This window comes from Lysobacter dokdonensis DS-58 (assembly GCF_000770795.1).
Classification (GTDB): domain Bacteria; phylum Pseudomonadota; class Gammaproteobacteria; order Xanthomonadales; family Xanthomonadaceae; genus Noviluteimonas; species Noviluteimonas dokdonensis.
Genome location: NZ_JRKJ01000017.1, coordinates 1 through 55,778 on the forward strand (window position 1 = coordinate 1; position 55,778 = coordinate 55,778).

Below are 55,778 nucleotides of genomic sequence, written 5' to 3' on the forward strand. Positions count from 1 at the left end.
GACTCGGTGGCCAGCGGCGCGGCCGTGGAAGTCGGCGCGGACCTCGACGCCGAACTCGCGCGCATCGACGCCGCCTTGCGCCAGCCCGGGCTCGGCCGCGACGGCCAACTCGCGTTGTGGCGCGCGCGCGTCCACACGCTGCGCTCGGCCGTGAGTTTCGAATCCACGCGGCGCTGGCTGGCGGTGCACGGGGAGGGTTACGACGGCGCGCTCGTGCGCGTCGACTGAGCCCTGCGACGCAATCGCGCCCCGCCGCATCCCTGTCACCGGCACACACACCCCATCACCGCATCGAGGACCGCATGAAACCTTCCCGTGCAACAACCCTGCTCGGCGCGTGCATCGCGCTGGCGCTCGCCGCCGGCGCCGCCGCCGAAACACCGAAGCCGAAAGCGCGCACCGCCGACGCTGCCACGCAGGCGCAACTGGATGCCGCGCAGGCCGACCTGCAACGCGCCGCCAAGCGCGTCGCCGAATTGCAGGCCAAGCTCGGCGTCGAAGGCACGCCCGGCGTGCATGTGTTCGAACGCCGCATGGTGAACAAGCCGATCATCGGCGTCGTCCTCGCGCCCGATGCGCAGGCCGGCGTGCGCGTGGCCGGCGTCACGCCCGAGAGCGGTGCGGCGAAGGCCGGCCTCAGGGCGGGCGATCGCATCACCGCGGTGGCCGGCACGCAGGTGCTCGGCAGCAACGGCGATCTGCGCATGGAGAACGCGCGCAAGTTGTTCACCGGCCTGGACGAAGGCAAGCCGGTGCGCATCGACTACGTGCGCGCGGGCAAGGCCACGACGGTCAACGTCACGCCGTCGAAGGAACAGGACGTGTTCTGGGTCGGCACGCCGGGCGAAGGCGGCCCGCAGATCCGCCGCATCGAGATCCCGGGCGTCGGCGATGGCGTGCGCCAGGAAGTCATCCGCATCGGGCCGCGCGGCGATTGCAAGGGCAAGGACTGCAAAGTGCCGATGCTCGCGGAGGCGTTCCGCTGGAACGGATTGAACCTCGCATCCGTCGACGCCAAGCTCGGTCGTTACTTCGGCACCGACAAGGGCGTGCTCGTGCTGAGCGCCGGCGCCGACCTCCAGGGCCTGCAACCGGGCGATGTCATCCAGAAGATCGACGGTCGCGCCGTGGGCTCCCCGCGCGAAGCAATGGAAGCGTTGCGCGCCAAGGACGGGAAGTCGATGGCGCTGGTCGAATACATGCGCGACCGTCGCGTGGCGAGTACGCGGGTGCAGGTGCCGGAGTTGAACTTCAAGTTCATCACCCCGCCGCCCCCGCCGCCCGCGCCGCCCGCACCGCCGGCGCCTCCCACCGCGCCGCGCGTGCAGAAGGCCACACCGCTGTGGCCGCCGCCGTCGCCGCCCACGCCCCCGCCGCCGCCGTCCGCGTTCATGGACGAGGAAGCCACGGTCATCACCCTCGACGCGCGCGTCTAGGCCGTCGCGGCCTCGATCCGCGACCACGTCGCATCGTCGAAGCGCCCGGCCATCTCGAGCGCTTCGATGTCCTGCACCAACTGCTCGGTGCGCGATGCACCGAGCATCACCGTCGACACATGCGGATTGCGCAGGCACCAGGCGACCGCCAGTGGCGCGGGCCCGACGCCGAGTTCGTCGGCGAGCGCCGTGAACTTGCGCGCACGCTCCACGCGCCGCGCCTGCGGATCGTCCAGCAACGCATCGCGCAACCAGGCGAAGCGTTCCTGGCCGAGGCGCGAATCGGCCGGCACGCCCGCGTTGTACTTGCCCGTCAGCAGGCCCGAAGCGAGCGGCGACCAGATCGTCAGCCCCATGCCGTATTCGGAATAGAGCGGCGCGTATTCGAGTTCGACCCGCTCGCGGTGCAGCAGGTTGTATTGCGGCTGCTCCATCGTCGGCGCGACCAGGTTGTGCGCGCGCGCGACCTTGTGCGCTTCGCGGATCGCATGCGCCGGCCACTCCGACGTGCCCCAGTACAGCACCTTGCCCTGCCGCACGAGCGTATCCATCGCCCACACCGTTTCGGCGATCGGCGTGTCGGGGTCGGGGCGGTGGCAGAAATACAGGTCGAGGTAATCGACGCGCAGGCGCTGGAGTGCGGCGTTGCAGGCATCGTGCACGTGCTTGCGCGACAGGCCGCGCTGCGTCGGCCGCGGATGGTCGACCGCGCCGAAATACACCTTGCTCGACACGCACCAGCTGTCGCGCGGCAGGCGCAGGTCGGCGAGCACGTCGCCCATGACGCGTTCGGCTTCGCCGTTGGCGTACGTCTCGGCGTTGTCGAAGTAGTTGATGCCGTGGTCCCACGCCGCGGCGATGAGATTGCGCGCTTCGCCCCGGCCGAGCTGGTTGCCGAACGTCACCCACGCACCGAAGGACAGCGCGGAGATCGGGAGACCGGAAGCACCGAGGCGGCGGTATTGCATGCGAAGGTCCTTTCGCGCGACTGGGAAGGCCGTCGAGGATACGCCGGGGCACGCAGCGGCCGTGAGCGCGCTATCCTCCGGGCGGGGAACCGCAGGGGTGGGCGATGCGTTCGACAACCGCCGGTCGGCATTACAGCGAGATCGTGGAACAACTGGTCACGCGGCCGGACGAGGTGATGCTCGAAGTCGGCGCGAGCGGCGAGCTGCTCGTCGCGCGGCTGCGCGTGGCGGTCGCCGCGATGCTCCTGCTGCTGCCGCTGGCCAACGCGACCACCGGCGGCCAGTTCAGCGAAACGCTCATCGGCCTGGCCGGCGCGGTGTTCGTGAACATCTTCGCGCAGGTGTGGCTCGCGCTCGCACGGCACGGCCGCCGCTTCCGATGGCTGCCTTTCGCCTCGGGCGCATACGACGTCACCGCGACGACGCTGGTGCTGCTCATGCTGGCCTGGAACCACCTGCCCGCGGGCGTCAACAGCATGATCGTGTGGTGCGGCTACCTGCTCGCCATCGCGTTGACCGCCTTGCGCAACGACGGGCGCGTGACCTTGTTCGTCGGCGGGCTGGCGATCGCGCAATACGCGTTGCTCTCGCTGGGCGTGTTCACCATCGCGACGCCCGACCAACTGATTTCCAGCGACTACGGCACGGTCACCGCGGGCGGGCAGTTGCAGCGGCTCGTGCTGCTGGCGGCGTTCACGCTGATCACGGCGGTGGTGGTCTATCGGATGCAGCGGCTGGTGGAGATGTCGGGCACCGATGGCCTGACCGAACTGCCGAACCGCACCTGGCTCGTGCATCGCTTCCCCCGCCTGCTCGACGCCGCGCGCCGCGACGGCGTGAGCCTGTGCGTGGCGCTGATCGACCTGGATCATTTCAAGCGCATCAACGACGAGATCGGGCATCACGCGGGAGACCGTGCACTGATGCATGTCGTCGACATGGTGCGCGACTCGCTGGAAGACGGCGAATGGCTCGCGCGCCTGGGCGGCGAGGAGTTCGTGCTGGTGCTGCGCAAGCCGCTCGGCACTGCGTGGGAACGCGTGGACGGCCTGCGTCGCACGTTGTTCTCGCGGCGCTTCGTGCCCGACGCGGGCGCCGACCCGGTGCTACTCACTTTCAGCGCCGGGGTCGCGAGCTTTCCGCACGAGGCCAGCGACCTGTCCGGCCTGCTCCGCCGCGCGGACTTGCGCCTGAATTCGGCGAAGTCCTCCGGCCGCAACCGGGTGCTGGCGCGCGACGCCTGATACCTGAACACGGGGCCGGGTCGCCGTCGGTTGCCGCTGGCGGCACCCTCGACTAAGGTGCGCCGTCGGCCGTTCCGGCCTGGGGGATTCTCGATGGATGCATTGGCCCGGATCGGCTTCGGCCTGTTCGGCCTGGCGGTGCTGATCGGCATCGCATGGCTGTTCTCGAACAACAAGAAAGCGGTCGACTGGCGCCTGGTGCTCACCGGCGTCGCGCTGCAGATCGGCTTCGCCGCGCTGGTGCTGCTGGTGCCGGGCGCGCGCACGGTGTTCCAGGGATTGGGCGATGGCTTCGTCGCAATCCTGGCGTTCGTCAACGAAGGCTCGAAGTTCATCTTCGGCTCGCTGATGGACACCTCGAAGTTCGGCTTCATCTTCGCCTTCCAGGTGTTGCCGACGATCATCTTCTTCGCCTCGCTCATGGGCGTGCTGTATCACCTCGGCGTGATGCAGGCGGTCGTGCGCGGCATGGCCTGGGCGATCACCAAGGTGATGCGCGTGTCGGGCGCGGAGACCACGTCGGTGTGCGCGAGCGTCTTCATCGGCCAGACCGAGGCGCCGCTGACCGTGCGGCCGTACATCCCGCGCATGACCGAGTCGGAGCTGATCACGATGATGATCGGCGGCATGGCGCACATCGCCGGCGGCGTGCTCGCCGCGTACGTGGGCATGCTCGGCGGCGGCGATCCGGTGCAGGGTGCGTTCTACGCCAAGCACCTGCTGGCCGCATCGATCATGGCCGCGCCGGCGACGCTGGTCGTCGCCAAGATCCTCATCCCCGAAACCGGCACCCCGCTCACGCGCGGCACGGTGAAGATGGAAGTGGAGAAGTCCGCGAGCAACGTCATCGACGCCGCGGCCTCCGGCGCGGGCGACGGCCTGCGCCTCGCGCTCAACATCGGCGCGATGCTGCTGGCCTTCATCGCGCTGATCGCGTTGCTCAACTGGCCGCTCACGTGGATCGGCGAAGCGACGGGCCTGGCCGGTGCGCTCGGCCGCCCGACGGACGTCGCCTCGATCCTCGGCTACGTCATGGCGCCCATCGCCTGGGTGATCGGCGTGCCGTGGCAGGATTCGGTCACGGTGGGTTCGCTCATCGGCCAGAAGATCGTCATCAATGAATTCGTCGCCTACCTGCAGCTCGCGGATATCGTGAACGGCAAGGTCGCGGGCGTCGCGCTGACCGAACAGGGCAAGCTGATCGCCACGTACGCGCTGTGCGGCTTCGCGAACTTCTCGTCGATCGCGATCCAGATCGGGGGCATCGGCGGGCTCGCGCCGGAACGTCGCGGCGATCTCGCGCGCTTCGGCTTGCGCGCGGTGCTCGGCGGTTCCATCGCCACCTTCATGACCGCGACCATCGCGGGCGTGCTGACCTATCTCGGGAGCTGAGTCGCCGCCATGTCGGACGTCGCCGTCGTCGGTTCGTTCAACGTCGATCACGTCTGGCGCTGCGACGCGCTGCCGCACGCGGGCGAAACGCGCACGGGCCGGTATTCCACCGGCCCCGGCGGAAAGGGCTTCAACCAGGCGGTCGCTTCCGCGCGCGCGGGCGCGTCGACGAGTTTCGTCTGCGCACTCGGCGACGACCTCGGCGGGCAACTGGCGCGCGCGTTGGCGGAGGCCGACGGCATCGCGCTCGTCGACCAGCGCAGCGAGCATCCGACCGGCACCGCGGGCATCTACGTCGATGCGCACGGGCGCAATTCGATCGTGATCGGCGCGGGCGCCAATGGCGACCTGCGCGCGAGCTTCGTGGAATCGCAGTGGGCGGTGATCGCGCAGGCGCGCGTCGTGCTCGCGCAGTGCGAATCGCCGGGCGACGCGGTGCTGGTTGCATTGCGCATCGGGCTCGACGTCGGCGCGACCACGGTGCTCAATCCGGCGCCGGCGAACGCCGATGTCGACGTCGAGCTGCTCGTGATGGCGGACATCCTCACGCCGAACGAAACCGAATTCGCCGCGTTGCTCGGCAAGCACTGCGGGGTGGAGATCGACCCCGACAGCCTGGCGGCCACCGACTCGGCCACGCTGCACGCGCATTGCCGCAACCTGCTGCCGCAAGGCAGCGTAGTGATCACGCTCGGCGCCGAAGGGGCGTTCGTTTCGCACGCTGCCGGCCAACTGCGCGGCGACGACCTCGCGCTGTATCGCGTCCCGGCCTACCCCGCCACGCCCATCGACACGACCGGCGCGGGCGATGCCTTCAGCGGCGCGCTGGCGGCATCGCTGTCGCAGCTCGAACAGCCCTTCGCCGAACACGTGCGGTTCGCCGCACGCTATGCCGCGCGTTCGACCGAAACCGCGGGCGCCGCTGCATCCATGCCGCGGCTGGCACCACTCGGCGCGTAGAATCCCGGGCCATGCTGATCGGCCCGTACGCCATCACTCCGAATGTCCTCCTCGCGCCCATGGCGGGCGTGACGGACAAACCGTTCCGCGTGTTGTGCAAACGGCTCGGCGCGGGGTTGTGTGCCTCCGAGATGACGACGTCGGATCCGCGGTTCTGGAAGACGTCAAAGTCCCTGCATCGCATGGACCACGACGGCGAGCCTGCGCCGATCAGCGTGCAGATCGCCGGCACGATCCCCGAGGTGATGGCCGACGCCGCGCGCTACAACGTGGACCACGGCGCGCAGATCATCGACATCAACATGGGGTGCCCGGCGAAGAAAGTGTGCAACGCGTGGGCCGGCTCGGCGCTGATGCGCGACGAAGCCCTGGTGGCGCGCATCCTCGAGGCGGTGGTGAACGCAGTCGACGTGCCGGTGACCTTGAAAATCCGCACCGGTTGGGCGGCCGACCGGCGCAATGCGCCGAACATCGCGCGCATCGCGCAGGGCAGCGGCATCGCCGCGCTCGCCGTGCACGGACGCACGCGCGACCAGCAATACGGCGGCGTGGCCGAGTACGACACGATCGGCGAAATCAAGGCGATGCTGTCGATTCCGGTCGTCGCGAACGGCGACGTCGATTCGCCGGAGAAGGCCGCCTTCGTGTTGCGACGGACCGGGTGCGATGCGGTGATGGTGGGCCGCGCGGCGCAGGGCCGGCCTTGGATCTTTCGCGAGATCGCGCACTACCTGGCCACCGGCGAAACGCTCGCGCCGCCGACGCTGCGCGAAGTGCGCGACGTGTTGCTGGGCCATCTCGAAGCGCTGCATGCCTTCTACGGCGAACTCTCCGGCGTGCGCATCGCGCGCAAGCACCTGGGGTGGTATGCGAAGGACCGGCCTGAAAACCACGCGTTCCGACATGTGGTGAATCGGGCGGAGACCGCGGAGATGCAGTTGGCGCTGACGCGGGATTACTTCGACGCGTTGATCGCGGGCGAGCCGACCGGGTGGCCTGCGGCGGCGTGATGTGGCGGCGTCGTGCGCGACGTCCGAATCTACGGAGTCACAGGTCTTTGCAGGGGAATGTGTCGTCGGCGCGTCTCACGACGGGCGGCTGCACACTGACGTCGACCACGGCGCGAGCATGCGAAACCGCCGACGCGGGTGTCTGCACGATCCATCCCGCCGCGGCTGCGAACACTCTCATGGTTGCTCCCAGATGCGCGTCCACATCGCCGCGAGCCGTCGCGACGCTTCCCAGGGCCACTTCAACTGTTGCGCGGGAATCGCCCGCCACTGATGCCCTTCCCGCTCGGCGACGGCAAAACGGAAGCTGTAGTCGGGCTCCGATCCCATCCGCAGGTCGCTGAGCACCAGTTGTCCTTCGCGCACCTGCGCCTTCGTGAAGTGATGGTTGAACCACAGCAGGCGCGCGACTTGCGGTTGGCTCCGCACCGCATCCAGCGCGCGCGTCTCCGAATCGAAATGCGTGAAGCGGATCGGCCCACGATCGGCCACGAGCGAACGCTCGCCTTCGACGAACCCCTCCGGCGTCATCGCCACCACGCGCCACAACAAGGTGTTGAAGGGCATCGGCACCGTGAACCGGGGCGCATCGCCCAGCCCGATCGCCGCGAGCGACGCGCGCGCCTCGCGCTCGATCATCGCCTTCGCGACGAACGACCAGCCCACGTACCCGACGGCGATGGCGAGCGACGCCGCCAACGCACGACCGGCGGCCGGCCGCGCGCCGAACCACGCCGCTGCCACGCAGCCGATGACGAGCGGCAAGGTCAGCATCGGATCGATGATGAAGAGCGTCGACCACATCGCAGGCGGCACCGGCAACGGCCACCAGATCTGCGTGCCGTACACGGTGCAGGCGTCGATCAGCGGGTGCGTGACCAGGCACAGCTGGATGATCCAGAACCACCGCGTCGGCGCAGCCGCCACGCGCCCGCCGCGCGAGCGGAACCACGCCCACAGCAGCCACCCGACGAGCGGCAGCAGGAACAGCGAATGCGTCGCCGCGCGATGCCAGGTCATCCGGATCACGGGGTCGTCGGTGAGGAACAGCGGCAGCACGTCGAGATCCGGCAGCGAATTGAGCGCCGCGCCGGCGAGCAGGGCCGCGCGGCGCTGCGCCGGCGGAGCGAGGGCGGCGGCAATGGCGCCGCCGATGAAAAGATGGGTGACCGAGTCCATGCGGCGATGCTATCCGGGCCCGACTGTCGCTTCGCTTACGCCCATTTATCCGCCGGTGGGAGCAAACTGCGCAATCCGGTCCGGGGGCCTGTACAATGCGCGCCCTCATCCTTTCATCCGAATCAAAGGATATAAGCAGCGATGACCAGCTCCAGCTACCTCTTCACCTCTGAATCGGTGTCCGAAGGCCACCCGGACAAGATCGCCGACCAGATCTCCGACGCCGTCCTCGACGCGATCCTCGCGCAGGACAAGCGCGCGCGCGTCGCGTGCGAAACGATGGTGAAGACGGGCGCCGCGATCGTCGCCGGCGAAGTCACGACCGGCGCGTGGGTGGACATCGAGTCCCTCGCCCGCAAGGTGATCAACGACATCGGCTACGACAACTCCGACGTCGGCTTCGACGGCCACACCTGCGCCATCATCAACATGCTCGGCAAGCAGTCGCCGGACATCGCCGCGGGCGTGGACCGCAAGAAGCCGGAAGAACAGGGCGCGGGCGACCAGGGCCTGATGTTCGGCTACGCCTGCAACGAGGCGCCGGAATTCATGCCCGCCCCGATCTATTACTCGCACCGCCTGGTCGAACAGCAGGCCAAGGTGCGCAAGGCCAAGAACTCCAAGCTCCCGTGGCTGCGCCCCGATGCGAAGTCGCAGGTCACGCTGCGCTACGAAGGCAACAAGATCGCCGGCCTCGACGCGGTGGTCCTGTCGACGCAACACGACCCGGGCATCAAGCAGAAGGACCTGGTCGAAGGCGTGTACGAGCACATCCTCAAGCCCGTGCTGCCGAAGAACTGGCTCGACAAGCTGCCCAAGAGCAAGGTGCACATCAATCCGACCGGCATCTTCGTGATCGGCGGCCCGGTGGGCGACTGCGGCCTGACCGGCCGCAAGATCATCGTCGACAGCTACGGCGGCATGGCCCGCCACGGCGGCGGCGCGTTCTCGGGCAAGGATCCCTCGAAGGTCGACCGCTCGGCCGCCTACGCCGCGCGTTACGTCGCGAAGAACATCGTCGCCGCGGGCCTGGCCGACAAGTGCGAAGTGCAGGTGTCCTACGCCATCGGCGTGGCCGAGCCGACCTCGATCTCGGTCACCACCTTCGGCACCGGCAAGATCTCCGACGACAAGATCGAAAAGCTGATCCGCAAGCACTTCGACCTGCGCCCGTACGGCATCGTCAAGATGCTCGACCTCATCCACCCGGTCTACCAGGCCACCGCCTCGTACGGCCACTTCGGCCGCAAGCCGACGCAGGTGGAGTACGTCGACGGCGCCGGCAAGAAGCACAAGGCCACCGCGTTCTCCTGGGAGAAGACGGACAAGGCCGACGAGCTTCGCAAGGATGGCGGGCTGAAGAAGTAACGATGCACAATCGGGCACGCGGCGCGATGCCGCGTGCCCTGCTTCGTCGAGGGGCGCTGCGACCGTGGATAGGCACGGCCAGGCTCGACGAGGTGCACCAAGCAACGGCGCCCGCTCGATATACGGAGCAAACGCCATGAACGCGCAAGTCAAGCAAGCCCAGGATTACAAGGTCGCCGATATCTCGCTGGCCGACTGGGGCCGCAAGGAAATCGACATCGCCGAGCACGAGATGCCGGGCCTGATGTCCATCCGCCGCAAGCACGCCGCCGCCAAGCCGCTCAAGGGCGTGCGCGTGACCGGTTCGCTGCACATGACCATCCAGACCGCCGTGCTGATCGAGACGTTGAAGGACGTCGGCGCCGACGTGCGCTGGGCCTCGTGCAACATCTTCTCCACGCAGGACCACGCCGCCGCCGCGATCGCCGCCACCGGCACGCCGGTGTTCGCGTGGAAGGGCGAGACGCTCGAAGAGTATTGGGACTGCACGCTCGACGCGGTGACCTTCCCGGGCGGCAAGGGCCCGGAACTGGTCGTCGACGACGGCGGCGACGTCACGCTGCTGATCCACAAGGGCTACGAGCTCGAACAAGGCTCCGATTGGGTGAACACCCCGTCGGGTTCGCACGAAGAGCAGATCATCAAGAACCTGCTCAAGCGCGTCGCCAAGGAACGCCCCGGTTTCTGGACCAACGTGGTCAAGGACTGGAAGGGCGTGTCGGAAGAAACCACCACCGGCGTGCACCGCCTCTACCAGATCGCCGAACAGGGCAAGCTGCTGGTGCCGGCGATCAACGTCAACGACTCGGTCACCAAGTCGAAGTTCGACAACCTCTACGGCTGCCGCGAATCGCTGGCCGACGGCCTCAAGCGCGCGATGGACGTGATGCTCGCGGGCAAGGTCGCCGTCGTCTGCGGTTACGGCGATGTCGGCAAGGGCTCGGCCCACTCGCTGCGCGCCTACGGCGCCCGCGTGGTCGTCACCGAGATCGATCCGATCTGCGCGCTGCAGGCCGCGATGGAAGGCTTCGAGGTCAACACGATCGAAAGCACGCTCGGCCGCGGCGACATCTACGTCACCACGACCGGCAACAAGGACGTCATCACGCTCGCGCATATGCAGGCGATGAAGGACCAGGCGATCGTCTGCAACATCGGCCACTTCGACAACGAGATCCAGGTCGATGCGCTGTATGCCTCGGGCGCGCAGCACGTGAACATCAAGCCGCAGGTCGACAAGTACGTCTTCGGCAACGGCAATGCGATCTTCCTGCTGGCCGAAGGCCGCCTGGTCAACCTCGGTTGCGCCACGGGCCACCCGAGCTTCGTGATGTCCAACTCGTTCGCGAACCAGACGCTCGCGCAGATCGACCTGTGGCAGAACAAGGACACCTACGAAAAGACGGTGTACCGCCTGCCCAAGCACCTCGACGAAGAAGTTGCCCGCCTGCACCTGGAGAAGATCGGCGTGAAGCTGACCAAGCTCACGCAGGAACAGGCCGATTACCTCGGCGTGGCGGTCGAGGGCCCGTACAAGCCCGAGCACTACCGCTACTGAGTACTGCGAGCGGGCGGCTTCCGGGCCGCCCGCTTCGTTTCGAAACCCCGGCACGGATCGAGACATGGCCCTCAGCGTTCCCGTTTCCTTCGAGTTCTACCCGCCCAAGACCGACGAACAACGCCTGCAACTGGACCGCACCGCGGCCCGGTTGAAGTCGCGCGCGCCGGACTATGTGTCGTGCACGTTCGGTGCCGGCGGTTCGACGCTGTCGTACACGCCCGAAACCGTGCAGCGCCTGCGCGACCAGCACGGCCTGGAAGCGGCGCCGCACGTCTCGTGCATGGGCGGCACGCGCGAGGAACTGCGCTCGCTGCTCAAGCTCTACCGCGCGCTGGGCTGCAACCGCATCGTCGCGTTGCGCGGCGACCTGCCCTCGGGCATGGCGCGCATGGGCGACCTGCGCTTCGCGTCGGAGCTCGTGGAATTCATCCGCACCGAGCACGACGGCTTCTTCCACATCGAAGTCGGCTGCTATCCGGAAATGCATCCGCAGGCCGAAGACGCGTTCGCCGACATGCGCCACTTCAAGGCGAAGGCCGACGCCGGCGCCGATGGCGCGATCACGCAGTACTTCTACAACGCCGACGCGTATTTCCGCTTCGTCGACGATGCACGCAAGCTCGGCATCACCATTCCGATCGTGCCGGGCATCATGCCGATTTCCAACTTCACGCAGCTGCGGCGTTTCTCGGAAGCGTGCGGTGCGGAAATCCCGCGCTGGATCGGCAAGCGGATGCAGGCCTACGGCGACGACAGCGACAGCATCCGGCAGTTCGCTTCGGAATTCGTCGCGGACCTGTGTTCACGCCTCGTCGACGGGGGCGCGCCGGGTTTGCATTTCTACACGCTGAACCTCTCCAAGCCGACGCTGAACGTGCTCGAACTGCTCGACTGATTTCGTGACGAGCGCGTCGAGGCGAGGCGTGTTCAGGGACAACGCGTTGACGTAGCCGAATCGATGCTGCGCGTGGATTCCACGCGGGCCTCTCAACATGGTGCGGTCGATCGTCCTCGGTGTTTCAGTCGTGTTGTTACATGCGTTCATGCCGCACGCGGCGCACGCTGCGCCGCCGATGGTGCAGCAATGCGTGACCGCGGACGGGAGCTCCGTCTACACCGACAAGCCCTGCCGCAGCATCGGTGCGCGCACGGTGCCGATGCGCGGCGAACTGGCCACGCGCCTCGTGCGCGAGCGCGCCACCGAAGCGCGTTACACCGGCGTGGAAGTGAGCTACATCACCGGCAGCGCTGCGCCGGGCACGACGACCGCCACGATGCGCGCCGCGCGCGCTTCCATCGGTCGTCGCTCGATGCACGGCGGCTGCGCACCGACGCCCACGCAGCTCGCGATGGACCTGCGCGGCGCATTCGCGCTCGGCGACGTGAATCGCATCGCCGAAAGCTTCCACTGGGTCGGGATGTCGCAGCGCGCGGCGAATGCGACGATGTCGCGCCTGCAATCGCTCACCAAGCGCAACCTGGTCGACGTGCAGTACTACGACGCGCAGATCGGCGGATGGACGGCCAGCGCGGACGCGGGCGCCAGCGCAAGCGCCGCCGGCGGCGTGATGCAACTGCAGTTCGGCGAAGGCCTGCACGCGACGGTGGAAGACTTCGACGTCGTGCGCAACGCGGGTTGCTGGTTCATCCGCTTCTGACGGCGACGTCGCACGCGTGACGGTCGCCATCCCCGCGAAGGCGGGGATCCAGGCTGGTAGTCTTTCCCGAATGCGCGCGCTGCTCTCATTGCTCTTGTTCGCCCTCGCCCTGTGGCCGCACGCCTCGCACGCGCAGGTGCGCAAGTGCATCTCGGCCGACGGCCGCCCGCTCTACACCGACCAAAAATGCGAAGCGCTGGGCGCGACCGAGCCCCAGGCGCCGCCCACGCTCAATGCCGGCGCCGCGAAAGACGTCGCGCGCAGCAATCGCCTCTACATGGGCGGCTGTACGCGCACGTTGCAGGACCTGGTCTTCGAGCTGCGCACCGCGATCGAACAGGGCGACGCCAACCGCCTGTCCTCGATCTACCACTGGGTCGATGTCTCCGATGCCACCGCGGTATCGGTGATGGATCGGCTGGACCGCATCGCGCACCGGCCCTTGCTCGACATCCAGCCGATCTCCGCGGACCCCGAGTCGGAGTCCACCATCACCGGCGAGGCGGGCGAGGTGCCTCGCACCACCGCCCGGCGCCCGCCCATCGGCCTGCGCCTGGAGCAGACGCTGCCGCAAAGCATCACGCCGGCACGCACCGTGCTTGGCCTGCGGCGGTATTACGGCTGCTGGTGGGTGACCCTCTAGGCGGCCGGCCGCTTACAATTGCGGTTCCCCACGAAGCGAGCCGCCGGCATGACGATGCGCTACCCCGAATGGATCTGGCACAACGGCGCCATCAAGCCGTGGGCCGAAGCCACCACGCACGTCATGTCGCACGCGATTCACTACGGCTCGTCGGTGTTCGAAGGCATCCGCTCGTACGACACGCCCAAGGGCCCGGCGATCTTCCGCCTCACCGACCACAACAAGCGCCTGATGGCCTCCGCGCGCATTTACGAGATGCCGATGCCGTATTCGGTCGACGACATCAACGCCGCGTGCCGCGCGGTGCTGAAGAAGAACGACCTCGGCAAGGCGTACCTGCGTCCGGTGGCGTTCCGCGGCTTGGGCGGGTTCGGCCTCTCGGCCGACACGCCGACCGATGTCGCGGTCGCGGCATGGCAGATGGGCGCCTACCTCGGCGACGGCGTGCTCGAAGAAGGCATCGACGCCTGCGTGTCGAGCTGGCAGCGCTTCGCGCCCAACACGATCCCCGCGGGCGCGAAGGCCGGCGGCAACTATTTGTCGGGCCAGTTGGTCGCACGCGAAGCGCGCCGCCTGGGCTTCGGCGAAGGCATCGCGCTCGCCTCGACGGGCCTGCTCAGCGAAGGCGCGGGCGAGAACCTGTTCCTCGTGTTCGACGGCGCTCTGCACACCACGCCCGTCAGCGCCGCGCTGCTCAATGGCCTGACGCGCAACACGATCATGCAGCTGGCGCGCGACAACGGCATCACGGTGATCGAGCGCGACATCCCGCGCGAATACCTCTACCTGTGCGACGAGCTCTTCATGTGTGGCACGGCGGCGGAAATCACGCCGATCCGCTCGGTCGACGGCCGCCAGGTCGGCATCGGCCGCGCCGGCCCGGTGACGCGCCGCGTGCAGGAGCTGTTCTTCGGCCTGTTCAACGGACAAACGCCCGACAAGTACAACTGGCTCGAATACGTCGGTTAACGCGTATTGAAACGAAGCGTGGCGACCACGCCGCGCTCCTCGCCCGGCACCACGCGCACGTCCCAGCCGTACAGCGCGCACAGCCGGCGCACGATCGACAAACCGATGCCCGCGCCCTGCGAATGCTCGGCGTGCGTACCGCGATAGCCGCGTTCGAACAATCGCGCGGCTTCCTCCGCGCTGAGCCCCGGCCCGGAGTCGACGACATCCACGCCGTCGTGGCGCATGGACACGATGACCTCGCCTTCGAGCGTGTACTTCACCGCATTCCCGATGAGGTTGCCGAGCGCGACGGCCACCGCAGCCTCCGGTGCATCGACGATCAACCCGCCCTCGCCTTCCATCCGCAACACCAGCGCCTTGCCGCCCAACTGCGCGCGATGCATGTCGAGCAGCTGTTCGGCGAGCTTGCTGACGTCGGTGGCGCCGTGGCCGCGCTCGTTGCGCGAGAGCAGCAGCAGCGCGCTGATCAGATCGGTGCACTGTTGCTCGGCCCGCTGGATGCGGCGCAGGCGCGCCTGCATGCGTTCGTCGAGCTCCGGCCGCGAAAGCAGCAACTCGGTCGCGCCGCGGATCACCGCCAGCGGCGTGCGCAATTCATGGCTGACGTCGGCGTTGAACTCGCGGTCGCGCTGGACGACTTCGGTCAGGCGCGCGGCGTAATCGTCGAGCGCCGAGGCGAGCTGGCCGACTTCGTCGTTCGGGAAATGTTCGGCCAGCGACACCGGCTCGCTGCTGCGCCCGGAGCCCTTCAGCCGATTGGCGAGTTCCGACACCGGGCTCATGACGCGCGAGGCCGCCCACCAACCGACGAGCAACGACAGCAAGGTGAAGACGATCACCGCGCCGTAGATGCCGCGGTTGAATTGCTCCGCGCCGCGCATCGTCTGCGTCATGTCGTAGGCGAGGAAGAACCACACCGTGGGCGTCTTGCGCACCGCGAGCTTGTAGGAGAAGGCCTGGCCGTCGTCGTCGACGCCGCTCAACTGGTGGATGCCGTCGGGCAACTCGTACCACTGCGGCTGGTTCTCGCGCACGCTGGCGAACTTGTCGGGCGTGAATGCAAACGCCCGGATCTGGTCGACCGGCAGGCTCGGGTTCTGCGGATCGCGTGCGTACTGCTGCGCGTAAAGGTCGATGTTGCGGTTCATCAGGTCGACGACCAGCTTGTCCTCGACCTGGTTGCGCACTTTGTCCACCGCGTAGGCGAACAATGCCGTCAGCCCGAACCCGAGCAGGACGAACGACAGGATGATGCGGCTGCGGAGCTGGCGCCGATAGCGGCGCGGGCGGCGCGGACTGTCAGCTTGAGGCATCGGGTGCGGCGATCCGGTATCCGATGCCGTGGCGCGTCTGGATCAGCGGCGTGCCGAACGGCTTGTCCACCACCGCGCGCAGGCCATGGATGTGCACGCGCAACGAATCCGAATCCGGCAATTCCTCGCCCCACACGCGCGTTTCGAGTTCCTGGCGCGTCACCACCGCCGGCGAGGCTTCCATCAGCGCCTGCAGGATCTTCAGCGCGGTGGGATTGAGCTGCAGGAGCTTGCCTTCGCGGCGCACTTCCAGCGTGTCGAGGTTGTACTCGAGGTCGCCGACGTTGAGCACGCGCGTCTGCACGCCACGGCCGCGGCGCGCCAGCGCGTTGAGGCGCACTTCCACTTCCTGCAACGCGAACGGCTTGATCAGGTAGTCGTCTGCACCCGAGTCGAACCCGGCGAGTTTGTTGTCGAGCGAATCGCGCGCGGTGAGCATCAGCACCGGCGTCTGCTTGCGCGCTTCGTTGCGCAGCTTGCGGCAGACCTCCAGGCCGTCGAGGCCCGGCAGGCTGAGGTCGAGCACGATCGCGTCGAAGTCGTGCACCACCGCGAGATGCAATCCGGTGACGCCGTCGGCGGCGAAGTCCACCGTGTGACCGCGGTCCTCGAGGTAATCACCGAGGTTGGCAGCGATGTCCTGGTTGTCTTCGATGACGAGGATGCGCATCCGGGCTTGTCCTGCAGGTCGGCGGGGGGAATGACTGTGACCCGGCATCCGCGCCGGGGTTCAACGAGATGAATTCGGACCGGATGATGCCAGAGCCGCAAGCGACGGTAGTGTCGATGTTGCGACCAGCCCCCGGAAAAAACAAAGGCCCAGGCACGTTGCGCGTGCCTGGGCCAAATCAAGCCCCGATGACCGTAATCTGCTTCGTCCGTTGCGGCTGGCCGAGCGGTCTACGACAGATTCGCGGTAGGGGACAGGCTACGCAGGGAGCGATTAAACCGACGTTAAAAACGCCGGTCGAACCACGTTAAATTTTCGATAATCCCCAAGCCCTCAGGCGGCGCGGATGCTGGCGGTGCGCCGGCGCGAACCCGTGCGATGGCCGCCGTTGGCGACATATTCGATGATGCTGCCTGCGATATCGACGCCGCTGGCGGTTTCGATGCCCTCCAGGCCGGGCGATGCGTTGACCTCCAGGATCAGCGGGCCGCGGTTCGACCGGATGAGGTCCACGCCGGCCACCCCGAGCCCGAGGATGCGGGCGGCCCGCAGCGCGACTTCGGTTTCGCGCGGATTGGGCGTCACCGCCTTGGCCGATCCGCCGCGATGCAGGTTGGAGCGGAAGTCGCCCTTCGGCGCCTGGCGCTTCATCGCGGCGACCACGCGATCTCCCACGACGAAGCACCGCAGGTCCGCGCCCTTGGCTTCGGCCACGAACTCCTGCACGAGGAAGTTGGCGTACAGGCCGCGCAAGGCTTCGATCACGCTGCGCGAGGCCGAGAGTTTTTCCGTCAGCATCACGCCCGCGCCCTGCGTGCCCTCGTTGAGCTTGATGACATGCGGCGTGGGGCCGAGCATCGCCAGCAGGTCGGACGTGTCGTCCGGGTTGTCGCCGAACACCGTGGCCGGCAGCGCGATGCCTTCGGCGGCGAGGATCTGGTGGCAGCGCAGCTTGTCGCGTGCCTTGAGGATGGAGTCCGACGGGTTGGGCGTATAGCAGCGCATCAGCTCGAACTGGCGCAGCACGGCCGTGCCGTAGCGCGTGACCGACGCACCGATGCGGGGGATGACCGCGTGGTAGCCGCTGAGCGGCTTGCCCTGGTGGTGCATGGCGAAGCCGTCGACCGCGATGCGCATGTAGCAGCGCAGCGGATCGAGCACGCGCACGCTGTGCCCGCGGTCGCGCGCGGCCTCGACCAGGCGGCGCGTCGAATACAGCTTGGTGTTCCGCGAAAGGATCGCGAGTTTCATTCGGGCGGTTTCCCGTGCAGGAAAGAGCGGGCCGGATCGATGGTGAACGCACGCGCGAGCGCGGTGCGGCCGAGGAGCATCGGGAAGAGCATTCCACGCCGGTCGGTCAGGTTGATTTCCACCTCCCGCTCCAGGCCGGCCAGCACCAGCGGTGTGCGCAGGAAGACGCGCCGGCTGCGGTTGCCGCCCGAGTCGGTGACTTCCCGCTCGTCGCTGATGGGGCCCTGCGCCTCGATGACCTGGTTGGCCCGCACGCCCGTGGCGATGCGGAACCCGGCCCACGGCACGCCGCCTTCGACGAAGCGCCACTGGGAGTCCACATGCAGCGACGAGCTGCGTGCGCCGGTATCCACCTTGGCGCGAATCGCCACGATGCCGAGCGCCGGCAACGCCAACCATTCCCGCCAACCGAGCACGACGCGAGCGGCCACATGGCCTCCTGGAACAATGGGTGTGGGAACGAACATTTTCGGCCGGCTCCAGCGACCGAGGGCGCGCAGCATACGCGAGCGCGTGTTATCGAAATGAAGGACGCTCGGCGGTCCGCGCCAGGGACGAATCGTCGCCCCCGATGCGTTGCCAGCCGCTTGCCCCGGGCATAGACTCCCGCCTGTCGCGGGTGTAGTTCAATGGTAGAACTGCAGCTTCCCAAGCTGCTAGCGTGGGTTCGATTCCCATCACCCGCTCCAAATTCCCGGAACAAAAAGGCCCGCTTGCGCGGGCCTCTTCGTTTGCAGCGATGTCGCCTGCGATCAGAACCGCTTGCCCACGCTGACGAACACCGTCGCGTTGTCGCCGGCTTCCTGGCCGACGCTCGCGGTGGCGCCGATGTCGGCGTCCACGCCGAACAGCTCGGTGCGCACGCCGAGCACCAGCGTGCCGTAGTTTTCGTCGTGCTCGATGTTCGGCACGGCGTACGGCAGCGAGGCGACGGTGAGCGACTGCGCGAACGCTTCTTCCGGCGCGTCCTCGAACTCGTGCTCCCACGTGAACTTCGCGTACGGCATCGCCTTGGGCGAGATCTCGAATCGCGCCTGCCAGCCGGCGGCGCCGACGAGCGAGTCGTAGCTCTGGTCGGGATACGCCAGGCCCGCGGAGTCGATGCGGTTTTCGGTGTAGCCGTCGACGTCGATGCGCTGCGCGAGCACCGAAACCACCGGGCCGTGCGTCAGCGAGCCGGCGTGGAAGTCCCAGCCCGCCGATGCGCCGAGCGAGAGGTTCTCGCCGTCCGGCGAGCCTTCGTAGCTGCGCACGACCGGGCCGAGCTGCACGTCGCGCGTCACGTCATAGCTGGTCTTCGACCAGCTCGCCTGCGCGTTGACCCACACGTTGCCGGAGAACCAGCCGACGAAGCCGCCGAGGGTGAGGTCGTCCTGCGAGAAGTCGCCCATGCGGCGGCCGTAGTCGAAGTCGTTGCGGCCGAAGCCGGCGAAACCGCCGTACACGACATCGCCCGCGGCCCAGTCGACGCCGAACAACAGCGACGGACCGGTGCCGTCGTAATCGCCCGGCGCGTCGTAGCGCTGCGTGTCGCCGCGCAGGTTGGCCCACCAGTGCGCACCGTCCTCGGCCGGCTTGACCGGCACGTGCGAAGCGACCATCTCGGCGCGCGACTTGCCGATGATCTGCTCCGTGTACGGCAGCAGCGCGATCTGGCGCGGCGCTTCGAGCACGGAAACCGCGTACTGGCCGAGGATCGCGTGCGCGCCGCCCGTGGGATGCACGCCGTCGGCGAAGACGTAGGTCATCGCCGCATCGGGCGTGACGTAGGTGCCCGGGTTGCACGTCAGCGACTGCGCGGTGATCTGCGGCTGGCACGCGGTACCGGTGGTGTTGGTGAAGCCGTACGCGGCCGGCGTGGCGATGATTTCGCGCAGCAGGTTGAACGTATCCAGCGGAATGACGCGCAGGCCCTGGGCCGACAGCGTCTGGAACAGCGCGGTGTTGTACGTCACCGACAACTGCGTGCCGCCCGCCGAGGCCACCGGGCCCTGCGCGCGGAACGACGGCGTGGCGCCGAGATCCGGCACCGTCGGCACGAGGATGTAACGGCCACCGGCGTTGGTGAGCGTAGCGACGTTGCCGACCTGCGCACCGACCGCGCCGGCCATCGTGGCCTGCGCCGGCGCACCGCCGGCGATCGCGAACAGGTCGTTCGCGCCGCCCCACACCGTGTACAGCGCATGCGCATCCGCGCGGCCGCCGGTGGAGGTCAGGTAGTTGTTGATCTGCGTGGAGAGCGAGGGGATCGGGCCGAGTGCGCCCGAGCTGTCGGTGCCGGTGCGTGCGCCGCCGACGGCCCAGTTCGTGCCGCCCTGGTTGCCGCTGGCCGCGTTGGTGCCGTAGTAGTCGGCGAGGTATTCGGACCAGACCTGCGTCGGGTTGGTCGAGAAGCGGCCGAGGATCGCGGCCTGCGGGCCCGCGGCCTGCACCAGCGCCGGGCGGAACCAGCCGGAGTCGGTCAGGCTGTCGCCGAAGAAGACGGTCTGCGAATAGGTCTGCGCGGCCGCGGGCAGCGCGGCGAACGCGAGGGCGACAGCGAGGAGACTACGGACGGGCCTGGAAGCCCGGTGGGTCTGCTTCATCGAACGCTCCATTGCGAACGGATGGGTATGGTGGTGGGCATGCTGCCACGCCCCGCGCGAGAATGCGCGGATGGACATTCTCGTGAACGGACGGGCGATCGCCCTCCCCGAAGGCGCCACGATCCTCTCGCTGCTGGAGACCGAGGGACTCGCGGATCGGAAAGTGGCCGTGGAGGTCAACGGCGACATCGTGCCGAGGGGGCGCCATGCGACACATGCGCTTGCCGAGGGAGACCGCGTCGAAGTGGTCCACGCACTCGGGGGCGGCTAGAAAAAAAGACGCGCGATGACACCATCGGGCGGTATCGGGAACCCGGCTGTCCGCGGCAGGGGGAATGCCGGAGGACCCGTAGCTTTGCGACCCCGGCTTTCGCGCGGGTGTGCCGTTGGCGTACCGCGCGATGGGCATCGCGCGCAGTGGCGTGAATCGCCGGCCGAGTCAGGGGTGAGCCCGTCCTGCGTCTTCGGAGCCACTCCTCCAGCCTTACGCGGCACCCGGTGAACACAGGACACCGATCGCGCAAATCCCCACGATTCGCGACTTCCGGGGCGCCCTGACCGACGAACGGCGTTACCATTCACGGATGCAAGACACCCCCGCCTTCGCGGCCGACGACACGCTTGTCGTCGCGGGCCGCCGTTATCGTTCCCGCCTGCTGACCGGCACGGGCAAGTTCAAGGACTTCGACGAAACCCGCCGCGCCACCGATGCAGCCGGCGCGGAAATCGTCACCGTCGCGATCCGCCGCACCAACCTCGGGCAGGACGCGAATGCGCCGAACCTGCTCGATGCGCTGCCGCCCGACCGCTTCACGCTGCTGCCCAACACCGCCGGCTGCTACACCGCCGACGATGCGGTGCGCACGTGCCGCCTCGCGCGCGAATTGCTCGACGGTCACAAGCTGGTGAAGCTCGAAGTGCTCGGCGATGCGCGCACGCTGTATCCCGACGTCGTGCAGACGCTCGCGGCCGCCGAACGCCTCGTGGCCGACGGCTTCGACGTCATGGTCTACACCTCCGACGATCCGATCCTCGCCAAGCGCCTGGAGGAAATCGGCTGCGTGGCGGTGATGCCGCTCGCCGCGCCCATCGGGTCGGGCCTGGGCGTGCAGAACAAGTACAACCTGATCGAGATCGTCGAGAACGCGAAGGTGCCGATCATCGTCGACGCCGGCGTGGGCACCGCGTCGGATGCCGCGATCGCGATGGAACTGGGATGCGATGGCGTGCTGATGAACACCGCCATCGCCGGCGCGAAGGATCCGGTGTTGATGGCGCACGCGATGAAGCTCGCCGTCGAGGCCGGCCGCGCCGCGTTCCGCGCCGGCCGCATCCCGCGCAAGCGGTTCGCTTCGGCGTCCAGCCCGATCGACGGCCTGATCGGTTGATGTCCGAGCCGGTCGACAAGAAGCCCTTCACGCAGGAACCGGGCGTGCGCAAGGTCCGCAGCTTCGTGCTGCGGCAGGGGCGCTTCACGCCGGCGCAGCAGCGCGCGTTCGACGAACAGTGGCCGCGCTTCGGCCTCGACTACGCCGGCACGCCGCGCGATTTCGATGCCGCCTTCGGCCGCAACGCGCCGCGCGTGCTGGAAATCGGCTTCGGCAACGGTGAAGCGCTGCGCTTCGCCGCCGCGCTGGACAAGACGCGCGACATCATCGGCATCGAAGTCCACGCCCCCGGCGTCGGCCGCCTGCTCAACGCGCTCGCCGCGGACGATGCGCGCAACGTCCGCCTGTACCACCACGACGCAGTCGAAGTGCTGGTCAACGAAATCGCCGACGCCTCGCTCGACGAAGTCCGCATCTACTTCCCCGACCCGTGGCACAAGAAGCGCCACAACAAGCGCCGCCTGGTGAATCCGGAGTTCGCCGCGCTGCTCGTGCGCAAGCTCGCGCCCACGGGGCGCTTGCACCTTGCGACCGATTGGCAGGACTATGCCGAGCAGATGTGGGACGTGCTCGATGCGACCCCGGGCCTGGCCAACCGCGCCGGCCTGCGTGGCGCCGTGCCCCGCCCCGAATGGCGTCCGCAGACGCACTTCGAGACGCGTGGCCAGAAGCTCGGGCATGGGGTGTGGGATCTTTTGTACGACAAGGTGCCGCACGACGGCAGCCAAGGGGAAACGGACGCGTGAACGACACCGCGTTGATGCTCACCACCGACATGAAGCTCGTGCTCGGGCTGGTGGGCTTCACGATGGTGATGTTCCTGTTCGAACGCATCCGCGCGGACGTCGTCGCGCTCGTCGTCCTCGTGTTGCTCGGGCTCACCGGGCTGGTCGCGCCGGAGGATCTGTTCGGCGGTTTCTCCGGTAACGCGGTCATCTCCGTCATCTCGACGATGATCCTCGGCGCGGGCCTGGACCGCACCGGCGCGCTCAACCGCCTCGCGGCCTGGTTGCTGCGCCGCTCGAAAGGCATGGAAGAGCGCCTGTTGCTGCTCACCAACCTGGTGGCGGGCCTCAACTCCTCCTTCATGCAGAACCCCTCGGTGATGGCGCTCTACATGCCCGTCGCCTCGCGTTTGAGCTCGCGCACGGGCCTGCCCCTCTCGCGGTTCCTGCTTCCCCTGTGCGTGGCCATCGTGATGGGCGGCTCGCTGACGATGGTCGGCACCTCGCCGCTGATCCTGCTCAACGACCTGCTGGTCTCGTCCAACGCCAACCTGCCTTCGGGCGCGGCGACGCTCGAACCGCTGCACATGTTCGCGCCGATGCCCATCGGCCTGGCCTTGCTCGCCGCGGGGCTGCTGTATTTCCGCTTCTTCGGCGACAAGCGCCTGGAGCAGTACGACATCGACCGTGGCGTCACGCCCGCGCGCACGCAGAGTTACTTCGCGCAGGCGTACGGGATCGAAGGCGATGTCTACGAACTCATCGTGTCCGCCGACAGCCCGCTGGTCGGCATGTCCCTGGGCGAGGCCGAAGCATTGCGCGGCGCGCCGCTGTTGCTCGCGCTGAAGACGGGCAACGAATCACGCCTGGCCCCGCCCGCCGATGCGCGCATCTGGGTCGGCAGCGTGATCGGCGCGATGGGCGAGCGGCAGACCGTCGCCGATTTCGCGCAGAACAATTTCCTGCGCATGAGCACGCGGCTGCGCACGTTCGGCGACCTGTTCAACCCGAGCCGCGCAGGCATCGCCGAAGCGGTGGTGCCGCCGACGTCGCAATACATCGGCAAGTCGCAGGCCGAGCTGCAACTGCGCAAGCAATACGGCATCAGCCTGCTCGCGGTGAACCGCGACAAGACCGTGCACCGCGAGAACGTCCGCCAGCTCGCGCTGCGCGCCGGCGACATGCTCGTGCTTCACGGCATCTGGCAGGACCTCGCGCAGGCGGCGGAAAACAAGGACTTCGTGGTGGTCACCGACTACCCGAAGGGCGAGCAGCGCCCGCACAAGTTCAAGCTCGCCATCGGCATCTTTGCGGTGACGATGCTGCTCGCGCTGTCCACGCGCATCCCGGTGTCGATCGCGCTGATGACGGGCGTCGCCGGGATGCTGGTCGCCGGCGTGCTGCACATCGACGAGGCCTACGCCGCCATCAGCTGGCGCACGGTGTTCGTGATGGCGTGCCTGATTCCGCTGGGCTGGGCGATGGATTCCAGCGGCGCGGCGGCATGGATCGCGGGACACACGATCGAACAGATGCCCGCGGACTTGCCGTTGGTGATCGTCGAGATCGCGCTGTGCGCGCTGACGACCGCGTTCTCGCTCGTGATCGGGCACGTGGGCGCCACGATCATCATGGTGCCGATGGCGATCAACCTGGCATTGGCGGCGGGCGGTAATCCGACGGCGTTCGCGTTGCTCGTCGCGATGTCGGCGTCGAACAACTTCATGACCGCTTCCAACCCCGTGATGTCGATGATCACCGGCCCGGCGGGTTACCAACCGCGCGATCTGTGGCGGCTCGGCGCGCCGTTGTCGCTGATCTATCTCGTGGTGATCGTCGCGGCCGTCAACATCATGTTCTGAGCAGGCGCACGACGCCGGCGTCCACGACGACGGGAACTGTGCGCAATGCGGCGCCCCGGCATGGGCCCGCGACGCATTCGCCGCGCTCCAACTCGAAAGTGGCGCCGTGGACGGCGCACACCAGGCGCCCCTGCTTGTCCTTCAGGAAACGTCCCGGCGCCCAATCCAGCCGGCGTCCCGCGTGCGGGCAGACATTGAGCCAGGCACGCACGTCGTCGCCTTCGCGCAGCAGGATCAGGGATTCGGCGTCGTTGCCCTCGAAGCGGGCCTCTGTCTCGCACAGCGCGCCGTCTTCGAGTTGGTCGAGACGGAGCAGTGCGTCGTGTTGTTCATCGGCCGCGGTCACGATTTAACGAAGTCCTCACACGCTTCCCGGAAGGGCGCCGGATACTCGCCGCCCCGGCACCGCCGCATTGTGTCACGGCCCCCGACGATGATCGCTTTCACGCACCGCTTCGACTCCACCGCGTTCCGCAACGCCTTCGCGCCGCGCAAGCCGCGTCGCGCGTGGTTGCGCGTGTTGTTCGGGCTCGTCGGCGTGGCGTTGCTCGTCGCGCTCGTCGCGGTGAGCGTCGTCGTCGGCGCCGCGATGATTTCGGCGGGCCTGCTGATCAAGCTGTGGAAGTCGCGCAGCGCCGCGCGCGTGCAGCGCGATCCGAGCATCGTCGACGCCGAATACCGCGTCGTCCGCGACAAACACGCCCTGCCCTCCGCATGAGCGACGTGATCGCGCCTGCCGCGCCGGTGCGCATCCCGGTGCGCGGCGGCGGCACGTTCCCCGTGCGTCGCGTTTACTGCGTCGGCCGCAACTTCGCCGACCACGCGAAGGAAATGGGCGCCGCGGTGCCCGCATCGAAAGCCGAACGCGGCACGCCGGTGTTCTTCCACAAGCCCGCCGATGCCGTCGTCCTCGATGGCGTCGTGCCGTATCCGCCGGGCACCAACGATTTGCACCACGAAGTCGAACTCGTCGTCGCGCTCGGCGAAGGCGCGCGCGTCTTCGGCTATGCCATCGGCCTGGACCTCACGCGCCGCGACCTGCAATCGGCCGCCAAGGCCAAGGGCCTGCCGTGGGACACGGGCAAGGGCTTCGACTTCTCCGCACCGGTGGGCGAACTGGTCCGCGCCGGCGAGATCGAACCACTCGCGCCGCGCCGCATTTCCCTCGAGGTGAACGGCACGCAGCGCCAGGCCTCCACGCTCGACCAGCTGATCTGGGACGTGCCGGACATCCTCGGCGAGCTCTCGAAGCTCTACACGCTCAAGGCTGGGGATCTCGTCTTCATGGGCACGCCCGCCGGCGTCGGCCCGCTGCAGCCCGGGGACGCCTTCACGGCCCGCCTCGACGACGTGCTGGTCCTCGAAGGCCGCATCGCCCCGCCCCTGCGCTAACCTGCCCTCGCCGGCCTGTCGCCGGGGAGCCAAGCGCATGGGCATGTTCTCCGAGTTCAAGTCCTTCATCGCTCGCGGCAACGTCGTCGACCTCGCGGTCGCCGTCGTCATCGGCGCGGCATTCGGCAAGATCGTCACCGCGCTGGTCGACGGCCTCGTCATGCCGATCATCGCGCTCATCACCGGCGGCACCAGCGTCGCGGCATGGAAATACGTCGTCACGCCCGCCGCGACCGACGCGGCCGGCAAGGTGATCACGCCCGAAGTGGCGTTCAAGTACGGGCTGGTGCTGCAAAGCGCGATCGACTTCGTGCTGATCGCCTTCGTGATCTTCCTGGTGCTCAAGGCCTACAACCGCCTGCGCGAACCCGCCCCGGAAGCGGCGACGCCCGAAGACATCGTGCTCCTGCGCGAAATCCGCGATTCGCTGAAAACGCGAAGCATCTGACATCGGGCATGACCAGCGGCACCCCTGCCACGCAGGGGTCGGCTGCTACGCTCGACGTCTTTCCGCAAGCAGGGGTGGTTCCGCAATGCGCCTTGTCCCGACGATGCTCGCCGCCGTACTCGCCACGTCGATCGCAGCGGCGCAGGCCGCCTCGCCTGCCACGACCACCATCCCGCAAGCCTCGCTCCAGCACGCCGCGCAATTGCGCGACAAGGCCGTCGCCGACGACACCGGCTACAAGATCGTCGAATCGCTCACCACCGAAGTCGGTCCGCGCATGGCGGGCAGCGAAGCCGATGCGCGTGCGGTCGCCTGGGCGGTGGCGAAGTTCAAGGCGCTCGGTTACGACAAGGTGTGGACCGAGCCGGTCACCTTCCCCAAGTGGGAGCGCAAGAGCGAACACGCGCAGGTGCTCGGCGATCACGCGCAACCGCTCACGCTCACTGCGCTCGGCGGCAGTCCGGGTGGCACGGTCGAAGGCGAGGTCGTGCGCTTCGCCGATCTGAAATCGTTGCAGGAAGCCCCCGCCGGTTCGCTCAAGGGCAAGATCGCCTTCATCGACGTGCCGATGGAACGCGCGAAGGACGGCAGCGGTTACGGCATGGGCTCGCAGATCCGCGGGCGCGGCCCCTCGGCGGCGGTGAAGGCCGGCGCGTCGGCGTACCTGATGCGTTCGGCGGGCACCGATTCGCACCGCAATCCGCATACCGGCATCACGCGTTTCGAAGACGGCCTGACGCCGATTCCGTCGGCCGCGTTGTCGGCACCGGACGCCGGGCAACTCTCGCGCCTGGTCGCACTGGGCAAGCCGATCCGCGTGCGCGTTGCGCTCGATTGCGGCTGGACCGGCGAATACACCTCGCAGAACGTCATCGGCGAAATCCGCGGGCGCACCAAGCCCGACGAAGTCGTCGTGATCGGCGGCCACCTGGATTCGTGGGACCTCGGCACCGGCGCGATCGACGACGGCGCGGGCGTGGCCATCGCAATGGGCGCGGGCAAGTTGATCCGCGACATGAAGCAGCGCCCGGCACGCACGATCCGCGTGGTCGCCTTCGCCAACGAAGAGCAGGGGTTGCACGGCGGCCGCGCGTACGCACTCAAGCACGGGGCGGACGTGCGCAAGCACCAGATCGCCGCGGAAAGCGACTTCGGCGCCGGCCGCATCTATGCATTCAGCACCGGTGCGCCGGAACGCGCGCTCGGCGCGGTGAAGCAGATCGCCGACGTACTCGCACCGCTCGGCATCGCCTACACGCCGGGCGAAGGCGGTCCGGGCCCCGACATCAGTCCGATGGCCGCGGGCGGCCTGGCATGGGCCGCGTTGCGCCAGGACGGCACGGATTACTTCGACTACCACCACACGCCGGACGACACGCTCGACAAGATCGATCCGAAGGCGCTGGCGCAGAATGTCGCGGCATATGCGGTGTTCGCGTATCTCGCCGCGGATGCGCAAGGCGATTTCGGCAGCGAGCCGAAGCAAGTCACGCCGCCGCGCGAATAAGCGCGGCCCTAGCGAGCCAGCGGCCTCGGGGCGAAGGCCTTGTCGGGCGCCACCCCGCATTCGCGCCGAAACTCCATCGCGACGGGCCGCTGCGCCGGCCCGAGCGTGCACACCGGACTGGGGTAATCGAGGATTTCGCACGAAGTCCGCGGGTCGTGCCCCAGCTCCGCGTACAACGACGAGACGAACGGAACGTTCCGCGCTTGCGGCACGAGGTCGGGCAAGCCGTACTCCCGCCGCTGTTGCAGTGCGTACAGCATCAGCGTCCTGGCGGAGGGGCCGGCGTATCCCCGCGCGCGTTCGTAAGCAAACGATTCGCGGCCCAGGGCGTCAGCACGATCGTCCCAATACGTTTGCCAGTGCATCGGCGAGTAAGGCTGCGTCACCCGTCCATTGGGCAAGAGCTTGTCCTTCTCGTCGGCCACGCTCTCGTCGATCATGCAGACGAAGTTGTCGGCCACGCCGCTGCGCGCAGGGCGATCCGGCGCGCGCGGAACGATGCCGGCCAGGTCGAAGAACATGGAGTCCTCGACGATCAGGACCTCGCCGCCCTGCTCCGCTTGCAGGAGGAATTCGAAGTTCGCGGAGTCGAAGCCGTTGATGTTCTTGATGCCGATGATCTTGAATCGGGCGCCGGCCGGGATGCGCGCCTGGATCGTATCGGTCGAGTAAGCGTCGGCTGCAGGCTTCAGGCAGGTCGCGGGTTTTGCGCCGGAAGACCAGAGTTCGCGCGTGTTCCGCCACGTGTCGCACGTGTACACCACGCCCTGTGTCGCCAGCACGACCTGCTCGCCTTTCTTCACCCCGAGCGCCGCACTTCGCGTCGTCACGCAGCCCGCCACGGAGCACGCAAGCAACGCCACAAGGATTGGCACGAAGCGCTTGGAAGGCATGCTCGACTCCTGGGTCAGAGTTTGACGCGTCCCCGCAGGATGTCGGCGAACATCACCCAGTCGCCGACGAACGAATAGAGCGGGTGCTTGAACGTCGCCGGCCGGTTGTGTTCGAAGAAGAAGTGGCCGACCCACGCGAAGGCATAGCCGCACACGAGTGCTGCGAGCAGCCACCATGCATTGCGCGTCGCGATCGCGACGGCAGCCAGCAGCAGGACGCCCCAGCTGCCGACGAAGTGCAACCGCCGGCACGTGGGGTTCGCATGCTCGCCGAGGTAGAACGGATAGAACTCGCGGAAGCTCGAGAACCGACCGCTCATTTGCCTTCCTCCCGCTTCGCGCGATTCCAGTAGGCGTCTTGCGCGTCGAGCGGCAGCGTCGACAAATGAATGCCTTCGGCCGCCGCCATCACTTCCATCAACCGGAAGCGGCGTTCGAACTTGAGGTTCGCGCGCCGCAATGCGGACCCGACATCGACCTTCGCATGTCGCGCGATGTTCGCGCACACGAACAGCAGGTCGCCGATCTCGTCCTCGAGTCGATCGCGCGCGAACGCGTCGGTGGGATCGGCGGCGACCGCGTCGAATTCCGCGCGCACCTCGTCGATTTCTTCGTGCAACTTCTCGATGACGGGCGCCGGGCCGGGCCAGTCGAAGCCGACCTTCGCCGCCTTGTGCTGCAACTTCACCGCGCGTTGCCATTCCGGCAACCCGCGCGCGATGCCGGCGAGCGCGGACGTATCGTCGTGCCCGGCCGCATCGCGCTCGCGACGCTTGTGCTCGTCCCACGCGACGGTCTGCGCCTTCGCATCACCGACCTGTTCGTCGGCGAACACATGCGGGTGCCGGCGCACCATCTTGTCGCAGATGGCCGCGACGACGTCGCCGAACGCGAACGCGCCCTGCTCTTCCGCCATCCGCGCGTGGAAGACGACCTGCAGCAACAGATCGCCCAACTCGTCGCGCAAGCCGTGCAGATCCTTGCGATCGATCGCATCGGCGACCTCGTACGCTTCTTCGACCGTGTACGGCGCGATCGTGGCGAAGGTCTGTTCGAGATCCCACGGACAACCGCCGTCGGGATCGCGCAGGCGCGCCATGATCTGCAGCAGCGATTCGATCGTCGGCCGGCTCATGCGCCCATCCACTCGCGCCACGGCAGTTGCGGATCGCCGAGTGCGAGGAAGTCGCCGTTGAGCAGTGTTTCGCGCTGGTTGTAGCGCAGCGGGCGGCCCTTCGCATCGACGACCATCCCGCCCGCCGCTTCCAGCACCACTTGTCCGGCGGCCGTGTCCCATTCGCTGGTCGGACCGAAGCGCGGATAGACGTCGAGCCCACCGTCGGCGAGGCGGCAGAATTTCAGCGAAGAGCCCAGGCTCAGCGGCTCGGTCGGCCCGAGTTTCGCGATGAAGGCGTCGGTGCGCTCGTCGCGATGCGAGCGGCTCGCCGCGACGCGCAACGGCGCGGTCGCGGGACGCCGCGCGTTGATCGCGATTTCGCCCGCGCCACGACGATGCAACGCAGGCCCGCCGCGCGTGGCATGCCACAGATCGCCGGTCACCGGCGCCTGCACGACACCGAAGATCGCTTCGCCGTCTTCGATCAACGCGAGGTTCACCGAAAACTCGCCGTTGCGCTTGACGAATTCGCGCGTGCCATCGAGCGGATCGACGAGCCACAGGCGGCGCCAATCGCGGCGCACGTTCCACGTCGCGTCTTCGGCGGCTTCTTCCGACAACACCGGGATATCGGGCGTCAGCGCCTCAAGGCCCTCGACGAGGATGCGGTGCGCGGCCAGGTCCGCCGCGGTGAGCGGACTTTGGTCGGCCTTGCGTTCGACATCGAAGGCCGACTCGTAGATGCGCAGGATCGCGACGGCGGCTTGTTGCGCCAGCGCGATCGCGCCTTCGCGCAGCGTCTCGTCGATTTTCATCATGCGCCCGCGCCCTGCGTGCGCAGCCATTCGCGCACGACGAACAAGGCGGCGATGGAACGCCCTTCCGAGAACTCCTCGCGGAGGATCAGTTGGTCGAGGTCGTCGAGCTTCCAGGGCACCACTTCGAGTTCCTCGGGCTCGTCGCCGGGCAGGCGTTCTTCGTACAGGTCGCGTGCGAGCACCAGGTGCGTCTGGTGGCTCATGTAGGTCGGTGCGAGCGAAATGGTGCGCAGCACCTCCAGCGAGCGCGCGCCGTAGCCGGCTTCTTCCTTCAATTCGCGGTCGGCCGCCTGCAGGGGCGTCTCGCCGGCGTCGATGCGGCCCTTCACGAGGCCGAGCTCGTAACGGTGCACGCCGGCGGCGTATTCGCGCACCAGCAGGGCGGTGTCGGCGTCGATCATCGGCACCACGATCACCGCGCCGTGGCCGCGCCCGTGAAGGCGCTCGTAGCGCCGGCGCTCGCCGTTGCCGAACTCCAGGTCGAGGCGCTCCATGCGCCAGGGGCCGGCGTCGTGCTCGGTGATGCCGTGGATGGTGGGCAGGCGACGGGTCATGGACGCAGAATGTACGAATGGACAGCTTCGAGTCGATGATAGCGCGCGACCTGGCGGTGCTGTGGCACCCCTGCACGCAGATGCGCGAGCACCCCGACACGCTGCCGCTGGTGCCCATCGCACGCGGCGAGGGGGCGTGGCTGGTCGGCATGGACGGGCGCCGTTACCTCGACGCGGTGTCGAGCTGGTGGACCAACCTCTTCGGCCACGCAGAGCCGCGCATCGCGCGTGCCATCGCCGAACAGGCCGGCACGCTCGAACAGGTGATCCTCGCCGGCTTCACGCACGCACCCGCCGTCGCCCTCGCCGAACGCCTGCTCGCGCTGGCGCCGCGCGAACCGGGCCGCGCGCCGCTGTCGAAGGTCTTCTATGCCGACAACGGCTCGGCGGGCGTGGAAGTCGCGCTGAAGATGGCCTTCCACTGGTTCAGCAATCGCGGGCAGGCGCAGCGCACCAAATTCATCGCGCTGGAGAACGGCTACCACGGCGAAACCATCGGTGCGCTCGCAGTCGGCGACATTCCCCTGTATCGGCGCGTGTATGCGCCCTTGCTGGCCGAGGCGATCTTCGCGCCCTCGCCCGATGCGTATCTCGCACGCGACGGAGAGACGGCGGTGGATCGCGCGGAGTTGGCCGCGCGGCAATTGCGCGACATCCTCGAGCGGCACGGACACGAGGTCTGCGCACTGATCCTCGAACCGCGCGTGCAATGCGCCGGCGGCATGCGCATGCACGATCCGGTGTACCTCAAGCGCGTGCGCGAACTGTGCGACGCGCACGGCGTGTTCCTCATCGCCGACGAAATCGCGGTCGGCTTCGGCCGCACCGGCACGCGCTTCGCGTGCGAGCAGGCCGGCATCCAGCCGGACCTGCTCTGCCTGTCGAAGGGCCTGACCGGGGGCTTCCTGCCGCTCGCCGCCGTGCTCGCCACGCAGGCGATCTACGACGGCTTCCTCGACGACTCCCGCGAACGCGCCTTCCTGCATTCGCACAGTTACACGGGCAATCCGCTGGCATGCGCGGCGGCATTGCGAGCGCAGGCGATCTTCGACGAAGACGACGTGCTCGCGCGCAATCGCGCGACGGCCGGACGCATGACGGAACTCGCCAACGGCATCGCCGAACTGCCGCACGTGGCGGATGCGCGCCAGGCGGGGATGATCCTCGCGTTCGAACTGACGAGAGACGGCGACAAGGCCACGCCGTTCGACGGCGCCTCGCGCGTCGGTTTGCATGCGTATCGCAAGGCACTGGAACTCGGCGTCGTACTCCGCCCGCTCGGCGACATCCTCTACTGGATGCCGCCGTATTGCGTCGACGATGAACAACTCACGCTGCTCGCGCATGCCACGCGAGAGGCCATCCTCCACGCCACCAAGGACGCCGCCTGATGCGCACCACGCGCGTGTACGTCGACCTGCCGCTCAAGCCGGGCGCGCGCGTCGCGCTGCCGGAGGATGCGGCCATCCACCTCGTCCGCGTCCTGCGCCTGCAGGAGGGCGATGCGTGCGTGCTGTTCAACGGCGACGGCGGCGAACACACGGCGACGCTGACCGCGGCGAACAAGCGCGGCGTGGAAGCGCAGGTGGGCGAACGTCGCGCCGTCGACAATGAATCGTCGCTGCGCATCGCCCTCGTGCAGGGCATCGCGCGCGGCGAGAAGATGGACTGGATCCTGCAGAAGGCCACCGAACTCGGCGTCGCCACCGTCCTGCCCGTGCAAAGCGACCGCAGCGAGGTGAAGCTCGAGCCCGAGCGCGCGGTGAAGCGCGTGGCGCATTGGCGCAGCGTGGTCGTCTCGGCATGCGAACAGAGCGGTCGCGCGGTGGTGCCGGAAGTGGCGGCCGCGCAACCGTTGGCGAACGCGGTGCAATCGCTGGAGACGCCGCATCGCTTCCTGCTCGACCCGGAAGCCACCGACACCATCGCGACCACGCCCGCGATCGAGGGGGCCTGCGTCCTCGCCGTCGGCCCGGAAGGCGGCTGGTCGGAACGCGACCGCGCCACGCTGCACGCAGCGGGGTTCAAGGGATTGCGACTGGGCCCGCGGATCCTGCGGACGGAAACCGCCGGCATCGCCGCGATCGCGGCGTTGCAGGCGCGGTTCGGGGATCTCGCTTAGGCCGCGGAGGCCTTGATCGCCTCGCCGATCATCGTCTCGACGCGCTCCAGGTCCGGCAGCAACGCCTGGTCCTGGTTCAACAGCACGCGCGCCTGCACGCCTTCGGGCAGCGTTTCGTCGGACTCGCCGGCATCGGCGACGACCGTGTCGCGCGACACCGTGACCAGGCGCGGGAAGCCCTGCGTCAGCATCGCGAAGTACGGCGACTTCGAATCGCCACCCAGCGCCTTGAGCACGATCACCTTGCTGCCGAGGCCGCCGGCCTCGGTGGCGCTGATGCCCGACAGCCGCGCGAACGCGATCAGCGGCAACTGCCAGCCGCGCCAGCGGATGCGACCGAGCAACCAGTCGGGCGTGTTCGCGATCGGCTCGGGATCGGCGTACGACATCACCTCGGCGATCGTCGCGTTCGGCAACAGCAGGCGATTGCCGGCGATCTGGATGAGCACGCCCCGGATATCGTTGGACGGGGACTCTTGCGCGGCGGTTGCGTTGGACATCGTGTGTGGTCTCAAGCAGGCCAGCGCTGGAGCAGCGACTGGACGAGTTCCTGGGGCGCCGCGGAGGTCGCGCCGCGCGCGGTGAGCGCCATCGGCGCGGCCGCGTCGTAGCAACCATCGGGCGACTGGCCGGCGACGAGCGCGCCTCGGCCGGCGAGCGACATGGCCGAATCGACCAGTGCCGGATCCGCGCCGCTGAGCATCAGCACGGCCGAATCGTCGGACGGCAGTGCGTCGAGCAGCGAGAAGCCCTGTGCGAAGCTCAGGCCATGCGTGCCATCGAGGCCGAGATCCGGCGGCACGATGTACACGTTGCCCGGCTGGATCTTCGTGCCGCCGTCGGCCAGGTGCACCGGCAGGATCGCCGCGCGCGCCATCTGTTGCACGAGGCGGTCGTAGCGGCCGCCATCGAGGCGCTGGCTGATGAGCACCGCGCGCGGGAAACCGGCGGGCAGCGCGGTGAGGATCTGGCGCACCGCATCGGGGCCGCCGATGCCGGCGAGGATGAGCACCACGCCGTGGTGGTCGTCGCTGGAGGCGCCCGAACCGACGATGGCGAGCGAAGAGATCTTCTTCTCCAGCGCATCGAGGTTCGACTTGAATTGCGCGGCCACCGGCGCTTCGCCCAGGCGCGGCGTCGCGGCCGGTGCGTCGGTCAGGTCTTCGAGCGAGAGGTTGCGGAAGCTGACCACGCGCTCGGCCTGCTTCGGCGCGGGCGGTGCGTCGATCGGCGCGATGTCGAAGCCCATGCTCGGGAGATCTTCCTTCGGCGCGAATTCGCGCACGGTGGGAAGCTCGATGGGCATGTCGACGGCGTCGAGCGTTTCGCTCGGCGCGTTGCCGAGGTCGCGCAGCAACGCGTCGAAGTCCTGCGTGGATTCGCGGAAGGCGGGCGCGGGCGATTCGAAGGCCGGCGTGTCGCCTGCGAAATCGAGGTCGTTGATGTCGTCGGTGAAGGAAAGGGCGCCGTACTCCGACGCAACCTCACCCTGTACCTCCGCGGCCGTCGCAACGGCGGGAACTTCGATCTGTGCTTCGTCGAAATTCGGAAGCTCGAACGAGAAGGTCTCTTCCTGCGCGGCTTCGACCACCGGCATGTCGACGATCTCTTCCACTTCCGGCATCGCGACGACCGTGTCGATCGTCGGCATGTCGAATTCGAGTGCTTCCAGCGAATCGATCGCGTCGTTCGATTCCGTCGCCTCGACCGGCGCGAAGGCGATCATCGATTCGCCGATCGCCGTTTCCGCCGGCACGTGCGCGACCAGGTCGTCGGCTTCTGCCACGAACGTCGCGATGTCCGCGTCGGCGTGGCGGTCTTCCGGCTTTTCCAGGCGCGCGGCGCGCGGCAACGGGTCGCTGTCGGGCTCGCGGCCCGGCGGCAGGACGTCGTCGTGGCGATGGAGCTTCGCGGCCAGGTGGCGCACCCAGCGGGCGGCGTCCCAGCCTTCGCGGCGCGCGGCCAGGTCGGCCTCGTCGAAGATCACTTCGATCGCACGGTCGGCCAGTACGTCGTCGAACTTCTCCAGCGCGTCTTCCACCGCCGGGTCGAGCGCGACGAGCACCGTTTCCACGCCCGCGATGCGCAGCGCCTGCGGATCGATGACCGACGGATCGGCCTCGATCACCACGTCGCCGCCGGCGTCGCGCAAGGCGGCGCGGAGGCGTTCGCAGGCTTCACCGGGGCGCGCGAGCAACGCGACGCGCGGGGACGACTCAGCCATTGCGCGGACCACCTTGTTCGGCGAGCAGTTCGAAGACGTTGCGGAGCAGTTCGTGCTCCTGGTACGGCTTGCCCAGGTAACGCTCCACGCCGATGTCGAACGCGCGCTGGCGATGCTTCTCGCCGGTACGCGAGGTGATCATGATGATCGGCACGTTGCGCAGGCGCGCGTCGGCCTTCATCGCGGTCGCCAGTTCGTAACCGTCCATGCGCGGCATTTCGATGTCGAGCAGCATCAGGTCGGGCACGCGCTCGTCGAGCTTCTCGAGCGCGTCGACGCCGTCCTTCGCGGTGGCGACTTCGAAGTTGTGGCGTTCCAGCACGCGGCCGGTGACCTTGCGCATCGTGACCGAGTCGTCGACCACCATGACGAGCGGGACGCGGCGCGCTTCGGGCTGCGGCTGCGGCGCGACGTCGCGCGGCATCGAAGCCTGTCGGCGCACGAGCGGCGCGACGTCGAGGATCACGACGACCGAGCCGTCGCCCATGATGGTCGCGCCGAAGATGCCCGGCACCGAACCGACCTGCGGGCCCACCGGCTTGACCACGATCTCGCGGTTGCCGACGACCTGGTCGATGCTGACCGCCGCGCGCAGTTCACCCGAGCGGATGAGCAGCAGCGGCATCTGCAACTGGCCTTCGGCCTTCGCCGCGGCGTGGCCGAGGAGCAGGCCGAGATCGTGCAGGCCGTACGCTTCGCCGCCGTAGGTGTAGCTCTCTTCGCCGGTGATCTGGTCGCGCGAGATTCGGCCCACGCCGCGCACCGATGCGATCGGCACCGCGTACGTGGTTTCGCCGATCTTGACAAACACCGCCTGCGTGACCGCGAGCGTCTGCGGCAGGCGCAGCGTGAACGTCGTGCCCTGGCCCTCGCGGCTCTTGATGTCGAGCGCGCCGCCGAGCTGGCGGACTTCGCTGGCCACCACGTCCATGCCCACGCCGCGGCCGGCGAGGCGGCTGACGGTGTCGGCGGTGGAGAAGCCCGGCTCCATGATCAGCGCGTCGAGGTCGGCGTCGGCCAGCACCGCATCGCTGCGGATCAGGCCGCGCTCTTCGGCGCGCTTGCGGATGGCGTTGCGGTTCAGGCCCGCGCCGTCGTCGCCGACTTCCAGCACGACTTCCGAGCCTTCGCGGCGCACCGCGATGCGGATCGTGCCTTCTTCGTTCTTCTTGTGCTTCTTGCGCTCGGACGGCGCTTCCAGGCCGTGCGCGACCGCGTTGCGCAGCATGTGTTCCAGCGGCGCAGTCATGCGCTCGAGGACGTTGCGGTCGAGTTCGCCCTGCGCGCCTTCGAGCTTGAGCTGCACGTTCTTGCCGGTTTCGCCCGCCGCCTGGCGGACGACGCGGCGCAAACGCGGCACGAGCGCGTCGAACGGCACCATGCGCGTGCGCATGAGGCCTTCCTGCAGTTCCGAGCTCACGCGCGACTGTTGCAGCAGCAGCGTTTCGTACTGGCGCGTCAGGTCTTCGAGCGAGCCCTGCAGCGAGGTCAAGTCCGCCGCGGATTCCGCGAGGCCTCGGCTGAGCTGCTGGAGGTTGGAGAAGCGGTCGAGTTCCAGCGGGTCGAACGTGGCGTCGGCGGTATCTTCGCGCTGGTAGCGCGCGATGATCTGCGCTTCGGTTTCGATGTCGAGGCGGCGCAGCTGGTCGCGCAAGCGCGCGTTGGTCTGCTCCATTTCGCCCATCGCGCCGCGGAAGGCGCCGAGCTGCTGTTCCAGGCGCGAGCGGTAGATCGCGACTTCGCCCGCGTAGTTGACGAGTCGGTCCAGCAGGTCGGCGCGGATGCGCACCTGTTCCTGCGGGGCGCGCACGCTGGTGTCGTCGTCCTCGCCCGTCGGCTGCGAATCCATCGGCGCCGACAGCGGCTTGAGCTCCGCCTTCGGCTGGATGTGCACCGGGCGCTCGTACACCTCTGCCGCCGGTTCGTACGTGCGGCCCTTGGCGCGCGCATCGAATTCGGCGATCAGCGCCTCGGGCATCGCGATGGCGCGGCGCTCGGAGACGCGCGTGACCATCGCATGCAGGCGGTCGAAACCGCGCTCGAGCAACGGGATTCCGTCGCGGCCGAGTTCGCTGCGGTGTTCGACCACGGCTTCGAGCAGCGATTCCATCGCGTGGCCAAGTTCGCCCACGGCCATGATGCCGGCCATGCGCGCGCCGCCCTTGAGCGTGTGCAGGTCGCGCTGCAGGCCGACCAGGTGTTCGCGCTCGCTCGGGTTCTCGCGCAGGTGCGCGAGCAGACCGTCGGAGTGGTCGAGCAGGTCGCCGCCTTCTTCGCAGAAGATGTCGACGAGTTCGGGGTCGAGGTCGGTGATGTCGAGCGCTTCGTCCGGATCGCCGTGGCCGGCCATCGCGTCGGCGAGCATTTGCGCGACGGCGGGTTCGGACTCGGGCTCGGCTTCGACTTCCGGTTCGGCTTCCGCGACCGGTTCTTCCACCGGCGCGATCGACTGCGCGGCTTCGGCTTCGGCGCGCGCAGCTTCGAGGCGCTGCGCTTCGTACTCGGCTTCGAGGCGCGCGTATTCCTCGGCTTCTTCCGCCGCGACGCGTTCGGCTTCGGCACGTTCGGCTTCGGCGCGTTCGGCTTCGGCGCGTTCGGCTTCGGCGCGTTCGGCTTCGACACGTTCGGCTTCGGCGCGATCGGCTTCGGCACGTTCGGCTTCGAGGCGTTCGGCTTCGAGGCGTTCGGCTTCGACGCGTTCGGCTTCGAGGCGTTCGGCCTCGAGGCGCTCGGCCTCGAGGCGCTCGATTTCGGCGAGTTCGGCGGCGAGGCGTTCGGCCTCGGCGGCTTCCGCTTCGACGCGTTCGAACTCGATGCGCTCGGCTTCGAGGCGTTCGGCGGTTTCGAGCGCCTGGAGACGCTGTTCCGCTTCGAGGCGTTCGGCTTCCACGCGCTCGGCGTCGAGCAGCGAGGCTTCCAACGCGGCCTGCGCGTCGATCGCTGCGGCGTCGAAGGCTTCGCCCGATTCCAGCTCGATCGTTTCGACCTGCGGCGATTCCAGCGTCACCGATTCGATCGACGCATCGTCGAACGCGATCGCGTCGAACGCCGGTGCTTCGACTTCGCCGTCGAGCACGATCTCTTCCAGCACGATTTCTTCGAAATCGGACTCGGCCAGGGCTTCGGCTTCCGGCGCGTTGGCCGGCATGCCGTTGTCGACCGGGATCTGCGTCGCGAGATCGAGGAACGCCGAGAGGTCTTCCGACACGATGATGTCGTCGGCGACCGGCGTATCCAGCGGTTCGTCCTGCAATTGCAGGCCGGTGTCGACCGGCGCGTCGCCGGCGAGGTCGGTGAACTCCGACAGATCCACGCCGCCCGTGAGTTCGGCCGCTTCCAGCTCGACCGGCTCGGTCGGCAGCAGCGGCATCTTCGCTTCGGGCAGCGAGTCGCGCAGTTCCGCGACCTGGCGCGCGAGCGATTCGAACACCGGCACGCGCGGGGCGTCGGACTGCAACGCTTCGACCGTGCGGCGGATGGCTTCGGCCGTCGCGGCAAGCGCGGCGACGCCCTGCACCGTCGGCACCGCGTGCGCGGCGAGCATGCGCTTGATGTACGTCTCGGCCGGACCGGTGAGGTTGGTGATGGCCGGGACTTCGGTCATCGCGAACGCACCGTTCATCGTGTGCATCGCGCGCAGCAGCGCGTCGTTGGCGGCGATCGGGCGCGATTGCGCCTGCGCGAGCCACGCATCGATGGTGACGAGGTGGCCGCCGACTTCGGTGCCGAGGATTTCGAGCAGCACCGGATCGACCTTCGCGGCGATCGTCGGTTCGTCCTCGACGACGGGCGTGGCGACTTCGATGGTGTCTTCGACGAGCGCTTCGACCACCGGAGCGGTCGCTTCGGACACGACCGGCGCGGCGGAGGCGACGTACGTCGCTTCTTCACCCGCGGCGACGCGATCGGCGATGGCTTCGATGCCCGCCAGGTCGGCGGTCAGCGGCGCTTCGCCACGCAGCGCGGCATGCAACTGCGGCAGCGTGTAGAAAGCCTGCTCGACGAGCCCGATGACCGCGGGGCTTGCCGGGCGCGTGCCGTCCAGCACGCGGTTGAGCATGTTCTCGATCTTCCAGCTGAACTCGCCGAGCGTCTTCGCGCCGACGAGGCGGCCCGAACCCTTCAGCGTGTGGAAGACGCGACGGATCGGACGCAGCTTCTCGTTGTCTTCCGGTGCGGCGCGCCAGGCGGGCAGCATCGTTTCGAGATGGCCGATCTCTTCCTCGAATTCCTCGAGGAACACTTCGCGGATTTCGTCGTCGATGTCGTCGCTGGTCGCTTCGAATCCGCCGGCAACGCCGGTGGCGACGGGCGCGGCCGTCGCGGCGGCGGGCGCTTCGACGACCGGCTGCGTGGCTTCGGAGACGAACGTGATCGGCGCGGCGGCAACCGGTTCGGTCGGCGTCGAGACGAACGCCGTGGGCGCTTCGACTTCGGCGGCCGGCGTTTCGATCGCGATGTCGGCCGGCGCTTCCGCGTCCGCCTTTTCTTCGGCGGGCAGCGGCCAGTAGCGCAGCGTTTCCAGGCTCTGGCGCGCGATGTCGAGGATGCCGTCGCGGCTCGGACGGTTGTCGCGCAGCGCTTCGAGGTAGTACTCGATCGAGGCCAGCGCGTCGGCGAGCGTGTCGAGTTGCTGGCCGTTCGGCACGCGCTTGCGCGCGAGCAGTTCGTTGTTGGTGTAGCGGCCGATGCCGGTGAGATATTCGGCCGGCTGCGGCAATTCGAGGATGCGCAGCGCACCGCCGACTTCGTCGAGCAGGCGCGGCACGTCGGTCAGCTGCGAGTGGTCCCAGCTGGTTTCGACGAACGCGACGAAGGCCTGTCGCGCGTCGGCGAAGTTGGCGATCGCCTCACGGATCAGGATGTCGAGCACCTTGCGCGATTCGGCGCCGATGGTGTCGCCGTCTTCGCTGTCCGCGCGGCCCAGGCGTGCGACCTGGTCGTCGAGCGAGGCATCCACGTAAAGCAGGGCGCCGGCGATGTCGAGCAGCGCGCCTTCGTCGGCCGGGCGATTGCCCGCGACGATGTCGTGCATCGCATCGCGCTGTTGCAGCACGACGTTGCGCGCGACCCCGAGGCCCATCATGCCGAGCGTGTCGGCGACGCGGCTCAGCGCTTCCACCTGCGGCTGCAGGTCGGATACGCCGGTCTGCTTGGTGCGCAGGTGCAGGTCGAGCGAATCCTTGACGCGCAGCAGGTCTTCCTTGATCGCGGCGGCGACGGTGTCCAGCAGCGCGCGATTGCGCCCGCTCAGACTGCCGCGTGCATGCGCGAGCTCGGACTCGGTCGGCATCTGCGCGGCCAGGTCGAACGTGCTGCGCAACGCATCGAGTGCGTTGTGCGATTGCTCGTTGTGCGCGACGTGGTACAGCAGCTGGCGGGTCGGCTCGGCCGTGGGTTCGCCACGCGCGTTGAAACCATCGCCTTCGAAGACGTGGCGCGCTTCGCGTTCGACGCCGGCGAACGCCTGGCGCAGCGCCTTGGTCGCCGGGAGGGCGCCGTCGCGCAGTGCGGTGGCGACGCTGGAAGCGACCCACAGCATGCGGCGCGTGGCTTCGTGGTCGGCGCTTTCGAGCAGACCGTCGATGGCCTTCGCGATGCCGCCGATGTTGGTCGGCGCACCGTCCTCCGGCCACTGCGCGAGCGCATCGCGCAGCGAGGACAACTGCTGGCCCGCCATGAGCTGGCGGCTCTGGCGCGGCAGCGCCATCGGCGCGGGCAGGTCTTCCGGCAGCGGGCGGTCGAGGTTCGGCGCGAACAGCACGCTTTCGCTCAATCCCGTTTCGCCGCGTGCGGCGCGCAGCTCGTTGAGCAGCGGCAGCAGGACGATCGGGATGTCCTTGTGGCCACCCTGCAGGCGCTCGAGGTAATCGGGCAGCAGCACCACGCCACGCATCAGCGCAGCGCAGGCTTCATCGCGGTCCGCCACCGCGCCGACCGCACCTTGCGGGACGACGAGGGCGAGCGCGAGGCGCTCCATTTCCTCGGCGACCATCGCCGGGGCGTAAAGCTCCACCATGCGCAGCGTCCCGTGCACCTGGTGCAGGAAGCTCGCGCAGAAGCGCATGTAATTGGTGTCGGAAGGATCTTCGGCGAAGGCCTCGATGTCCCTGCGCGCCTGGCGCAGGGTCTCGTCGATCTCCGGCTTGATCCAGCCGAGCGTGGTGGTGTCGATGGCGTCGCGCAACGCGGTCATGCCGATAAATTCCTTGCAGCTGCCTGCGTTGTGTTACGCGGGCAGCTTGAAGTCCGCGACCGAACGACGCAGGTCGGCAGCGAGCTGGGCCAGGTTGCCGATCGACTCGGCCGTCTGGCTCGCGCCCTGCGAGGTCTGCGAAGTGATCTGCTGGATGGTGTTCATCGTGGCGGTGATGTTCGACGCGGCGCTGGACTGTTGCTGCGCTGCGGTCGAAATGCCCTGAATGAGGTTCGACAGGTCGGACGACACCTTTTCGATCTCGCCCAGCGCCGTACCCGCGTCTTCCGCGAGGCGTGCACCGGCGACCACTTCGGAGGTCGTCTGTTCCATCGAGCTCACCGCTTCGTTGGTGTCGGACTGAATCGTCTGGACCAGCGTTTCGATTCGCTTCGTCGCGTTGGACGCGCGTTCGGCGAGTCGCTGCACTTCGTCCGCGACGACCGCGAAGCCGCGGCCCGCTTCACCCGCCGAGGCGGCCTGAATCGCGGCGTTCAGCGCGAGGATGTTCGTCTGCTCGGAGATGTCGTTGATCAGTTCGACGATCGAGCCGATTTCCTGCGAGCTTTCGCCCAGGCGCTTGATTCGCTTCGAGGTTTCCTGGATCTGGTCGCGGATCGAGTCCATGCCCGCGATCGTCTGGCGCACGACGCCGGCGCCCTTGGTCGCGATCTGCACCGAGCGCTGCGCCACGTCCGCCGATTCGGCGGAGTTGCGCGACACCTGGTTGATGGACGCCGCGATTTCCGTGATCTTGTCGGAGGCCGAGTTGATTTCCTGCGCCTGGTGCTCTGCGGCTTCGGCCAGGTGCATGGCGGTCGCCTGCGTTTCCTGCGCGCTGGAGGCCACCTGCACCGAGGTGTCGTTGATCGTCGCCACGAGGCTGCGGAGCTGCTCGACCGCGAAGTTGATCGAGTCGGCGATCGCGCCGGTCATGTCTTCGGTGACCGTCGCCTTTACCGTCAGGTCGCCTTCTGCGAGCGAACCCATTTCGTCGAGGAGGCGCATGATCGCCTCCTGGTTGCGGTCGTTGAGTTCCTTCGTGGTTTCGAAGCGCTTCTGCTGCTGGCGCCACAAGGAGAACAACAAGCCGCCGAGCGCGACGACCAGCGCGATACCGGCGCCGAGGCTGACCAGCGGGTGGCCGACCGGGTTGGTGCTCTTGACCGAACCGAAGGCGGTCAGCGCGTCGAAGAGGCTCTTGCTGTCGTCGAGCAGCGCGTCCGAACCGGTGGTGATGGCCGCGGCGGCCGACTGCGCGGCGAAGAGGTTGCCCGAACCGGCGAGGATCGCGTCCAGGTCCTTCTTCATGTCCGTCCACAGGACGCCTGCCTGGTTCAGCGCGCCGATGGCGGCGCCGTTGGTCAGCTTCTGCACGTTGGCCGAACCGCCGTCGCGCAGGCCCTTGAGGACGTTTTCGAACACGTCGGTATCGCGCTTGAGCGCGTCACCGGCGAGCGAGGCGGTCGCGCCGCCGGCGCGGATCTGCGTCACGCGCTGGGCCATGGTCGATGCGAGCACCACCTGGCGCAGTGCGATGTACACCTGCGAGGAGGGTGCGCCACCGGCCGACATCGCGCGCACGACTTCGTCGAGCTGCGCCTGCAACTGCGGGACCTTGGCGTTGAACTTGTCGGCGTGGCCGGCGAATTCGACGACCGTCTTCTCGGCGCCGATCACCTGGTCGGCGCTGCGGCCGAGCGGGGCCCACGTTTCGGCGACCTTCTCGATCGGGCTCGACACGCCGGCCTTGTCGCCGTAGCCGTCGCGCAGGCGCGCCACGCTCGTCTCGATTTCCGACTTCGTCTGCCGGAAGGAGGTGAACGCTTCGGGCTTGCCCGAAACCGCTTCACGGCCCTGGACCGCCAGCTGCTGCGAGAGCACCTGCAGGCCCGCCGCGCTGGCGTTCGCACCCGACAGCTGGCTGCTGCGGTAGGTCGCGACGCCCGTGTTGCCGGCGAGCAGGACCAGCGAGAGGACCAGCAAGCCGATCCACGCCGTCGTGCCGATGCTGCGGCCCTTTTCCATCATCGTGCTCATGTCGAACCTCTATGTCTTGCGATGCGGCTCAGGCCGCGGCTTGTCGGAATTCGGGAGTGCGGGCCAGCAGCGACAGGCTGAAGACGCCCCACGGGTGGTCGCCCAGGCGGTAGGCCCGGTCGATGAAATGCGAATAACGGCCTTCGGCCAGCCCGTCCGTGGCGATCTGCTGCTCATCGACGAACGAGCGCTGCCCGTACAACTCGTCGATGGTCACCGCGACGTCGCCGCCGGACTGGCGCACGATCAGCACGCGCTGGCCTTCGTGCAGCACCGTGCGTTCGCCTTCCAGGAATTGCTTGAGGTCGACGATCGGCAGCAGGTTGCCGCGGATGTTGGCCACGCCGAGCATCCAGGGCTGCGCGCCCGGCACCGGGGTGACCGGCGGGAGCGGCAGGATTTCGACGACTTCGTCGAAGCCGGAGGCCAGGCGGTGCTTGCCGATGCGATAGCCGACGCCGCGCCACAGGCCCGGTGCGTCCAGCTGTTCCGGCAGGCCGGCGACGTGCGAAAGGCTGCGGCGCTCGTAGTCGGCGATGACTTCGTACGGCGACGGGCGCAGTTGCGGCGGAGCGGTCATCACGGCCATGTCCTCACGCACCCAGCAGTTCGTTGATCCGCGCGATGAGACTGGGCTCATGCGGCGGCTTCACGATGTAGTCCTTGGCTCCTTGCCGAAGTCCCCAGGCCTTGTCGGTTTCCATTCCCTTGGTGCTGACGATCAGCACGGGGATGGCACTCGTCGCGGCGTCCTTGGACAGCGCGCGCGTGGCCTGGAACCCGTTCATGCCGGGCAGGATGACGTCCATGAGGACGAGATCGGGCAGCTCGCGCTTGCAGACGGCGATGCCGTCTTCGGCGCTGGGCGACGCAAGGACCTGGTGGCCATTGCGTTCGAGCAGCTGCGTGAGGACCGCCGTATCGGTCGGCGAGTCCTCGATCAAAAGGATTCTTGCCATGTTGCTGCCCTACCCCCCGGTTCAGGCCGTGACGTGCTTGCGAATGGCGTCGAGCAGTTCTTCCCGAGTGAAAGGCTTGGTCAGGTACTGCTCGGAACCGACGATGCGACCCCGTGCTTTGTCGAACAGGCCGTCCTTGGAGGACAGCATGATCACGGGTGTCGACTTGAACATCTGGTTGTTCTTGATCAGCGCGCACGTCTGATACCCGTCGAGGCGGGGCATCATGATGTCCACGAAGATGATTTGCGGCTGGTTGTCGGCGATCTTGGCCAATGCTTCAAAGCCATCGGTCGCCGTGACGACTTCCGCACCCTCGCGCTTCAACAGCGTCTCGGCGGTGCGTCGAATCGTCTTCGAGTCGTCGATGACCATCACCCTCAGGCCACTGAGGTTGGTCGTCGCGTCTTCCTGCATCACGGGATCCCCTTCGAAACGCACGTCGCTCCCCTGTTCCCCGGCGCCGCTGCGGACACTCTATATCCCAGCCCCGTAGTTCTCTGTCAAGCGGAAATTCAGCTTATTTCAAGATGTTCCGCATTCACGCGCAAGCCGGGAGGGTTGGACGTGCGCGCCTGCTAACATCCGGCGCCAATTGCCGCTGTCGCCAGGCCCCTCATGCTCGATGTCGTCGTGGTGATGGACCCCATCGGGTCGATCAAGATCGCAAAGGACTCCACGTTCGCGATGTTGCTCGAGGCGCAACGCCGCGGCCATCGCCTCTGGTACGTGCTGCCCGGCGGCCTGTGGGTGCGCGACGGGCGCGCGGGCGCGACGGCCGCGCCGCTGACTGTGCGCGATGCGTACAAAGATCACTACGAACTGGGAGACGCGTCACAGTTCGAGCTCGGTCCGGGCCACGTCGTGCTGATGCGCACCGATCCGCCGGTCGACACCGATTACCTCAACGACACCCAGGTCCTCGGCCTGGCGCAGCGCGCGGGCGCGCTGGTGGTCAACGATCCGCAGGGCCTGCGCGACCTCAACGAAAAGCTCGGCTCGCTCGAATTCCCGCAGTGCTGCCCGCCCTCGCTGGTCTCGCGCGATTCGGCCGCGCTCAAGGCCTTCGTGGCCGAAGTGGGCCAGGCCGTGGTCAAGCCGCTCGACGGCATGGGCGGGCGTTCGATCTTCCGCGTCGCCGCCGGCGAGCCCAACGTCAACGTCATCCTCGAAACCATCACCGCCAACGGCAAGCACCTGGCGGTGGCGCAGAAGTACCTGCCGGAGATCGCGCAGGGCGACAAGCGCATCCTGCTGGTCGACGGCGAGCCGATCGACTATTGCCTGGCCCGCATCCCGCAGGGCGACGAGTTTCGCGGCAACCTCGCCGCCGGCGGCCGTGGCGAAGGCCGCCCGCTGAGCGAGCGCGACCGCTGGATCGCCGCGCAGGTGGGCCCGGAGATGCGCCGCCGCGGGATGGTCTTCGTCGGCCTGGACGTCATCGGGGACTACCTGACCGAAGTGAACGTCACGAGCCCGACGTGCATCCGCGAACTCGACGCACAGTTCGGGATCAACATCGCGGGTACCTTGTTCGACGCGATCGAGCGCCGCGCCGCGGTGGCCTTCGCCAAGCGTTGACCCCAGAGCCCGAAGACCGCCCGATCCGATGTCCGCCGTCGTCGCCCCGCCCCCGCCGCAGATCGGCGACAACGCACGCCTCGGCGCGACGGCGGTGTTCTCGTTGATCCTGCACGGCATCCTCGTCCTGGGCGTGGGCTTCGCGCTCGACGACGCCGCGCCCGTGCTGCCCACGCTCGACGTGATCCTGACGCAGGTGCAAAGCCCGCTGACGCAGAAGCAGGCGGACTTCCTGGCGCAGGCCAACAACCAGGGCGGCGGCGAACACGACAAGAGCTCGCGCCCCGGCGAAGCGCAGATCGGCATCGCCGACCGCCCGACGCCGGGCGTCGCCACGCAACCGCTGCGCCGCCAGTCGCCCGCGCCGCAACCGCCGCCCGAAGCGCGGGTGATCACCGCGATGCGCAGCGACGCACGCACCGTGCAACCGCTCGATACGCCGCCACCGGTGGACGCGCCCTACCCCGATGGCCGCGCCAAAGTGGAACGCGACATGGAAATGGCGCGCCGCGCGGCCGAAATCCAGTTGCGCAGCGAAGCCTATGCCAAGCGCCCGAAGCGCAAGTTCGTGTCGGCGAGCACGAAGGAATACGCGTACGCCGCCTACATGCGCAATTGGGTGGACCGCGTGCAGCGCGTGGGCAACCTCAACTACCCCGACGAAGCGCGGCGCCGCCGCATTGGCGGCTTGCTCGTCATCAGCGTGGCCATCCGCCGCGACGGCACGGTGGAGAAGATGATGATCATCGAATCCAGCCACGTGCCGATGCTCGACGCCGCCGCGCTGCGCATCGTCAAACTCAGCGAACCGTTCGCACCGCTGCCCAAGACCAGCGAAGGCGTCGACGTCCTGCATGTGACGCGCACCTGGCAATTCATGCCGGGCGGCGAGCTCATCGACCGCTAACGCTTCGCCGCGCGGTTCGCCTGCTGCTCGACCAGCGTCAACGCGACGTTGTCGCGCAGGTAGGCAGGCTCGGCGCGTTCCGGCGCCACGCCTTCGCCGCGCTTGAAGGCCTGCGCCCCCAATCGCGCAACGTCGGATGCGCGCGGCAACGCAGCCGCGTCGATGCGCGCGAAGCGCGAAGCGAGCGACGCGCGCAACGTGCCGTCCACCGCATCGAAGCCCGTGCCGACGCCGATCCAATCGTTGGCTTCATCGGGCAACGCGACATCGCCCGGCGCAGCGACGCGTTCGCGGTCCAGCGCGAACGCGTTGTCGCCTTCGCAGCGGAACGCCGCGGCATACACCTCGCCCATGCGCGCATCGATCGCGGCGAGTACGCGGGGTGCACGCGCCTGCAATGCAAGCGCGGCGAGCGTCGAAACGGGCACCACCGGACGATCGAGCGCGAGCGCGACGCCCTGCGCGATCGCGATGGCCAGCCGCACGCCCGTGAACGCGCCCGGGCCCCGACCCACGGCGATCGCATCGAGCGCCGTGCGCGCGATGCCCGCTTGCGCGAGGACTTCATCGGCCCAGGGCAAGGCGAGTTCCGCGTGCCGGCGCGGGGCGATCTCGAAACGTTCGAACACCTCGCCGTCGACCCACACGGCGACCGAGCAGGCTTCCGTCGCGGTTTCGAACGCCAGCAGCTTCATTCCTTCGGCTGCTCCCACAACTCGACCAGGCCGCCTTCGGGATCGAGCACGTAGCCGAACTTGCCCTGCTGCGGATCTTCCTCGCGGCGGTCGAGCACGTTGCAGCCTTCGGCGCGCAGCGCTTCGAGCACGGCGTCGAGATCGTCGACGCGCAGGTTGATCATGTAGGGCTTGTCGCTGGGCTTGAAGTACTCGGTGGAGGCCTTGAACGGCGACCACACCGAATACGCCGACGCGCCGGTGTCATCGCGCTTCCACGGGAAGATGTGGCCGCCCCACGGCTGCCCGCCGACATCGAGGTGTTTGGAGTACCACGCCGACAACGCTTCGGGATCCTGCGCCTTGAAGAAGACGCCGCCGATGCCGTGCACGCGGGGAGGACGATCAGCCATGGCGCAGTGCCTCGATGGGGAGTTGCGTGGATTCTGCCGCAAAGAACGCCGCGACGTCGGCGACGTCCCGCGTGCGGGCGAAGGGCGGCAGCGATTCGAAGAACGTGCGGCCGTAACTCTTGCCGATCAGGCGCGGATCGCACAGCACCAGCACGCCGCGATCGGTCTCGCTGCGGATCAGCCGCCCGACGCCCTGCTTGAGCGCGATGACGGCCTGCGGCAGTTGTTCGTCGCGGAAGGGATTGCCGCCGCTGCGACGGATCGCGTCCAGGCGCGCTTCGAAGACCGGATCATCCGGCGCGGCGAACGGCAGTTTGTCGATGACCACGACACTGAGCGCATCGCCCGCGACATCGACACCTTCCCGGAAACTGGCGGCGCCCAGCAACACGCCGTTGCCGGATTCCCGGAAGCGTTGCAGCAACACATGCCGCGGCGCTTCGCCCTGCACGAACAACGGCCACGGGCCGTCGCGCAACGCTTGCGCGGCTTCGCGCAACGCGCGGTGCGATGCGAACAGCACGAACGCACGGCCCTTCGAGGCTTCGAGCACCGGCGTCAATGCGTCGATGACCGCCGCGCCGTAATCGCGCGACATCGGCTCGGGCATGCGCGGCGGCAGATAGCACAGCGCCTGCGTGTTCCAGTCGAAGGGGCTGGGCTCGAGCAGCGTTTGCGGATCGTCGAGGCCCAGGCGCGTGCGCAGGTGATCGAAACCGCCGGCGACGGAGAGCGTCGCGGAGGTGAAGACCCACGCCGCATGGGAGCGCATGCGGTGATCGCGCAGCGGGCCGGAGACGTCGAGGGGCGTGCGCTGGAGGCGGAAGCCGCGGGGACTCAGTTCGAACCACAGGACGTTGCCTTCGTCGGGTTCGCCGGCCTCGGCGAAATCGGCCGCGTCCGGCGATTCGACCCAACGCCGCAACCGCCCCGCGAATTCCACCGCGCGCGCATGGCACGCATCGAACCCGGGCGACGCTTCGCGCAACCCGGCCAACGCATCGATGAACCGTTGCAACGTCTCCATCAGCTGCGCGAAGGCTTCGCGCACGGTGGATTCTTCCAGCGCCCGCCCGCGCGTGCCGCGCGTGGGCAACACTTCCATCGCAGCGCGCACGACGCGCGTGGCGTGTTCCAGTTGCGCCGCCGGCGCTTGCACGGTGGCGATGGATGCGCTCACGTCCTTGCATTCGGCGATCGCGTCGCGCGCGAGTTCCACCAGCGGCCGCGCGCCCAGGCCTTCGCCGAAGAACTGCGCGGCCAAGTCGGGCAACTGGTGCGCTTCGTCGACCACGAAGGCCTGCGCGCCCGGGAGGATTTCGCCGAAGCCTTCCTGCTTCAACGCCAGGTCCGCCAGCAGCAGGTGGTGGTTCACGACGACGACGTCCGCCGACTGCGCCCGCGCGCGCGCCTGCACGACGAAGCATTCCTGCCAGAACGGGCACTCGCTGCCCAGGCAATTTTCCGCGGTGCTCGTGACCATCGGCAGCAGCGGCGAGTCTTCGGGCAGCGCGTCGAGTTCGGCCATGTCGCCCATGCGCGTGCGGCCGCTCCACGACACGATGCGCTGGAACTGCGCGATCTGCTCGCGGTTGGCGAAACGCGGCTCGCCCTTCGCGCGCTCGAGGCGGTGCTTGCACAGGTAATTCGCACGGCCCTTGAGCAGCGCAGTCTTGATCGGCGTGCCGAGCGCATCGCGCACGCGCGGCAGGTCGCGCAGGAACAACTGGTCCTGCAGCGCGCGCGTGCCGGTGGAGACGATCGTCTTCAGCCCTGACAGCAACGCGGGTACGAGATACGCGTACGTCTTGCCCGTGCCGGTGCCGGCTTCGGCGAGCAAGGTGCCGCGCGTGTCGAACGCATCGGCCACGGCGCCGGCGAGGCGCTGCTGCGCGGGGCGCGGCATGAAGGCGGGAATGGCGTCGGCGAGCGCACCGCCTTCGGCGAGCGCATCGCGCGCGGCGGCGGCGAGGTCGGACATCGTGCCCATCTTACGGCGCTAGTAGCGCGGCGGCGCCGTCACCTTGCAGGCATCGCGCTGCTTCTGCGCATCGCCGGCCGTCGCGGCATCGCCGCGTTCCAGGCGGACCACGCGCACCGTTTCCCAATGGCGGCGGCACAACGGGCCGACCTTGGCGCCCACGTCGTGGGCCTGGCGCGCGAAGCGTTCGGCGCCGTCGAGATCGCGGTTCAGCAACGCGGCCTCGGCGCGATCCTGCAGGACCGCCGGGTCGTCGCCGACTTCAGCGAGCACCTGGTCGAGCGTTTTCGCTTCGTCGGCGTAGCGGCCTTCACGCTCGGCCTTCGCCGCATCGCTGCGCAGGCCATCGACCATCGGGTCGCGCAAGGGACGGATCGCGAGTTCGTCCTTCGCATCTTCGGGGCCCGCGGCGGCGCGGATCTGCGCGACGAGGGCGAGCGGGTCGTACGCCGGCTCGACGCTGTCCTGCGATGGCGGCGGCGTCGACGCGCAGGCGGCCAGCATCGATGCGAGCGCGACGACGAGGACCGAGCGCAACGTCATTGCTGTTCCTGCGGCTCGGGTTGCGGCTGCGGCGGTTGCTGCGGCTGCTGTTGCGGCTGTTCATCGCGCCCGAAGCCGAACCAATCGCGCCACCCGCCCGATTCCTCGGTCTGCTCCTGCACGTTGCACGGCTCGAACGGCGGCTGGAACCCCGCGACGAACGCGAAGCGCCGCGCGCCCGGGCATTCGGCATTGGTCGCATTGCCGCCGACGACCCACTGCCAATCCAGGCCCTTGTCGCCGATTTCGAGCGGCTTGCTCGGCAGGCGGGAGAAGATGCCCGACCACACGCGCATCGCGCCGGTCGCGCCGTACAGCCCCGTCGGCTGGTTCTGGTCGTTGCCGACCCAGATCACCGCCAGATGGTCGCCCGTGTAGCCCGCGAACCAGCTGTCGCGGCTGTCGTTCGAGGTGCCCGTCTTGCCTGCGGCCTGCAGGCGGCCGAGACCGTCGCTCAACAACGGACGGCCCGTGCCCGAGGTCACTGCGTGTTGCAGTGCCGTGCCGATCAGGCGCGCGGCGATCGCATCGCCTTCCTGCGCGGGCGCGGGGGCGATGTCGTAGCGCGTGAGCGCCTTGCCGTTCGCGCCGAGCACGCCGCGCACGGCATGCAGCGGCTGGATTTCGCCGCCGGATGCGAGGAACTGATAGAGCTGCGCCATCGCGTACGGGCTTTGGTCCACGCCGCCCAGGATGAGCGAGGGATGCGGCTCGGCCTCGATGCCGGCGAGCGTCTTGATCAACGCCGCCAGCCGCCGCGGATCGACCTGCATGCCCACGCGCACCGTGGCCTGGTTGTAGGACATGCCGAGCGCATCGATCATGCGCACCAGACCGTGGCTGCGGCCGTCGGAATTGCCCGGCGTCCAGCGCTTGCCGCGGCCGAGCGTCACGGCCACCGGCGCATCGTCGACGAAACTCGCCAGCGAGAACTTGCCCGGCTGCGCCAACGCCAGCAGGTACACGAACGGCTTGAGCAACGAACCGACGGGCCGTTGCGCTTCCACCGCGCGGTTGAAGCCCTGCTCCTGGAAACTGCGGCTGCCCACGACGGCGACGACATCGCCGTTGTGCACGTCCGTCACCACGAGGCCGGCCTGCAGCGGCGGGCGCTTCTTGCCTTCGACCGCCTTGAGCGTGCGCGTCACCGCGCCTTCGGCGTACGCCTGCGCCGACGGCGACATCGCGCTCAACACGGTCAGGCCGGCACCCTGCAGCGCATCGGCCGGATAGTCGCGCGCGAGCTGGCGGCGCACGAGGTCGACATACGCCGGGAAACGATTGGCGATGTTCACCGGCGACTTGGTCACGCCGAGCGGCGCGGCGGCGGCGCGTGCGAATTCCTCGTCGCTGATCAGGTTCGACTCGCGCATCTTGCCGAGCGCGAAATTGCGGCGTTCCTTCGCGCGCTCCGGATTGCGGCGCGGGTCGTAATACGACGGGCCTCGCACCATGCCGATGAGCAGCGCGATCTGCTCCGTCGACAAGTCGCGCAAGTCGCGGCCGAACCAGAATTCCGACGCCGCGGCCACGCCGTGGATCGCCTGCGAGCCCTGCTGCCCCAGGTAGACCTGGTTGAAGTAGGCCTCGAGGATGGTCTTCTTTTCGTAGCGCGCTTCGATGAGCAGCGCGTACAGGACTTCATTGAACTTGCGGGTGAAGGTCTGTTCCTTGCCGATCCCGAGCAGGCCGCTGCGCGCAAGTTGCTGCGTCAGCGTGCTTGCGCCCTGTTTCGCTTCGCCCGAGCGCACGTTCACCCACGCCGCGCGCGCGATGCCGGTCAGGTCGATGCCGTGGTGGCTGTTGAAGTCGCGGTCTTCCACCGCCTGCAGCCCGGTGACGAGGAGTTCGGGGACTTCCTCGATGCGCACGATGCGGCGCTCTTCCTGCTGCTGGCCGTACAAGGTGGCGATGCGCGCCGGATCCAGGCGCGCGGCCTTGAGCGACTGCCGGCGCGCGGCGTCGCGCACGCTGGCCACGCGTGAACCCGACAGCACCAGCTCGATGCGACGCGGGTCCACTTGCCCGTCGACATCGAAGAACCCGCGGCTGGCGATGAGCCACTTGCCGCCGTCGCGCGTGTAACTGCCCGGGCGCACGCCGGCGCCGTCGTCGCGGTAGCCCGCCGCTTCCAGCTCGGTCTTCAGCGTCTGCGCATCCATCGCCGTGCCGGGCTTGAGGACGAGCGGGCGCGCATACACGCGCGTGGGCAACTGCCAGCGCAACTGGCCGAATCGTTCGCCGACCTGATGGTTGAGGTAGATCGTGTACGGGATGAGGAAGCCGAGCCCGAGCCCGACCGCGGCCAGGCCCCAGGTCAGCAGGCGGCGTTTCCAGCCCGGCGACGAAGCACTGCCGCCGTCCTGGCCGTCGTCGTCGTCTTCGTCGTATTCGATCCGCGGTGCTTTGGGCATTGGCTGTTCGGTTGGTGCCCACTGGCCATGGACCGGGGCGATGCGACAATGGAGCCGCGAGTCTAGCGCAGGGTCCCGCCCCCGCCGGTCGCGCGCGATGGCCCCCACCCCCGTTCTTCAGCCGGAGTCCAGCAAGGCATGTCGATGACCCCGGACGATGCGCGGTTCTTCCTGCGGCGCGCCGTCGGCCTGGCCGTGCGCGGCGTGGCGAGCCTGCGCACCCGCGGGTGGTCGGCGACGCTGGCGCAGGCAAGGCTGCGGTTCGCGCGGCCCGCGATGCCGGAGACGGCGCCGCTGTACCGGCCGCAGGCCACGCCGTTCGCCCCGTTCGCGTTGCCCGACACCCTGCACGTCGCCGGCGCGGCGCCGCGCGCGAGCATCGTCATTCCCGTGTACGGCCAGTTCGCGAGGACGCTCGCGTGCCTGCGGGCGCTGGCGGCGCATCCCCCGACCGCCCACGCCGAGGTGATCGTCGTCGACGATGGCTCGACGGACGAGACGCCCGACGCCCTGCCCCGCATCGACGGCCTGCGCTACCACCGCCGCGCGCACAACGGCGGCTTCATCGCCGCATGCAACGACGGCGCGTCGCTCGCGCGCGGCGACTACGTCGTGTTCCTCAACAACGACACGATCCCGCAGCCGGGCTGGCTCGATGCCTTGCTCGGCACGTTCGACGCGCATGCGAACGTCGGCCTGGCAGGCGCGCAATTGCGCTCGCCGGACGGGCGCTTGCAGGAGGCCGGCGGCGTGGTGTTCTCCGACGGCAGCGCGTGGAATTACGGCCGCAACGCGCATCCGATGGATTGCCGCTACGCCTACGTGCGCGATTGCGATTACGCCAGCGGCGCGGCGATCGCGCTGCCGCGCGCGTTGTTCGAGGACGTCGGCGGGTTCGCCCACGCGTACGCCCCTGCGTATTACGAAGACACCGATCTTGCGTTCGCCGTTCGTGCGCGCGGGTTGCGGGTCGTTTACCAGCCCGACGCGGTGGTCGTGCACGATGAAGGCGGCACCGCGGGCACCGACGTGAACGTGGGCCCCAAGGCGGCGCAGGTGCGCAACCAGGCGACATTCGCCGCGCGCCGTCGCGATGCGCTCGCCGCGCACCCCGCGCCCGGCACGCTTCCCTCGCCGGCCGTGCTGCACGCGCGCCAGCCGCAGGTGTTGATCGTCGATGCGCTCACGCCGCATCCGGACCAGGATTCGGGGTCGCTGCGGCTGGTGAACCTCATGCGCCTGTTGCGCGAGGAAGGCGCGCACGTGGTGTTCCTGCCCGCCAATCCGATGCATGACGGCGATGCGACGCGCGTGTTGCAGCAACTCGGCGTGGAATGCTGGCATGCGCCGTTCGTCGGCCGCTTGCCGGCGTGGTTCCGCGAGCACGGGCGTCGCTTCGATACCGTGGTGCTGAGCCGGCATTACGTCGCCAGCGAGTTCCTGCCGCTCGTGCGCAAGCATGCGCCGCAGGCGCGGGTGGTGTTCGACACGGTGGACCTGCACTACCTGCGCGAAGGTCGCGGTGCGGAGCTCGCGAACGACACGGCGCTGAAGCACATCGCGCTGCGTACGCGCGGCCTGGAACTGGACGTGATCGCGCGCAGCGACGCCACCCTGGTCGTCAGCGATGTCGAACGCGCGCTGCTCGGGGTCGATGCGCCCGGCGCGCACGTCGAGGTGTTGTCGAACCTGCACGAGATCGCGGGCATCGGTGCGCCGTTCGCGCAGCGCGCCGATCTCGTGTTCGTCGGTGGTTTCCGTCATCCGCCGAACGTCGATGCGGTGCGGTGGTTCGTCGACACCGTCTTTCCATCGGTCCGCGCGCGTTTGCCGGGCGTGCGTTTCCATTGCATCGGCAGCAACACGCCGGAGGCGATCGCGTCGCTCGCGCTGGTCGATGGCGTCGTCGTGCACGGGCACGTGCCGGACATCGCGCCGTTCATGTGCGGCGCGCGCATCGCGGTGGCGCCGTTGCGGTTCGGCGCGGGCGTGAAGGGCAAGGTGAACCTGAGCATGGCGCACGGGCAGCCGGTCGTCGCCACGTCGTGCGCGGTGGAAGGCATGCATCTGCGCAATGGCGAGGACGTGCTGGTCGCGGACGAGGCGTCGCGGTTCGCCGATGCCGTGGTGCGGCTGTACGAAGACGAAGCATTGTGGACGCGCCTGCGCGACAACGCGCTGGCGAATGTCGAACGGCACTTTTCGCTGGATGCGGGACGCGATGTGGTGCGTCGCGTCTTGCTCGGCAAACCCTAGCGCCTCGACGCCAACCGCAATCGCTCTGCGAATGCGTCGAGCCCTTCCGCATTCGGGTCCTGTGCACGCGCGGACATCAGCGCGCGTTGCGCAGTCGCGACTTCGCCTGCGCCCAGCCGTTCCTGCCCGACAGCGATCCAGCGCAGTGCCAGGCGGTTGCGGGACTGCAGGACGCTCGCGGTGCTGTCGCCGAGTTGGTCGCGCGCATCGAGGCAGCCTTCCGCGCGGACGAGGCGATTCGCGCGCAACGAATCGTCGAAGCAGCTGCGCGCGGCGGGCAGGAGGCGGGCTTGCGCGGCGCGGACGGACGGGTCGTCGGGAGCGAGTGCGCGGGCGCGGCGGATCTGGTCGTAGGCGCTGTCGCCGGGAGGCGTGAGCAGATCTCCGCGGGCTTCGGACACCGCCGCGCCGGCGAGGAGGCGGCGGACTTCGGCCATCCGGCCGGGCGACGCGGCGCGTGGCGGCGGCAGGCGGTCGCCGCGTGCGCGCGATTGCGCGAGGTGACGTTCGGCGTCGGCGATCGCGGGCGATTTCGGGTCGATCATGCGCGCGAG

The 55,778-nt window shown here is 68.4% G+C and carries 51 protein-coding genes, 1 tRNA gene, 2 pseudogenes and 2 riboswitches; of the genes and pseudogenes, 27 read left to right on the forward strand and 27 right to left on the reverse strand.

Annotation, left to right across the window (positions count from 1 at the left end; translation table 11 throughout):
- Both LF41_RS17000 and LF41_RS16190 read left to right on the forward strand, forming a co-directional pair.
- Positions 1–228, forward strand: a 228-nt coding sequence (locus LF41_RS17000) for a hypothetical protein (RefSeq protein WP_036169561.1), incomplete at its 5' end; no start/stop codon positions are given.
- A gap of 74 nt (positions 229–302) precedes the next feature.
- Positions 303–1,436: a PDZ domain-containing protein gene (locus LF41_RS16190; protein WP_052116352.1), complete on the forward strand. Its 1,134-nt coding sequence runs from the start codon at positions 303–305 to the stop codon at positions 1,434–1,436.
- On the opposite strand, the gene LF41_RS10835 is transcribed toward LF41_RS16190, so the two are convergent.
- A complete protein-coding gene (locus tag LF41_RS10835; RefSeq protein ID WP_036169564.1) occupies positions 1,433–2,404 on the reverse strand; it encodes an aldo/keto reductase in 972 nt (323 codons plus the stop codon). The two genes, LF41_RS16190 and LF41_RS10835, sit on opposite strands and share 4 nt — an antisense overlap.
- Before the next feature lie 104 nt (positions 2,405–2,508).
- Between LF41_RS10835 and LF41_RS16195 the strand changes: the two genes are divergently transcribed.
- The 4 genes from LF41_RS16195 (at position 2,509) to dusB (ending at position 7,010) form a co-directional block, all read left to right on the forward strand.
- Entirely contained in the window at positions 2,509–3,648 is a 1,140-nt protein-coding gene (locus tag LF41_RS16195) for a GGDEF domain-containing protein (protein WP_052116353.1), read from the forward strand.
- Between the two features lie 93 nt (positions 3,649–3,741).
- Positions 3,742–5,040, forward strand: coding sequence for a NupC/NupG family nucleoside CNT transporter (locus tag LF41_RS10845; protein ID WP_036169566.1), 1,299 nt, complete (start codon positions 3,742–3,744; stop codon positions 5,038–5,040).
- Between the two features lie 9 nt (positions 5,041–5,049).
- Entirely contained in the window at positions 5,050–6,000 is a 951-nt protein-coding gene (locus LF41_RS10850; protein WP_036169568.1) for a ribokinase, read from the forward strand.
- A gap of 11 nt (positions 6,001–6,011) precedes the next feature.
- Positions 6,012–7,010: a tRNA dihydrouridine synthase DusB gene (gene dusB, locus LF41_RS10855; protein ID WP_036169571.1), complete on the forward strand. Its 999-nt coding sequence runs from the start codon at positions 6,012–6,014 to the stop codon at positions 7,008–7,010.
- Between the two features lie 177 nt (positions 7,011–7,187).
- Here the strand turns inward: dusB and LF41_RS10860 are convergent, their stop codons facing one another.
- Positions 7,188–8,189, reverse strand: a complete 1,002-nt coding sequence (locus LF41_RS10860) for a metal-dependent hydrolase (protein ID WP_036169574.1) — start codon at positions 8,187–8,189, stop codon at positions 7,188–7,190.
- Between the two features lie 141 nt (positions 8,190–8,330).
- Between LF41_RS10860 and metK the strand changes: the two genes are divergently transcribed.
- The 6 genes from metK (at position 8,331) to LF41_RS10890 (ending at position 14,388) form a co-directional block, all read left to right on the forward strand.
- Positions 8,331–9,557: a methionine adenosyltransferase gene (gene metK, locus LF41_RS10865; protein ID WP_036169576.1), complete on the forward strand. Its 1,227-nt coding sequence runs from the start codon at positions 8,331–8,333 to the stop codon at positions 9,555–9,557.
- Between the two features lie 42 nt (positions 9,558–9,599).
- A riboswitch (S-adenosyl-L-homocysteine riboswitch) is annotated at positions 9,600–9,677 on the forward strand.
- 16 nt (positions 9,678–9,693) lie between these two features.
- Positions 9,694–11,115: an adenosylhomocysteinase gene (ahcY, locus tag LF41_RS10870; RefSeq protein ID WP_036169579.1), complete on the forward strand. Its 1,422-nt coding sequence runs from the start codon at positions 9,694–9,696 to the stop codon at positions 11,113–11,115.
- A gap of 64 nt (positions 11,116–11,179) precedes the next feature.
- Positions 11,180–12,013 (forward strand): methylenetetrahydrofolate reductase [NAD(P)H], encoded by an 834-nt coding sequence (metF, locus tag LF41_RS10875; RefSeq protein WP_036169582.1) that lies wholly within the window; start codon positions 11,180–11,182, stop codon positions 12,011–12,013.
- 97 nt (positions 12,014–12,110) lie between these two features.
- The gene (locus tag LF41_RS10880; protein ID WP_036169584.1) at positions 12,111–12,776 is read left to right on the forward strand and encodes a hypothetical protein; all 666 of its coding nucleotides are present in this window, start codon (positions 12,111–12,113) and stop codon (positions 12,774–12,776) included.
- A gap of 70 nt (positions 12,777–12,846) precedes the next feature.
- On the forward strand, positions 12,847–13,419 hold the full coding sequence (locus LF41_RS10885; RefSeq protein WP_052116354.1) for a hypothetical protein: 573 nt from the start codon (positions 12,847–12,849) through the stop codon (positions 13,417–13,419).
- A gap of 48 nt (positions 13,420–13,467) precedes the next feature.
- Positions 13,468–14,388 (forward strand): branched-chain amino acid transaminase, encoded by a 921-nt coding sequence (locus tag LF41_RS10890; RefSeq protein WP_036169586.1) that lies wholly within the window; start codon positions 13,468–13,470, stop codon positions 14,386–14,388.
- Here LF41_RS10890 and LF41_RS10895 read toward each other — a convergent pair.
- The 4 genes from LF41_RS10895 to LF41_RS10910 form a co-directional block, all read right to left on the reverse strand.
- Positions 14,385–15,704 carry a sensor histidine kinase gene (locus tag LF41_RS10895; protein WP_036169588.1) on the reverse strand — a complete coding sequence of 440 codons (1,320 nt, stop codon included), beginning with the start codon at positions 15,702–15,704 and terminating at the stop codon, positions 14,385–14,387. The two genes, LF41_RS10890 and LF41_RS10895, sit on opposite strands and share 4 nt — an antisense overlap.
- Entirely contained in the window at positions 15,691–16,374 is a 684-nt protein-coding gene (locus LF41_RS10900) for a response regulator transcription factor (RefSeq protein ID WP_036169590.1), read from the reverse strand. The genes LF41_RS10895 and LF41_RS10900 overlap by 14 nt, the downstream gene beginning before the upstream one ends.
- Before the next feature lie 333 nt (positions 16,375–16,707).
- Complete coding sequence (gene rimK / locus LF41_RS10905; RefSeq protein ID WP_036169592.1) at positions 16,708–17,625, reverse strand: 30S ribosomal protein S6--L-glutamate ligase; 918 nt, start codon at positions 17,623–17,625, stop codon at positions 16,708–16,710.
- Positions 17,622–18,056, reverse strand: coding sequence for an ATP-dependent zinc protease family protein (locus tag LF41_RS10910; RefSeq protein ID WP_036169593.1), 435 nt, complete (start codon positions 18,054–18,056; stop codon positions 17,622–17,624). Before LF41_RS10910 ends, rimK begins: the two co-directional genes overlap by 4 nt.
- A 184-nt stretch (positions 18,057–18,240) precedes the next feature.
- On the opposite strand from LF41_RS10910, the gene LF41_RS10915 reads away from it, so the two are divergent.
- Positions 18,241–18,314: transfer RNA gene (locus LF41_RS10915), tRNA-Gly, on the forward strand.
- Between the two features lie 63 nt (positions 18,315–18,377).
- Here the strand turns inward: LF41_RS10915 and LF41_RS10920 are convergent.
- Complete coding sequence (locus LF41_RS10920; RefSeq protein ID WP_036169646.1) at positions 18,378–20,210, reverse strand: autotransporter domain-containing esterase; 1,833 nt, start codon at positions 20,208–20,210, stop codon at positions 18,378–18,380.
- A gap of 70 nt (positions 20,211–20,280) precedes the next feature.
- Between LF41_RS10920 and thiS the strand changes: the two genes are divergently transcribed.
- The 4 genes from thiS (at position 20,281) to LF41_RS10940 (ending at position 24,185) form a co-directional block, all read left to right on the forward strand.
- Entirely contained in the window at positions 20,281–20,481 is a 201-nt protein-coding gene (thiS, locus tag LF41_RS10925; RefSeq protein ID WP_036169595.1) for a sulfur carrier protein ThiS, read from the forward strand.
- A 33-nt stretch (positions 20,482–20,514) separates the two neighbouring features.
- A riboswitch (cyclic di-GMP riboswitch) is annotated at positions 20,515–20,605 on the reverse strand.
- A 189-nt stretch (positions 20,606–20,794) separates the two neighbouring features.
- Positions 20,795–21,598 carry a thiazole synthase gene (locus tag LF41_RS10930; RefSeq protein WP_036169597.1) on the forward strand — a complete coding sequence of 268 codons (804 nt, stop codon included), beginning with the start codon at positions 20,795–20,797 and terminating at the stop codon, positions 21,596–21,598.
- Positions 21,598–22,344, forward strand: coding sequence for a tRNA (guanosine(46)-N7)-methyltransferase TrmB (gene trmB, locus LF41_RS10935; protein WP_036169599.1), 747 nt, complete (start codon positions 21,598–21,600; stop codon positions 22,342–22,344). Before LF41_RS10930 ends, trmB begins: the two co-directional genes overlap by 1 nt.
- Positions 22,345–22,358: 14 nt before the next feature.
- Positions 22,359–24,185 (forward strand): SLC13 family permease, encoded by a 1,827-nt coding sequence (locus LF41_RS10940; RefSeq protein WP_036169648.1) that lies wholly within the window; start codon positions 22,359–22,361, stop codon positions 24,183–24,185.
- Here the strand turns inward: LF41_RS10940 and LF41_RS10945 are convergent.
- Entirely contained in the window at positions 24,175–24,531 is a 357-nt protein-coding gene (locus LF41_RS10945; RefSeq protein WP_052116355.1) for a Rieske (2Fe-2S) protein, read from the reverse strand. The genes LF41_RS10940 and LF41_RS10945 overlap by 11 nt on opposite strands.
- Before the next feature lie 87 nt (positions 24,532–24,618).
- Here LF41_RS10945 and LF41_RS10950 point away from each other — a divergent pair, with 87 nt between their 5' ends.
- The 4 genes from LF41_RS10950 to LF41_RS10965 all read left to right on the forward strand — a co-directional run bounded on the left by LF41_RS10950 (position 24,619) and on the right by LF41_RS10965 (position 27,532).
- The gene (locus tag LF41_RS10950; RefSeq protein ID WP_036169601.1) at positions 24,619–24,903 is read left to right on the forward strand and encodes a hypothetical protein; all 285 of its coding nucleotides are present in this window, start codon (positions 24,619–24,621) and stop codon (positions 24,901–24,903) included.
- Entirely contained in the window at positions 24,900–25,577 is a 678-nt protein-coding gene (locus LF41_RS10955) for a fumarylacetoacetate hydrolase family protein (protein ID WP_036169602.1), read from the forward strand. The genes LF41_RS10950 and LF41_RS10955 overlap by 4 nt, the downstream gene beginning before the upstream one ends.
- Before the next feature lie 37 nt (positions 25,578–25,614).
- Entirely contained in the window at positions 25,615–26,025 is a 411-nt protein-coding gene (mscL, locus tag LF41_RS10960) for a large conductance mechanosensitive channel protein MscL (protein WP_036169604.1), read from the forward strand.
- An 85-nt stretch (positions 26,026–26,110) separates the two neighbouring features.
- Positions 26,111–27,532 (forward strand): M28 family peptidase, encoded by a 1,422-nt coding sequence (locus tag LF41_RS10965; RefSeq protein ID WP_036169606.1) that lies wholly within the window; start codon positions 26,111–26,113, stop codon positions 27,530–27,532.
- Between the two features lie 8 nt (positions 27,533–27,540).
- Here LF41_RS10965 and LF41_RS10970 read toward each other — a convergent pair whose 3' ends face one another.
- Genes LF41_RS10970 through nudE form a run of 5 tightly spaced genes read right to left on the reverse strand, consistent with a single transcriptional unit; the run spans position 27,541 to position 30,914 of the window.
- Entirely contained in the window at positions 27,541–28,425 is an 885-nt protein-coding gene (locus tag LF41_RS10970) for a hypothetical protein (RefSeq protein WP_152599992.1), read from the reverse strand.
- A 14-nt stretch (positions 28,426–28,439) separates the two neighbouring features.
- Positions 28,440–28,745, reverse strand: coding sequence for an Mpo1-like protein (locus LF41_RS10975; protein WP_036169611.1), 306 nt, complete (start codon positions 28,743–28,745; stop codon positions 28,440–28,442).
- The gene (gene mazG, locus LF41_RS10980; protein ID WP_036169613.1) at positions 28,742–29,560 is read right to left on the reverse strand and encodes a nucleoside triphosphate pyrophosphohydrolase; all 819 of its coding nucleotides are present in this window, start codon (positions 29,558–29,560) and stop codon (positions 28,742–28,744) included. The genes LF41_RS10975 and mazG overlap by 4 nt, the downstream gene beginning before the upstream one ends.
- Entirely contained in the window at positions 29,557–30,360 is an 804-nt protein-coding gene (gene cysQ, locus LF41_RS10985; protein ID WP_036169653.1) for a 3'(2'),5'-bisphosphate nucleotidase CysQ, read from the reverse strand. Before cysQ ends, mazG begins: the two co-directional genes overlap by 4 nt.
- Positions 30,357–30,914, reverse strand: a complete 558-nt coding sequence (gene nudE / locus LF41_RS10990; protein ID WP_036169615.1) for an ADP compounds hydrolase NudE — start codon at positions 30,912–30,914, stop codon at positions 30,357–30,359. The genes cysQ and nudE overlap by 4 nt, the downstream gene beginning before the upstream one ends.
- Positions 30,915–30,931: 17 nt before the next feature.
- Here nudE and bioA point away from each other — a divergent pair, with 17 nt between their 5' ends.
- Together bioA and LF41_RS11000 are read left to right on the forward strand one after the other, a co-directional pair.
- A complete protein-coding gene (gene bioA / locus LF41_RS10995; RefSeq protein ID WP_036169617.1) occupies positions 30,932–32,305 on the forward strand; it encodes an adenosylmethionine--8-amino-7-oxononanoate transaminase in 1,374 nt (457 codons plus the stop codon).
- A complete protein-coding gene (locus LF41_RS11000) occupies positions 32,305–33,036 on the forward strand; it encodes a 16S rRNA (uracil(1498)-N(3))-methyltransferase (protein WP_036169619.1) in 732 nt (243 codons plus the stop codon). The genes bioA and LF41_RS11000 overlap by 1 nt, the downstream gene beginning before the upstream one ends.
- Here LF41_RS11000 and LF41_RS11005 read toward each other — a convergent pair.
- The 3 genes from LF41_RS11005 to LF41_RS17375 are packed head-to-tail and all read right to left on the reverse strand — an operon-like array spanning position 33,033 to position 37,625.
- Positions 33,033–33,536: a chemotaxis protein CheW gene (locus tag LF41_RS11005; protein WP_036169620.1), complete on the reverse strand. Its 504-nt coding sequence runs from the start codon at positions 33,534–33,536 to the stop codon at positions 33,033–33,035. The genes LF41_RS11000 and LF41_RS11005 overlap by 4 nt on opposite strands.
- Before the next feature lie 11 nt (positions 33,537–33,547).
- Complete coding sequence (locus tag LF41_RS16200; RefSeq protein ID WP_052116356.1) at positions 33,548–35,260, reverse strand: chemotaxis protein CheB; 1,713 nt, start codon at positions 35,258–35,260, stop codon at positions 33,548–33,550.
- A complete protein-coding gene (locus LF41_RS17375; RefSeq protein ID WP_425599475.1) occupies positions 35,253–37,625 on the reverse strand; it encodes a response regulator in 2,373 nt (790 codons plus the stop codon). The genes LF41_RS16200 and LF41_RS17375 overlap by 8 nt, the downstream gene beginning before the upstream one ends.
- Before the next feature lie 155 nt (positions 37,626–37,780).
- On the opposite strand from LF41_RS17375, the gene LF41_RS17380 reads away from it, so the two are divergent.
- Positions 37,781–38,473 (forward strand): pentapeptide repeat-containing protein, encoded by a 693-nt coding sequence (locus LF41_RS17380; protein WP_425599476.1) that lies wholly within the window; start codon positions 37,781–37,783, stop codon positions 38,471–38,473.
- A gap of 271 nt (positions 38,474–38,744) precedes the next feature.
- Here the strand turns inward: LF41_RS17380 and LF41_RS17385 are convergent.
- From LF41_RS17385 to pilG, 5 genes and pseudogenes are all read right to left on the reverse strand, one after another.
- Positions 38,745–41,456, reverse strand: a pseudogene (locus tag LF41_RS17385) (Hpt domain-containing protein); the annotation flags it as partial.
- Positions 41,457–41,489: 33 nt separating this feature from the next.
- Complete coding sequence (locus tag LF41_RS11025; RefSeq protein ID WP_036169623.1) at positions 41,490–43,496, reverse strand: methyl-accepting chemotaxis protein; 2,007 nt, start codon at positions 43,494–43,496, stop codon at positions 41,490–41,492.
- A 28-nt stretch (positions 43,497–43,524) separates the two neighbouring features.
- Positions 43,525–44,076, reverse strand: a complete 552-nt coding sequence (locus LF41_RS11030) for a chemotaxis protein CheW (RefSeq protein ID WP_036169660.1) — start codon at positions 44,074–44,076, stop codon at positions 43,525–43,527.
- 13 nt (positions 44,077–44,089) lie between these two features.
- Positions 44,090–44,455, reverse strand: a complete 366-nt coding sequence (locus tag LF41_RS11035) for a response regulator (RefSeq protein ID WP_036169625.1) — start codon at positions 44,453–44,455, stop codon at positions 44,090–44,092.
- Between the two features lie 21 nt (positions 44,456–44,476).
- Positions 44,477–44,872 carry a twitching motility response regulator PilG gene (gene pilG / locus LF41_RS11040; protein ID WP_036169627.1) on the reverse strand — a complete coding sequence of 132 codons (396 nt, stop codon included), beginning with the start codon at positions 44,870–44,872 and terminating at the stop codon, positions 44,477–44,479.
- Between the two features lie 201 nt (positions 44,873–45,073).
- On the opposite strand from pilG, the gene gshB reads away from it, so the two are divergent.
- Positions 45,074–46,036: a glutathione synthase gene (gshB, locus tag LF41_RS11045; protein ID WP_036169629.1), complete on the forward strand. Its 963-nt coding sequence runs from the start codon at positions 45,074–45,076 to the stop codon at positions 46,034–46,036.
- 28 nt (positions 46,037–46,064) lie between these two features.
- Entirely contained in the window at positions 46,065–46,943 is an 879-nt protein-coding gene (locus LF41_RS11050; RefSeq protein WP_036169632.1) for an energy transducer TonB, read from the forward strand.
- Here the strand turns inward: LF41_RS11050 and tsaB are convergent.
- The 5 genes from tsaB to mrcB are packed head-to-tail and all read right to left on the reverse strand — an operon-like array spanning position 46,940 to position 52,968.
- A complete protein-coding gene (gene tsaB, locus LF41_RS11055) occupies positions 46,940–47,638 on the reverse strand; it encodes a tRNA (adenosine(37)-N6)-threonylcarbamoyltransferase complex dimerization subunit type 1 TsaB (RefSeq protein ID WP_036169634.1) in 699 nt (232 codons plus the stop codon). The two genes, LF41_RS11050 and tsaB, sit on opposite strands and share 4 nt — an antisense overlap.
- The gene (locus LF41_RS11060) at positions 47,635–48,030 is read right to left on the reverse strand and encodes a VOC family protein (protein ID WP_036169637.1); all 396 of its coding nucleotides are present in this window, start codon (positions 48,028–48,030) and stop codon (positions 47,635–47,637) included. The genes tsaB and LF41_RS11060 overlap by 4 nt, the downstream gene beginning before the upstream one ends.
- Positions 48,023–50,011 (reverse strand): DNA repair helicase YoaA, encoded by a 1,989-nt coding sequence (gene yoaA / locus LF41_RS11065; RefSeq protein WP_052116357.1) that lies wholly within the window; start codon positions 50,009–50,011, stop codon positions 48,023–48,025. Before yoaA ends, LF41_RS11060 begins: the two co-directional genes overlap by 8 nt.
- 18 nt (positions 50,012–50,029) lie before the next feature.
- Positions 50,030–50,554, reverse strand: coding sequence for a hypothetical protein (locus tag LF41_RS11070; RefSeq protein ID WP_052116358.1), 525 nt, complete (start codon positions 50,552–50,554; stop codon positions 50,030–50,032).
- Positions 50,551–52,968, reverse strand: coding sequence for a penicillin-binding protein 1B (mrcB, locus tag LF41_RS11075; RefSeq protein WP_052116359.1), 2,418 nt, complete (start codon positions 52,966–52,968; stop codon positions 50,551–50,553). Before mrcB ends, LF41_RS11070 begins: the two co-directional genes overlap by 4 nt.
- A gap of 138 nt (positions 52,969–53,106) precedes the next feature.
- Here mrcB and LF41_RS11080 point away from each other — a divergent pair, with 138 nt between their 5' ends.
- The gene (locus LF41_RS11080) at positions 53,107–55,224 is read left to right on the forward strand and encodes a glycosyltransferase (RefSeq protein WP_036169639.1); all 2,118 of its coding nucleotides are present in this window, start codon (positions 53,107–53,109) and stop codon (positions 55,222–55,224) included.
- Here LF41_RS11080 and LF41_RS17005 read toward each other — a convergent pair.
- Positions 55,221–55,778 (reverse strand): annotated as a pseudogene (locus LF41_RS17005) (hypothetical protein); the annotation flags it as partial. The gene LF41_RS11080 and the pseudogene LF41_RS17005 sit on opposite strands and share 4 nt — an antisense overlap.

Bases quoted from the DNA above. Each gene is read 5' to 3' on its own strand.
- LF41_RS10950 (WP_036169601.1), top strand. From the start codon at position 24,619: ATGATCGCTTTCACGCACCGCTTCGACTCCACCGCGTTCCGCAACGCC.
- LF41_RS10850 (WP_036169568.1), top strand. From the start codon at position 5,050: ATGTCGGACGTCGCCGTCGTCGGTTCGTTCAACGTCGATCACGTCTGG.
- LF41_RS10965 (WP_036169606.1), top strand. From the start codon at position 26,111: ATGCGCCTTGTCCCGACGATGCTCGCCGCCGTACTCGCCACGTCGATC.
- mscL (WP_036169604.1), top strand. From the start codon at position 25,615: ATGGGCATGTTCTCCGAGTTCAAGTCCTTCATCGCTCGCGGCAACGTC.
- LF41_RS11025 (WP_036169623.1), bottom strand. From the start codon at position 43,496: ATGAGCACGATGATGGAAAAGGGCCGCAGCATCGGCACGACGGCGTGG.
- gshB (WP_036169629.1), top strand. From the start codon at position 45,074: ATGCTCGATGTCGTCGTGGTGATGGACCCCATCGGGTCGATCAAGATC.
- LF41_RS10975 (WP_036169611.1), bottom strand. From the start codon at position 28,745: ATGAGCGGTCGGTTCTCGAGCTTCCGCGAGTTCTATCCGTTCTACCTC.
- LF41_RS10880 (WP_036169584.1), top strand. From the start codon at position 12,111: ATGGTGCGGTCGATCGTCCTCGGTGTTTCAGTCGTGTTGTTACATGCG.
- LF41_RS16195 (WP_052116353.1), top strand. From the start codon at position 2,509: ATGCGTTCGACAACCGCCGGTCGGCATTACAGCGAGATCGTGGAACAA.
- LF41_RS11050 (WP_036169632.1), top strand. From the start codon at position 46,065: ATGTCCGCCGTCGTCGCCCCGCCCCCGCCGCAGATCGGCGACAACGCA.
- LF41_RS11005 (WP_036169620.1), bottom strand. From the start codon at position 33,536: ATGTCCAACGCAACCGCCGCGCAAGAGTCCCCGTCCAACGATATCCGG.
- LF41_RS11070 (WP_052116358.1), bottom strand. From the start codon at position 50,554: ATGACGTTGCGCTCGGTCCTCGTCGTCGCGCTCGCATCGATGCTGGCC.
- tsaB (WP_036169634.1), bottom strand. From the start codon at position 47,638: ATGAAGCTGCTGGCGTTCGAAACCGCGACGGAAGCCTGCTCGGTCGCC.
- rimK (WP_036169592.1), bottom strand. From the start codon at position 17,625: ATGAAACTCGCGATCCTTTCGCGGAACACCAAGCTGTATTCGACGCGC.
- LF41_RS11060 (WP_036169637.1), bottom strand. From the start codon at position 48,030: ATGGCTGATCGTCCTCCCCGCGTGCACGGCATCGGCGGCGTCTTCTTC.
- mazG (WP_036169613.1), bottom strand. From the start codon at position 29,560: ATGAGCCGGCCGACGATCGAATCGCTGCTGCAGATCATGGCGCGCCTG.
- metF (WP_036169582.1), top strand. From the start codon at position 11,180: ATGGCCCTCAGCGTTCCCGTTTCCTTCGAGTTCTACCCGCCCAAGACC.
- nudE (WP_036169615.1), bottom strand. From the start codon at position 30,914: ATGACCCGTCGCCTGCCCACCATCCACGGCATCACCGAGCACGACGCC.
- LF41_RS10930 (WP_036169597.1), top strand. From the start codon at position 20,795: ATGCAAGACACCCCCGCCTTCGCGGCCGACGACACGCTTGTCGTCGCG.
- LF41_RS10835 (WP_036169564.1), bottom strand. From the start codon at position 2,404: ATGCAATACCGCCGCCTCGGTGCTTCCGGTCTCCCGATCTCCGCGCTG.
- LF41_RS10890 (WP_036169586.1), top strand. From the start codon at position 13,468: ATGACGATGCGCTACCCCGAATGGATCTGGCACAACGGCGCCATCAAG.
- cysQ (WP_036169653.1), bottom strand. From the start codon at position 30,360: ATGATGAAAATCGACGAGACGCTGCGCGAAGGCGCGATCGCGCTGGCG.
- LF41_RS16200 (WP_052116356.1), bottom strand. From the start codon at position 35,260: ATGGCTGAGTCGTCCCCGCGCGTCGCGTTGCTCGCGCGCCCCGGTGAA.
- LF41_RS10955 (WP_036169602.1), top strand. From the start codon at position 24,900: ATGAGCGACGTGATCGCGCCTGCCGCGCCGGTGCGCATCCCGGTGCGC.
- LF41_RS10860 (WP_036169574.1), bottom strand. From the start codon at position 8,189: ATGGACTCGGTCACCCATCTTTTCATCGGCGGCGCCATTGCCGCCGCC.
- metK (WP_036169576.1), top strand. From the start codon at position 8,331: ATGACCAGCTCCAGCTACCTCTTCACCTCTGAATCGGTGTCCGAAGGC.
- LF41_RS11030 (WP_036169660.1), bottom strand. From the start codon at position 44,076: ATGACCGCTCCGCCGCAACTGCGCCCGTCGCCGTACGAAGTCATCGCC.
- LF41_RS11000 (WP_036169619.1), top strand. From the start codon at position 32,305: ATGCGCACCACGCGCGTGTACGTCGACCTGCCGCTCAAGCCGGGCGCG.
- LF41_RS10845 (WP_036169566.1), top strand. From the start codon at position 3,742: ATGGATGCATTGGCCCGGATCGGCTTCGGCCTGTTCGGCCTGGCGGTG.
- LF41_RS10970 (WP_152599992.1), bottom strand. From the start codon at position 28,425: ATGCCTTCCAAGCGCTTCGTGCCAATCCTTGTGGCGTTGCTTGCGTGC.
- LF41_RS10900 (WP_036169590.1), bottom strand. From the start codon at position 16,374: ATGCGCATCCTCGTCATCGAAGACAACCAGGACATCGCTGCCAACCTC.
- bioA (WP_036169617.1), top strand. From the start codon at position 30,932: ATGGACAGCTTCGAGTCGATGATAGCGCGCGACCTGGCGGTGCTGTGG.
- yoaA (WP_052116357.1), bottom strand. From the start codon at position 50,011: ATGTCCGACCTCGCCGCCGCCGCGCGCGATGCGCTCGCCGAAGGCGGT.
- mrcB (WP_052116359.1), bottom strand. From the start codon at position 52,968: ATGCCCAAAGCACCGCGGATCGAATACGACGAAGACGACGACGACGGC.
- LF41_RS10885 (WP_052116354.1), top strand. From the start codon at position 12,847: ATGCGCGCGCTGCTCTCATTGCTCTTGTTCGCCCTCGCCCTGTGGCCG.
- ahcY (WP_036169579.1), top strand. From the start codon at position 9,694: ATGAACGCGCAAGTCAAGCAAGCCCAGGATTACAAGGTCGCCGATATC.
- LF41_RS11035 (WP_036169625.1), bottom strand. From the start codon at position 44,455: ATGGCAAGAATCCTTTTGATCGAGGACTCGCCGACCGATACGGCGGTC.
- dusB (WP_036169571.1), top strand. From the start codon at position 6,012: ATGCTGATCGGCCCGTACGCCATCACTCCGAATGTCCTCCTCGCGCCC.
- trmB (WP_036169599.1), top strand. From the start codon at position 21,598: ATGTCCGAGCCGGTCGACAAGAAGCCCTTCACGCAGGAACCGGGCGTG.
- LF41_RS10920 (WP_036169646.1), bottom strand. From the start codon at position 20,210: ATGAAGCAGACCCACCGGGCTTCCAGGCCCGTCCGTAGTCTCCTCGCT.
- LF41_RS10940 (WP_036169648.1), top strand. From the start codon at position 22,359: ATGCTCACCACCGACATGAAGCTCGTGCTCGGGCTGGTGGGCTTCACG.
- LF41_RS11080 (WP_036169639.1), top strand. From the start codon at position 53,107: ATGTCGATGACCCCGGACGATGCGCGGTTCTTCCTGCGGCGCGCCGTC.
- pilG (WP_036169627.1), bottom strand. From the start codon at position 44,872: ATGCAGGAAGACGCGACGACCAACCTCAGTGGCCTGAGGGTGATGGTC.
- thiS (WP_036169595.1), top strand. From the start codon at position 20,281: ATGGACATTCTCGTGAACGGACGGGCGATCGCCCTCCCCGAAGGCGCC.
- LF41_RS16190 (WP_052116352.1), top strand. From the start codon at position 303: ATGAAACCTTCCCGTGCAACAACCCTGCTCGGCGCGTGCATCGCGCTG.
- LF41_RS10895 (WP_036169588.1), bottom strand. From the start codon at position 15,704: ATGCCTCAAGCTGACAGTCCGCGCCGCCCGCGCCGCTATCGGCGCCAG.
- LF41_RS17375 (WP_425599475.1), bottom strand. From the start codon at position 37,625: ATGCTCGCCGACGCGATGGCCGGCCACGGCGATCCGGACGAAGCGCTC.